Source organism: Pseudomonas sp. F8002 (genome assembly GCF_013385495.1).
Taxonomy (GTDB): Bacteria; Pseudomonadota; Gammaproteobacteria; order Pseudomonadales; family Pseudomonadaceae; genus Aquipseudomonas.
In genome coordinates this window covers 1-57,671 of sequence record NZ_JACAPW010000031.1, presented here as the reverse complement: position 1 = coordinate 57,671, position 57,671 = coordinate 1, and the positions used below count along the sequence as shown (strand labels likewise).

The 57,671-nt window shown below is 62.3% G+C and carries 38 protein-coding genes (1 of these 38 running past the window's edge); 15 read left to right on the top strand and 23 right to left on the bottom strand.

The window, feature by feature from the left end:
• The 3 genes in view from HX811_RS21875 to HX811_RS21865 are tightly spaced (at most 35 nt apart) and all read left to right on the top strand, a layout consistent with a single transcriptional unit that may run on beyond the window.
• Positions 1-316, top strand: the end of a protein-coding gene (locus tag HX811_RS21875; protein ID WP_008433050.1) for a carbohydrate ABC transporter permease. It extends 485 nt beyond the left edge of the window; only the last 316 of its 801 coding nucleotides appear in the window; the start codon falls outside the window, past its left edge; its stop codon occupies positions 314-316.
• Between the two features lie 10 nt (positions 317-326).
• Positions 327-599 (top strand): DUF2160 domain-containing protein, encoded by a 273-nt coding sequence (locus HX811_RS21870; RefSeq protein ID WP_003218532.1) that lies wholly within the window; start codon positions 327-329, stop codon positions 597-599.
• Between the two features lie 35 nt (positions 600-634).
• The gene (locus HX811_RS21865; RefSeq protein WP_003218534.1) at positions 635-2,377 is read left to right on the top strand and encodes an ABC transporter substrate-binding protein; all 1,743 of its coding nucleotides are present in this window, start codon (positions 635-637) and stop codon (positions 2,375-2,377) included.
• A gap of 139 nt (positions 2,378-2,516) precedes the next feature.
• Here the strand turns inward: HX811_RS21865 and HX811_RS21860 are convergent, their stop codons facing one another.
• The 7 genes from HX811_RS21860 to HX811_RS21830 form a co-directional block, all read right to left on the bottom strand.
• Positions 2,517-4,157, bottom strand: coding sequence for a BatD family protein (locus tag HX811_RS21860; protein ID WP_177047342.1), 1,641 nt, complete (start codon positions 4,155-4,157; stop codon positions 2,517-2,519).
• Complete coding sequence (locus tag HX811_RS21855) at positions 4,154-5,896, bottom strand: tetratricopeptide repeat protein (protein ID WP_177047340.1); 1,743 nt, start codon at positions 5,894-5,896, stop codon at positions 4,154-4,156. Before HX811_RS21855 ends, HX811_RS21860 begins: the two co-directional genes overlap by 4 nt.
• A complete protein-coding gene (locus HX811_RS21850) occupies positions 5,893-6,981 on the bottom strand; it encodes a VWA domain-containing protein (RefSeq protein ID WP_003218538.1) in 1,089 nt (362 codons plus the stop codon). Before HX811_RS21850 ends, HX811_RS21855 begins: the two co-directional genes overlap by 4 nt.
• Entirely contained in the window at positions 6,974-7,468 is a 495-nt protein-coding gene (locus HX811_RS21845) for a DUF4381 domain-containing protein (protein ID WP_003218539.1), read from the bottom strand. The genes HX811_RS21850 and HX811_RS21845 overlap by 8 nt, the downstream gene beginning before the upstream one ends.
• Positions 7,465-8,397 (bottom strand): DUF58 domain-containing protein, encoded by a 933-nt coding sequence (locus HX811_RS21840; protein WP_003218540.1) that lies wholly within the window; start codon positions 8,395-8,397, stop codon positions 7,465-7,467. Before HX811_RS21840 ends, HX811_RS21845 begins: the two co-directional genes overlap by 4 nt.
• A 5-nt stretch (positions 8,398-8,402) precedes the next feature.
• Complete coding sequence (locus tag HX811_RS21835; RefSeq protein WP_003218556.1) at positions 8,403-9,362, bottom strand: MoxR family ATPase; 960 nt, start codon at positions 9,360-9,362, stop codon at positions 8,403-8,405.
• 310 nt (positions 9,363-9,672) lie between these two features.
• Complete coding sequence (locus HX811_RS21830; RefSeq protein WP_003212949.1) at positions 9,673-10,029, bottom strand: hypothetical protein; 357 nt, start codon at positions 10,027-10,029, stop codon at positions 9,673-9,675.
• Between the two features lie 468 nt (positions 10,030-10,497).
• On the opposite strand from HX811_RS21830, the gene HX811_RS21825 reads away from it, so the two are divergent.
• Positions 10,498-15,357: an NAD-glutamate dehydrogenase gene (locus HX811_RS21825; RefSeq protein WP_177047338.1), complete on the top strand. Its 4,860-nt coding sequence runs from the start codon at positions 10,498-10,500 to the stop codon at positions 15,355-15,357.
• Between the two features lie 196 nt (positions 15,358-15,553).
• On the opposite strand, the gene HX811_RS21820 is transcribed toward HX811_RS21825, so the two are convergent.
• The 3 genes from HX811_RS21820 to HX811_RS21810 form a co-directional block, all read right to left on the bottom strand.
• Complete coding sequence (locus tag HX811_RS21820; protein ID WP_102369279.1) at positions 15,554-16,240, bottom strand: GntR family transcriptional regulator; 687 nt, start codon at positions 16,238-16,240, stop codon at positions 15,554-15,556.
• A gap of 17 nt (positions 16,241-16,257) precedes the next feature.
• Positions 16,258-16,962: a FadR/GntR family transcriptional regulator gene (locus tag HX811_RS21815; RefSeq protein ID WP_003212959.1), complete on the bottom strand. Its 705-nt coding sequence runs from the start codon at positions 16,960-16,962 to the stop codon at positions 16,258-16,260.
• A gap of 145 nt (positions 16,963-17,107) precedes the next feature.
• Entirely contained in the window at positions 17,108-18,418 is a 1,311-nt protein-coding gene (locus tag HX811_RS21810) for a C4-dicarboxylate transporter DctA (RefSeq protein WP_008433031.1), read from the bottom strand.
• Positions 18,419-18,650: 232 nt separating this feature from the next.
• Here HX811_RS21810 and HX811_RS21805 point away from each other — a divergent pair, with 232 nt between their 5' ends.
• Positions 18,651-19,280, top strand: coding sequence for a DNA-3-methyladenine glycosylase I (locus tag HX811_RS21805; protein WP_102604667.1), 630 nt, complete (start codon positions 18,651-18,653; stop codon positions 19,278-19,280).
• A 73-nt stretch (positions 19,281-19,353) separates the two neighbouring features.
• Here the strand turns inward: HX811_RS21805 and HX811_RS21800 are convergent, their stop codons facing one another.
• The 6 genes from HX811_RS21800 to HX811_RS21775 form a co-directional block, all read right to left on the bottom strand.
• The gene (locus tag HX811_RS21800; RefSeq protein WP_003210770.1) at positions 19,354-19,755 is read right to left on the bottom strand and encodes a cupin domain-containing protein; all 402 of its coding nucleotides are present in this window, start codon (positions 19,753-19,755) and stop codon (positions 19,354-19,356) included.
• Between the two features lie 83 nt (positions 19,756-19,838).
• Positions 19,839-21,272: a PLP-dependent aminotransferase family protein gene (locus HX811_RS21795; protein ID WP_008433026.1), complete on the bottom strand. Its 1,434-nt coding sequence runs from the start codon at positions 21,270-21,272 to the stop codon at positions 19,839-19,841.
• A 59-nt stretch (positions 21,273-21,331) separates the two neighbouring features.
• On the bottom strand, positions 21,332-22,099 hold the full coding sequence (locus HX811_RS21790; RefSeq protein ID WP_003210776.1) for an SDR family oxidoreductase: 768 nt from the start codon (positions 22,097-22,099) through the stop codon (positions 21,332-21,334).
• A 19-nt stretch (positions 22,100-22,118) separates the two neighbouring features.
• Entirely contained in the window at positions 22,119-23,186 is a 1,068-nt protein-coding gene (locus HX811_RS21785) for a phosphotransferase family protein (protein ID WP_003210778.1), read from the bottom strand.
• 130 nt (positions 23,187-23,316) lie between these two features.
• On the bottom strand, positions 23,317-25,173 hold the full coding sequence (locus tag HX811_RS21780) for a pilus assembly protein TadG-related protein (protein ID WP_177047336.1): 1,857 nt from the start codon (positions 25,171-25,173) through the stop codon (positions 23,317-23,319).
• Between the two features lie 91 nt (positions 25,174-25,264).
• Positions 25,265-26,215 carry a 2-hydroxyacid dehydrogenase gene (locus HX811_RS21775; protein WP_087692887.1) on the bottom strand — a complete coding sequence of 317 codons (951 nt, stop codon included), beginning with the start codon at positions 26,213-26,215 and terminating at the stop codon, positions 25,265-25,267.
• Positions 26,216-26,244: 29 nt separating this feature from the next.
• Between HX811_RS21775 and HX811_RS21770 the strand changes: the two genes are divergently transcribed.
• Together HX811_RS21770 and HX811_RS21765 are read left to right on the top strand one after the other, a co-directional pair.
• Positions 26,245-26,730: a hypothetical protein gene (locus HX811_RS21770; protein ID WP_177047334.1), complete on the top strand. Its 486-nt coding sequence runs from the start codon at positions 26,245-26,247 to the stop codon at positions 26,728-26,730.
• Positions 26,727-27,053 (top strand): hypothetical protein, encoded by a 327-nt coding sequence (locus HX811_RS21765; protein ID WP_177047332.1) that lies wholly within the window; start codon positions 26,727-26,729, stop codon positions 27,051-27,053. The genes HX811_RS21770 and HX811_RS21765 overlap by 4 nt, the downstream gene beginning before the upstream one ends.
• Positions 27,054-27,068: 15 nt before the next feature.
• On the opposite strand, the gene HX811_RS21760 is transcribed toward HX811_RS21765, so the two are convergent.
• From HX811_RS21760 to HX811_RS21750, 3 genes are all read right to left on the bottom strand, one after another.
• Entirely contained in the window at positions 27,069-27,605 is a 537-nt protein-coding gene (locus tag HX811_RS21760) for a cysteine hydrolase family protein (RefSeq protein ID WP_177047330.1), read from the bottom strand.
• 216 nt (positions 27,606-27,821) lie between these two features.
• Positions 27,822-28,418 (bottom strand): TetR/AcrR family transcriptional regulator, encoded by a 597-nt coding sequence (locus tag HX811_RS21755; RefSeq protein WP_102369272.1) that lies wholly within the window; start codon positions 28,416-28,418, stop codon positions 27,822-27,824.
• A gap of 52 nt (positions 28,419-28,470) precedes the next feature.
• The gene (locus HX811_RS21750; RefSeq protein WP_003210790.1) at positions 28,471-28,854 is read right to left on the bottom strand and encodes a tautomerase family protein; all 384 of its coding nucleotides are present in this window, start codon (positions 28,852-28,854) and stop codon (positions 28,471-28,473) included.
• Between the two features lie 252 nt (positions 28,855-29,106).
• On the opposite strand from HX811_RS21750, the gene HX811_RS21745 reads away from it, so the two are divergent.
• Together HX811_RS21745 and HX811_RS21740 are read left to right on the top strand one after the other, a co-directional pair.
• The gene (locus HX811_RS21745; RefSeq protein WP_102604662.1) at positions 29,107-30,384 is read left to right on the top strand and encodes a serine/threonine transporter; all 1,278 of its coding nucleotides are present in this window, start codon (positions 29,107-29,109) and stop codon (positions 30,382-30,384) included.
• A gap of 80 nt (positions 30,385-30,464) precedes the next feature.
• Positions 30,465-32,111, top strand: a complete 1,647-nt coding sequence (locus HX811_RS21740; RefSeq protein ID WP_177047328.1) for a SulP family inorganic anion transporter — start codon at positions 30,465-30,467, stop codon at positions 32,109-32,111.
• Positions 32,112-32,155: 44 nt separating this feature from the next.
• Here HX811_RS21740 and HX811_RS21735 read toward each other — a convergent pair whose 3' ends face one another.
• Together HX811_RS21735 and HX811_RS21730 are read right to left on the bottom strand one after the other, a co-directional pair.
• Positions 32,156-32,650, bottom strand: a complete 495-nt coding sequence (locus HX811_RS21735; RefSeq protein WP_003210798.1) for a DUF934 domain-containing protein — start codon at positions 32,648-32,650, stop codon at positions 32,156-32,158.
• The gene (locus HX811_RS21730) at positions 32,634-34,292 is read right to left on the bottom strand and encodes a nitrite/sulfite reductase (RefSeq protein WP_003210800.1); all 1,659 of its coding nucleotides are present in this window, start codon (positions 34,290-34,292) and stop codon (positions 32,634-32,636) included. Before HX811_RS21730 ends, HX811_RS21735 begins: the two co-directional genes overlap by 17 nt.
• Before the next feature lie 449 nt (positions 34,293-34,741).
• On the opposite strand from HX811_RS21730, the gene HX811_RS21725 reads away from it, so the two are divergent.
• Positions 34,742-35,821: an ABC transporter substrate-binding protein gene (locus HX811_RS21725; protein WP_177047326.1), complete on the top strand. Its 1,080-nt coding sequence runs from the start codon at positions 34,742-34,744 to the stop codon at positions 35,819-35,821.
• A 6-nt stretch (positions 35,822-35,827) separates the two neighbouring features.
• On the opposite strand, the gene HX811_RS21720 is transcribed toward HX811_RS21725, so the two are convergent.
• The gene (locus HX811_RS21720) at positions 35,828-36,043 is read right to left on the bottom strand and encodes a DUF2970 domain-containing protein (RefSeq protein ID WP_008432997.1); all 216 of its coding nucleotides are present in this window, start codon (positions 36,041-36,043) and stop codon (positions 35,828-35,830) included.
• A 141-nt stretch (positions 36,044-36,184) separates the two neighbouring features.
• Here HX811_RS21720 and HX811_RS21715 point away from each other — a divergent pair, with 141 nt between their 5' ends.
• Positions 36,185-42,817: an NEL-type E3 ubiquitin ligase domain-containing protein gene (locus tag HX811_RS21715; protein ID WP_256344456.1), complete on the top strand. Its 6,633-nt coding sequence runs from the start codon at positions 36,185-36,187 to the stop codon at positions 42,815-42,817.
• A 161-nt stretch (positions 42,818-42,978) separates the two neighbouring features.
• Positions 42,979-49,563, top strand: a complete 6,585-nt coding sequence (locus HX811_RS21710; protein ID WP_177047324.1) for an NEL-type E3 ubiquitin ligase domain-containing protein — start codon at positions 42,979-42,981, stop codon at positions 49,561-49,563.
• Positions 49,564-49,608: 45 nt separating this feature from the next.
• On the opposite strand, the gene metH is transcribed toward HX811_RS21710, so the two are convergent.
• Positions 49,609-53,319: a methionine synthase gene (gene metH / locus HX811_RS21705; RefSeq protein WP_177047322.1), complete on the bottom strand. Its 3,711-nt coding sequence runs from the start codon at positions 53,317-53,319 to the stop codon at positions 49,609-49,611.
• A gap of 164 nt (positions 53,320-53,483) precedes the next feature.
• On the opposite strand from metH, the gene HX811_RS21700 reads away from it, so the two are divergent.
• The 3 genes from HX811_RS21700 to nfuA all read left to right on the top strand — a co-directional run bounded on the left by HX811_RS21700 (position 53,484) and on the right by nfuA (position 57,523).
• Positions 53,484-55,775, top strand: coding sequence for a fatty acid cis/trans isomerase (locus HX811_RS21700; protein ID WP_177047320.1), 2,292 nt, complete (start codon positions 53,484-53,486; stop codon positions 55,773-55,775).
• Between the two features lie 81 nt (positions 55,776-55,856).
• Positions 55,857-56,879, top strand: a complete 1,023-nt coding sequence (locus HX811_RS21695; RefSeq protein ID WP_003210814.1) for an acyltransferase — start codon at positions 55,857-55,859, stop codon at positions 56,877-56,879.
• Between the two features lie 59 nt (positions 56,880-56,938).
• Positions 56,939-57,523: a Fe-S biogenesis protein NfuA gene (nfuA, locus tag HX811_RS21690; RefSeq protein ID WP_003210817.1), complete on the top strand. Its 585-nt coding sequence runs from the start codon at positions 56,939-56,941 to the stop codon at positions 57,521-57,523.
• Positions 57,524-57,671: the final 148 nt, after the last annotated feature.

Below are 57,671 nucleotides of genomic sequence, written 5' to 3'. Positions count from 1 at the left end.
CGAAACGGCCTACATCGACGGATACAGCTTCCCCAAGTTTTTCGTGAAGATCTTCATCCCGCTGATTGGCTCGGGGATCGGCGTCACGGCGTTTTTCTGCTTCATGTTTTCCTGGGTCGAGCTCCTGCTGGCACGCACGCTGACGTCGGTGAACGCCAAACCCATCGCCGCAGTGATGACCCGTACGGTTTCGGCCTCCGGCATCGACTGGGGCGTGCTGGCGGCGGCGGGGGTGTTGACCATTTTGCCGGGCATGCTGGTGATCTGGTTCGTTCGCAACCATGTGGCCAAGGGCTTTGCCCTGGGCCGGGTCTGAGGAGTCGATGATGGAATGGATGGCCTGGACCACCCCGACTGCACTGTTCTTTGCCGCGATCGGTCTGCTGCTGGTGGGCATGACGACCTGGGAATTGCGCTCGCCGAGTATCCCCCGGCGCGGCTTTTTACCGATCAGCACCACCCGTGGTGATCGTTTGTTTATCGGTCTTCTCGGCAGCGCCTACCTGCATTTGTTGGTGATCGGCGTAACCGGCTGGAGCATCTGGGTGGCGTCCGCGCTGTCTCTGGTGTGGCTGTTGTCTGTGATGCGTTGGGGCTAGCTGCCCCTTTTGAACCCCAAAACCAGGAGGTCTCTATGTTCGATAAAAACAATAAGCTGCGACATAGCATTTCATTGGCGGCCGTGCTGGCGCTCAGCGGGCTCAGTGCTGCGGCCTGGGCGGATGCTTATGAAGACGCTGCGAAAAAATGGATCGGCAGTGAGTTCAAACCGTCGACCCTCACCGAAGCCCAGCAACTCGAAGAGCTGAAGTGGTTTATCAAGGCTGCGGAGCCGTTTCGCGGGATGAAGATCAACGTGGTGTCGGAAACCCTCACCACCCACGAGTACGAATCCAAGGTGCTGGCCAAGGCCTTCAGCGAAATCACCGGGATCAAGCTGACCCACGACTTGCTGCAGGAAGGCGACGTGGTGGAAAAGCTGCAAACCCAGATGCAGTCCGACAAGAATATCTATGACGGCTGGGTCAACGATTCCGACTTGATCGGTACGCACTTTCGCTATGGCAAGACAGAATCCATCACCGACCTGATGGCCAACGAAGGCAAGAACTTCACTTCACCCACCCTGGACATCAAGGACTTCATCGGTATTTCGTTCACCACTGCGCCCGACGGCAAGATCTACCAATTGCCCGACCAGCAGTTCGCCAACCTGTACTGGTTCCGCGCCGACTGGTTCGAACGGGCAGACCTGAAAGCCAAGTTCAAGGAGAAGTACGGCTATGAACTCGGCGTGCCGGTGAACTGGTCGGCCTACGAAGACATCGCCAAATTCTTCAGCGAAGACGTCAAGGAAATCGACGGCAAGCGCGTCTACGGGCACATGGACTACGGCAAGAAAGACCCGTCCCTGGGCTGGCGCTTCACCGATGCCTGGTTCTCCATGGCCGGTGGCGGCGACAAGGGCCTGCCCAACGGTTTGCCGGTGGACGAATGGGGCATTCGCGTGGAGGACTGCCACCCGGTGGGCTCCAGCGTCACCCGTGGTGGCGACACCAACGGCCCGGCGGCGGTGTATGCCACGCAGAAATACGTGGACTGGATGAAGGCCTACGCGCCACCGGAAGCGGCGGGCATGACCTTCTCCGAATCCGGCCCGGTGCCGTCCCAGGGCAACATCGCCCAGCAGATCTTCTGGTACACCGCGTTTACCGCCGACATGACCAAGCCGGGCCTGCCGGTGGTCAACGCCGACGGCACACCGAAATGGCGCATGGCGCCATCACCCGTCGGGCCTTACTGGGAAAAGGGCATGAAGAAGGGCTATCAGGACGTAGGTTCCTGGACCTTCCTCAAGTCGACGCCCGAGAAGCAGAAACTGGCGGCCTGGCTCTACGCGCAGTTCGTGACCTCGAAAACCGTGTCGCTGAAAAAAACTATCGTTGGCCTGACGCCGATTCGTGAGTCCGACATCAACTCCCAGGCCATGACCGACCTGGCGCCGAAACTCGGTGGGTTGGTGGAGTTCTACCGCAGCCCGGCCCGGGTGGAGTGGACCCCGACCGGCACCAACGTGCCGGACTATCCACGGTTGGCGCAATTGTGGTGGAGCCATATTTCGGAAGCGGCCAGCGGAGAGAAGACGCCGCAGCAGGCGCTGGATGGGTTGGCCAAGGATCAGGACGCGATCATGACGCGCCTGGAGCGCTCCAAGGTGCAGCCGATTTGCGGGCCGAAAATGAACGAAGAACGGGATGCGCAATACTGGTTTGACCAGCCGGGGGCGCCGAAACCGAAGCTGGCGAATGAGAAGCCGCAGGGTGAGACGGTCAGCTATAACGAGTTGCTGAAGTCGTGGGAGGCGGCGCGCAAGTAACCCAAACGCCGCAGATCAAAATGTGGGAGCGGGCTTGCTCGCGAAGGCGGTAGATCAGTCAGCAGATATGTGACTGACAGACCGCTTTCGCGAGCAAGCCCGCTCCCACATTGGGTTTGCGGTGTTTCTGCAAGGGGGGCTATTTGGGATACAGCGGCGGCAAGCTGGTGCTGTCCCCCGCAGGGTCCTGCTCGCGCTCCGCCATCGGAATTGCCTTCACTGCCCGCCACAACTCTTCACCCTGCCAATACTGGCCACTCTCGCTGTACAGCGCGCCGTTCAACCCATCCAGCGCATCCGACAACGGCACAAACCGCGCCGCCATATCCGCCAGGGTCTCCGGCTGCTGTCGCGCCCAGGCATCCAGCGCCTGACGCGTAGCCTGCGGGTCATTCGCCTGGCTAGCCCGCTTGAGGTCGTCCAGCAAAGTTCGCGGGCTCGGGCCGGTTTGCGCGGCACGCAAAATCGCTGGCTGCCAGCGTGCACGCCACCACAAACCGAAGCCCAGCAGGGTGGTGCAGGCCAGGATCAGGCTGGTCAGTTGCCAGATCCACAGGCTGTCGTTGTCCGGCGCGGTGATCACGGTCGGGCTGGCCGGCGTGTCCACGATCAGGCTCGGGTTGGTCGCCACTTGCAGGGTGCGCGCCGGCAGGCTGGTGCGTTCCAGATGGTCTTCGTGGGTGTTCCACCACACCACTTCCACCGCCGGCAGTTCAAGCGCGCCAACGCGGTTGGGCACCAGCGCTTCGCGGTCTTCACGGCTGCCGATCAGGCCACGGTCGTTGTTCTGGTTGCTCAGCACCGGCTGGTCCGGGTAGCGGCGCAGGCCGGGGATGTCGCTCAGTGCCAGCGGTGGCAGTTGCGCGCCGGCCAGGCCTTCGGCTTTCAAGGTCAGGCTGCGGGTCAGGGAGTCGCCCACCTGTACGTGATCGGGCTCGGGGTTCCAGCTTTCCGTGAGGGTCAGGCTGCGCGCCGGCAGCCAGGGAGCATCCGCCGGGTACAGCGCAGGCTTGGCCTTGACCGTCAACGACAGCTCCGGCGAACTGACGTGAATCAGCTTGCCGGGCTTGGAACCCTGGGGGTTGTTGTCCTGGGCGGGCCGTGGCTCTACCAGGGTGGCGCTGAACGTCTGCGTCGGAATGGTCAGCGTGCCGCTGTGCTGCGGGTAGATGGCATAGCGGGTTTCGATCACACCGTGGCGGATGCCGTTGATGACTTTCTCGTAGGTGCGCGACTCGCCCAACTGCTCGATGCGCGTATCAGCGACCTGCAACGGCGTGAGGCTGCTGTCGTCATACAGCGACACCGAGTGGTAGACGCGCACGGTCAGCAACGCCTGGGCCTGGACGTAGACGCTGTCCTGGTCGAGGTTGGTTTCAATGAATACCGGGGCCAGTTGGGCCTCGGTGTTCTGGCTGACGGTTTCCACCACCTGCAGGGTGATCGGCTGGGTCTTGAGTTCGCCGATCTGCAACGGCGGAATCACCACGGTGCCGTTCTGCCTGGGCAGCAGGGTGATGATCCAGCGGGTGGTGGCGTGGTTGTCGCCACCCAGGGTGGTGAGCTGGTTGATCTGGCGCGTGCCGCTCACTTCAAACAGCGGGTCCAGCGGTGCCAGGTCCGGTTTGCCGAACAGCGTGACGTCGTTGGATTCCACCGTCAGTTCCACCGTCTCCCCGGAATTGATGCGGCTGCGGTCGACACTGGCCACCAGGCCGGCGGCCTGGGCCTGGCTGGCCCACAACGCGAGGGTGAGAAGAAGGGCGGTGCAGCGGTTCATCGAGTCTTGTCCTGATGTTGTTGCTGTTCGTACCAGAATTTGCGTCGCAGCAACTCGCCGGGGTTGTCCGGGATCTGCCGCAGCCATTGTTCCAGGGCCTGGCGCTGCTCGCCTTCAAGCGTGCCGTCGACCGGGCGCAGGGGCGGGGTGGTGGTTTGTTCATCACCCAACTCGCTGCCGGGTACCTCGTTGCTGCCAGCGTGGGGCGTGGCCCCGGTTTGCGTGTCGGTCGCTCCGGGCTGGCCCTGGCCTTGGGACGTCTGCTCGCCACCGGTGGCGGTCTGGCTGCTGGCGCCCGGTTGCGCAGTCTGGCCGGGTTGGGTGGTTTCGTCATCCTCGTTTTTTGCAGGCTTGGCCGGCTCGGTTTCTTCCGGTTCCTGTTGCATCAGGCTTTCCACCAGCGCCTTGTTCTTCAGCGCCGGCTGCAAGTCTGGCTGGGCTTCGAGGGCTTGTTCGTAGGCATCGATCGCCGCTTCCAGCTCGCCGCTTTTGGCCAGGGCATTGCCTCGATTGTAGTGGGAGTAGGCGTCGCTGCCTTCGGCAAACCGCTTGGCGGCTTCGGCATAGTTGCCCGCTTCATACAGTGCGACGCCTTGCCATTGCGGGTCTTCGAAATGTTCGGCTGCTTCGGCCGGGCGTTTTTTCTTCAGCAGCAGTTGGCCCTGTTGGTCGGGGCGCAGCCACAGGTCCTGGAAGTCGAAGGCATAGCTGGGCTGCGGCGCGCCCAACAGCAGCAACGGCAGGAAGAACAGCCAGCCCCGGCGCCCGGCGCAGGCAGCGAGCAGCAGCAGTGGCAAGAGCAACCAATAACCCTGGTCGGCCCAGGTATCGAGGTGCAGCAGCTGGCCGTCATTGCGCAGGTTTTGCGGGCCATCCAGCAGGCCGAGGTGGCGCAGGTCCTTGTCGTCCAGGCGGGCCTGGCGGTAGCGGCCGCCCATTTCGCTGGCGAAGGCCTTGAGGGTCGGGCTGTCCAGGCGCGGTACGAGGATTGCGCCCTGGGCGTCCTTGAGGAATTCGCCGCTTTCCTGGGTCACCGGCGTGCCTTCACGGCTGCCGATGCCTAGGATCGACAGGCTCGGCGCCTGGTTGCCTTGCAGCTGCAGGCGGATGCCCTGGCGCTCCTGCTTGGACAGGGAAGAGCCGATCAGCAGCAGTCGGCCCTGGCCGAGGCCGCCATGCTTGAGCAGGCTCAGGGCTTTTTCCACCGCCAGGTCTGCGCGGTGGCCGGGCTCGGGCATGATCGAGGGGCGCAGGGCTTCCAGCAGGTTATGGCTGGTGGCCAGGTCGTCCGAGAGTGGCACCAGCGTATGCGCGCTGCCGGCGTAGACCACGATGGCGGTCTGCGCATCGCTGCGGGCCTGAAGCAGGTCGAACAGCTTGCGCCGTGCCTGTTCGAGGCGGCTGGGCGGGCTGTCGGTGGCGAGCATTTCCGGGGTCAGTTCCAGCAGCACCACCAGCGGGTCGGCGGGCTTCTGGCTGGACTGTTCGACGCGTTCCCAGCTCGGCCCCAGCAACGCCAGCACGGCCAGCAGCCAGGCGATGCCGAGCACCACCCATGGCGACTTGCTTTCGCGGCCACTGCCGCCGCTGAGCAACGCGGCATGGAACGCTGGCGGCAGAATCATCTGCCAGCGCCCGGCGCGTTTCTGGCGGTGCCACAACTGCCACAGCAACCAGCCGAGCAGCGGCAGCAGCAACAGCCACCAGGGGCGGAACCAGTGCGGCCACAGGGCGATCATCGACGCCTCCGCAAACGCAGGCGTTTGAGGCGTTCGCGCCATTCAGGATTGGGTTGCAGGAAACGGCCCTTGCTTGAGAGTTTGTTGAACAGGCGTTGCAGGGCGTTATCCGGCCAGCGTTCCTGGATCACCAGCAGCATGCTGAGGATCAGCGCCAACGCCAGCGGCGCGCTGTACAGCGCCTGGGCGGGGCGGGCCTGGGTGGGTTGCTGGGCCACGGGTTCGAGCTGGTCGAGGGTTTCCTTGATCTTCAGCAGTTCGTTGCCGTCGCGGGCGCGGAAGTAGCGGCCGCCGGTGGCCTCGGCGATGGCCTTGAGGGCCGGTTCGTCGAGGTCGAGGCTCGGGTTGACGCCGAGGATGCCCAGGGAGCCGGTTTGCTCGGGGTCTGCGCCGATGCCGATCGGGTAGATTTTCACCCCTTCTTCGGCGGCCAGGCGGGCGGCGGTCAGCGGGTCGATTTCGCCGGCATTGTTGGCGCCGTCGGTGACCAGGATCAGCACCCGGCTTTGCGCCGGACGCTGGCGCAGGCGCTTGAGGGCCAGGCCGATGGCGTCGCCAATCGCGGTGTTTTTACCGGCGATGCCAATCCGTGCCTCATCCAGCCAGGTGCGCACGGTGCGCCGGTCAAAGGTCAGCGGCGCTTGCAGATAGGCCTGGCTGCCGAACAGGATCAATCCCACGCGATCACCTTCGCGGCCCTCCAGGAAATCTCCCAGCAGGTGCTTGACCAGGCTCAGGCGGCTGACGTCTTCGTCTTGCCATTGCATGTCGGGGAAGTCCATCGAGCCGGAAACGTCCACCGCCACCAGCAAGTCGCGGCCGCTGGCTGCAATCGGCAAGGGTTCGCCGAGCCATTCCGGGCGGGCGGCGGCGGTCAACAGCAGCAGCCACAAGAACACAAACGGTGCTTGCTGGCGCCAGCCCGGCAGGTTGACCCGCGCGCGGCGGCGGGCCAGGCCTTCGAGGTCGCTGAGGAAGCTGACTTTCAGCGCCGGTTCGCCGCTGTCGGCCACCGGCAGGATGAGGCGCAGCAACCAGGGCAATGGCAACAGGGCAAAGATCCACGGCCAGGCGAACTCAAACATGTTTGCGAATCCAGGTGTCGACGGCCTGGGTCAGCCCGGCGATGGCCTTGTCGTCGAGTTTGCATTCGGGCTTGTAGGCGCCTTCCACCAGCACCATCCAGCGAGTCAGGCCGGCAGCGGGGCAACGGTTGTCGAGGAACGCCAGCCACTTGCGGCCGTTGAGGGTGTGGCTCTGGCTGTAGGGGTAGTCGTTGCGGCACAGGCGCTTGAGCAGACCGTTGAGCTGTTGCAGCCAAGCACCGGCCGGTGCGCCGTCGTAGGGTTTGGGCATCAGCGCCAGTTCGGCGAGGGCGGCGATGCGCAACGGGTCCAGGGGTTGTTCGGCACGGGCCAATGGGCGCTTGGCTGGCAGGAAACGGCGCAGCCACCACAGGCCCCAGCCCGCCAACGGGATGATCAGCAGCAACAGCCACCAACCCGGCGCCGGCGGCCAGAAGCCGATCACTGGCGGGGCGATCAGGGGTTGCAGTTGGTCGAGGCTGCTCATTGCTTTTTAACCGGGCGTTGCGGGTTCAGGTATTCGCGCAGTTGCTCGACCATTTCACCCTGGGTACTCAAGGGCATCAACAGCACCCGCAGCTTTTGCGCGAGCAGTTCCCAGCGTGCGCTGCGGGCTTCGGCCTGGGCCTTGTAGGCCTGGCGCAGATCAAAATTCAGAGTGTCCAGTTCCAGCTGTGCGCCGCGCTCGGCGAAGCGCAGCAGGCCGGCGGCGGGCAGGGCGTGGTCCAGCGGGTCGGACACCGGCAACAGCAGCAGGTCGCAATGCCGCGACAGCAGGCTCAGCTGTTGCTCGGCGCCTTCGGTCAGGGCGCGCTCGTCACAGATCACAATCACCAGGCTGCCCGGGCGCAATACTTCCCGGGCTCGGCGCAAGGCCATGCCAAGGGCGTCGGCCTCGGGGCGGCGTTCGGTGTTGAGGCTCTGGTTGACCCGTACCAACCGGTTGAGCAATTGCAGCAGGCTTTGCTTGCTGCGCCGGGGTTTGATTTCGTAGTGCTCGCTGTCACCGAACACCAGCCCGCCGACCCGGTCGTTATGGCCCAGCGCCGCCCAGCCGATCAGGCTCGCCGCCTGAGCCGCCAGCACCGACTTGAACATCTGCCCCGAGCCGAAAAACAAGCGGCAGCTTTGCTCCACCATGATGAAGATCGGCCGTTCGCGCTCTTCATGAAACAGCTTGGTGTGTGGCTCCTGGGTGCGTGCGGTGACGCGCCAGTCGATGGTGCGCACATCGTCGCCGGCCTGATACACCCGCACCTGGTCGAAGTCGACCCCGCGCCCGCGCAGTTTCGAGTGGTGCAGGCCGATCAGCGGGCTGCGCTGGCTCGGCGTGGAAAACAACTGCACTTCCCGGACGCGATGGCGCATCTCGATCAATTCGCTCAGGGTGACACGGGTTCCATCGCCAGCGTTCATGGACGTCAAGCGACGGCAACGACGTCGAGAATGCGTTGCACCACGCGGTCCTGGTCGATGCCGGCCGCTTCGGCCTCGAACGACAGAATGATGCGGTGGCGCAGCACGTCGAACAGCACCGCCTGGATGTCTTCCGGGCTGACGAAATCGCGGCCGGCCAGCCAGGCGTGGGCCCGGGCGCAGCGGTCCAGAGCAATCGAGCCACGAGGGCTGGCGCCATAGGCAATCCATTCGGCCATTTCCGGGTCGAACTTGGCCGGGGTGCGAGTGGCCATGACCAGTTGCACCAGGTATTCCTCCACCGCATCGGCCATGTACAGGCCGAGGATTTCCTTGCGCGCGGCGAAGATCGCCTGCTGGCTGACGCGCCGCTCGGGCTTGGTTTCACCGTTGAGGGCTTCGCCACGGGCCTGCTGCAGGATGCGGCGCTCGACAGCGGCATCGGGGAAGCCGATTTTCACGTGCATCAGGAAACGGTCGAGCTGGGCTTCGGGCAGCGGGTAGGTGCCTTCCTGCTCGATCGGGTTTTGCGTGGCCATCACCAGGAACAATGGCGACAACTCGTAAGTGCTGCGCCCCACGCTGACCTGGCGCTCGGCCATGGCTTCGAGCAATGCCGACTGCACCTTGGCCGGGGCCCGGTTGATTTCGTCCGCCAGCACCAGGTTGTGGAAGATCGGGCCTTGCTGGAACACGAAACTGCCGGTTTCCGGGCGATATATCTCGGTGCCGGTGATGTCGGCGGGCAGCAGATCGGGGGTGAACTGGATGCGATGGAACTGTGCCTCGATCCCTTCGGCAAGCTCCTTGATGGCCTTGGTCTTGGCCAGCCCGGGAGCGCCTTCAACCAGCATATGGCCATCGGCGAGCAGGGCAATGAGCAAGCGCTCGATGAGTTTTTCCTGGCCGAGAATCTGCGTTGAAAGAAAGGTTCGCAGCGCAAGCAGCGCTTCACGATGTTCCATCGATGACGGTTCCTGGAGAGGTGAGACTGGGCATTGCGAAAAATGCCAGGCCTGGGGGCGTTACTTTAATGCATCGGAGGGGGGGGAGACTAACGGCGCGGGGGGTATTTTTCGGGAAATGTGGGAAATGTCTGAGGTTTTTTCCGATAGGCGCCTGCCTTTGTGGCGAGGGAGCTTGCTCCCGCTGGGTTGCGCAGCAGCCCCAGCAAGGCTGCCGAGTTTTTCCAGGCAGAACGCAGTTGGCTGGATTGGGGCCGCTTCGCAGCCCAGCGGGAGCAAGCTCCCTCGCCACATTGTGCGGGTTTGGCAACTAGGCCCGGATATAGGTCCCGGTGCCCTTGAGAATGTTCTGCAGGGTTTCTTCCACTTCGGCCAGATCCGACTCGGCGGTGCCGTGGGTGATTGCCAATTGATCGTGGCCGCCCAATGCATCGGCATCCGCCGCGCCAATCTCCACCAACAGTGTCGTGGCACTCAGGGTGATCTTCAGCCCGTCCAGGGTCGACGGCTCGTAATCCCAGGTGACTTCCACCTCGTCCTCGTCCGGATAACGGGTCACCATGAACATCTCGCCCTTGTCGCCGTGGCAGCAGAGCATGGCCATGTTGTCTTCTTCGTCATCGCACGGGTTGACGATCAGGTGGGCGGTGGTGAGTTGCAATGGCATGGTTAATCCTGTCTGGGGGAGGGCGAAGCAGGGCAATTGTGCCATTGCGGCGAATTTTGTGCTGCATCGTGTGTCAGACCTTGTGGCATGACCTGGCGGGCAATATCAGTCATTTCCGGTACTCGGCGCCCCGGGATTTCTCCGGAAACACCCGGTTGCCCAAGTCGCAACCCGCCGGCAGCGTGCCGATGACCGAATATGTCGCAGCGTCGCAAGCAGCTTGCTTCCTACACTCGTTAAGCTGCGCAACGGATGTGCCTCGCCAGGAGTCTGACCTGCCCGTCGTACCGTCACCTGGCAAGGTGCGCATCTTATGGAAGTTGAATGTGACCTCATTGTCTTGTCCAGCTTCACCCACCTGTCACTCTGAATTCGTTACTGTAGACCGCGAACAGAGCTGACGGTCTCCCCGCAAGGGGATAACACGCGACGCTTCCATCAATAACAAGCCCAAGCGGAGTACCACAGATGGCGTTCTTCACCGCAGCCAGCAAAGCCGACTTCCAGCACCAACTGCAAGCGGCACTGGCGCAGCACATCAGTGAACAGGCACTGCCACAAGTGGCGCTGTTCGCTGAACAATTCTTCGGCATCATTTCCCTGGATGAACTGACCCAGCGTCGCTTGTCCGACCTGGCCGGTTGCACCCTGTCTGCCTGGCGCCTGCTTGAGCGCTTTGATCACAACCAACCGCAAGTGCGGGTCTACAACCCCGATTACGAACGTCATGGCTGGCAATCGACCCACACTGCGGTCGAAGTGCTGCACCACGACCTGCCATTCCTGGTGGACTCGGTGCGTACCGAGCTGAACCGCCGTGGCTACAGCATCCACACCCTGCAAACCACCGTACTCAGCGTGCGTCGTGGCAAGAAGGGCGAACTGCTGGAAATCCTGCCCAAAGGCACCCAGGGCGAAGACGTTCAGCAAGAATCGCTGATGTACCTGGAAATCGACCGCTGCGCCAACGCCGCCGAGCTGAGTGTCCTGAGCAAGGAACTTGAGCAGGTGCTGGGCGAAGTGCGCGTCGCTGTCGCCGATTTCGAACCGATGAAAGCCAAGGTCCAGGAACTGCTGGCCGGTATCGACGCCAGCCCGTACGTGATCGACGGCGAAGAAAAAGCCGAGATCAAGAGCTTCCTGGAATGGCTGGTGGGCAACCACTTCACATTCCTCGGCTATGAAGAGTTCGTGGTACGTGACGAGGCGGACGGCGGTCATATCGAATATGACACCAACTCGTTCCTCGGTCTGACCAAACTGCTGCGCCCGGGCCTGACTACCGACGAGCTGCGCATCGAAGACTACGCGGTGAACTACCTGCGTGAGCCGGCCGTGCTGTCGTTCGCCAAGGCTGCACACCCAAGCCGCGTGCACCGCCCGGCCTACCCGGACTACGTGTCGATCCGCCAGATCGACGCCGACGGCAAGGTCATCAAGGAATGCCGCTTCATGGGCCTCTACACCTCCTCGGTGTACGGCGAAAGCGTGCGGGTGATTCCTTACATCCGTCGCAAGGTGACGGAAATCGAGCGTCGCTCGGGCTTCCAGGCCAAGGCGCACTTGGGCAAGGAACTGGCTCAGGTGGTCGAGGTGCTGCCCCGTGATGACCTGTTCCAGACCCCGGTGGACGAGCTGTTCAGCACCGTGATGTCGATCGTGCAGATCCAGGAACGCAACAAGATCCGCGTGTTCCTGCGCAAAGACCCGTACGGCCGTTTCTGCTACTGCCTGGCCTACGTGCCGCGGGACATCTATTCCACCGAAGTGCGCCAGAAGATCCAGCAAGTGCTGATGGATCGCCTGAAAGCCTCGGACTGCGAGTTCTGGACGTTCTTCTCCGAGTCCGTACTGGCTCGCGTGCAGTTGATCCTGCGGGTAGACCCGAAGAACCGCCTGGACATCGACCCGCTGCAACTGGAAAAAGAAGTGGTGCAGGCCTGCCGCAGCTGGCAGGACGACTACTCCAGCCTGGTGGTGGAAAGCTTCGGCGAAGCCCATGGCACCAACGTGCTGGCTGATTTCCCGAAAGGTTTCCCGGCCGGCTACCGCGAGCGTTTCGCCGCGCATTCGGCCGTGGTCGACATGCAGCACTTGCTCAGCCTGACCGAAGCCAACCCGCTGGTGATGAGCTTCTATCAGCCGCTGGGCCAGGTTTCCGGCCAGCGCGAGCTGCATTGCAAGCTGTATCATGCCGATACGCCGCTGGCGCTGTCCGATGTGCTGCCGATCCTGGAAAACCTCGGCCTGCGTGTCCTGGGTGAATTCCCGTACCGCCTGCGTCATGCCAATGGCCGCGAGTTCTGGATTCACGATTTCGCGTTCATCGCCGCCGAAGGTGTGAACCTCGATATCCAGCAATTGAACGACACCCTGCAGGACGCATTCGTGCATATCGTGCACGGCGATGCCGAAAACGATGCGTTCAACCGCCTGGTGCTGACGGCCGGCCTGCCATGGCGCGACGTGGCGCTGCTGCGTGCCTACGCCCGTTACCTGAAGCAGATTCGCCTGGGCTTCGACCTGGGTTACATCGCCAGTACCCTGAACAACCACACCGACATCGCCCGCGAGTTGACCCGGTTGTTCAAGACCCGTTTCTACCTGGCGCGCAAGCTCACCGCCGAAGACCTCGAAGACAAGCAGCAACGCCTGGAACAAGCGATCCTCACGGCCCTGGACGACGTTCAGGTGCTCAACGAAGACCGCATCCTGCGTCGCTACCTGGACCTGATCAAGGCCACCCTGCGGACCAACTTCTACCAGGCTGACGCCAACGGCCAGAACAAGTCGTACTTCAGCTTCAAGTTCAACCCGCACGCGATTCCTGAGCTGCCCAAGCCGGTGCCGAAGTTTGAAATCTTCGTCTACTCGCCACGGGTTGAAGGCGTGCACCTGCGCTTTGGCAACGTCGCTCGCGGCGGCCTGCGCTGGTCTGACCGGGAAGAAGACTTCCGCACTGAAGTATTGGGCCTGGTAAAAGCCCAGCAAGTGAAGAACTCGGTGATCGTGCCGGTGGGCGCCAAGGGCGGTTTCCTGCCGCGTCGTCTGCCATTGGGCGGCAGCCGGGACGAGATCGCGGCCGAGGGCATCGCCTGCTACCGCATCTTCATTTCCGGCCTGTTGGACATTACCGACAACCTGAAAGACGGCGCCCTGGTGCCACCGTTGAACGTGGTGCGCCACGACAACGATGACCCGTACCTGGTGGTGGCCGCGGACAAGGGCACTGCGACCTTCTCCGACATCGCCAACGGCATCGCCATCGACTACGGTTTCTGGCTGGGTGACGCGTTCGCTTCCGGTGGTTCTGCCGGTTACGACCACAAGAAAATGGGCATCACCGCCAAGGGCGCGTGGGTGGGTGTGCAGCGTCACTTCCGTGAGCGCGGCATCAACGTCCAGCAAGACAGCATCACCGTGGTGGGCGTGGGTGACATGGCCGGCGACGTGTTCGGCAACGGCCTGTTGATGTCCGACAAGCTGCAACTGGTCGCCGCCTTCAACCACCTGCACATCTTCATCGATCCAAACCCGAACCCGGCCAACAGCTTCGCTGAACGTCAGCGCCTGTTCGACCTGCCGCGCTCGGCCTGGACCGACTACGACACCAGCATCATGTCCGAAGGCGGCGGTATCTTCTCGCGCAGCGCGAAGAGCATTGCCATCTCGCCACAGATGAAAGAACGCTTCGACATCCAGGCCGACAAGCTGACCCCGACCGAACTGCTGAACGCCTTGCTCAAGGCACCGGTGGACCTGTTGTGGAACGGCGGTATCGGTACTTACGTCAAGGCCAGCACCGAGAGCCACGCCGATGTGGGCGACAAGGCCAACGACGCCCTGCGCGTCAATGGCAACGAGCTGCGCTGCAAGGTGGTGGGCGAGGGCGGTAACCTCGGCATGACTCAGCTGGGTCGTGTGGAATTCGGCCTCAATGGCGGCGGTTCCAACACGGACTTCATCGACAACGCCGGTGGTGTGGACTGCTCCGACCACGAAGTGAACATCAAGATCCTGCTCAACGAAGTGGTGCAGGCCGGTGACATGACCGACAAGCAGCGCAACCAGTTGCTGGCGAGCATGACCGACGAAGTCGGCAGCCTGGTGTTGGGCAACAACTACAAGCAAACCCAGGCCCTGTCCCTGGCTGCCCGCAAAGCCTTCGAGCGCGTGGCCGAGTACAAGCGCCTGATGAGCGACCTGGAAGGCCGTGGCAAGCTGGACCGTGCCATCGAGTACCTGCCGACCGAGGAGCAGCTCAACGAGCGCGCCGCTGCGGGCAAGGGCCTGACCCGTCCGGAGCTGTCGGTACTGATCTCCTACAGCAAGATCGACCTCAAGGAAGCGTTGCTCAAATCCCTGGTGCCGGATGACGACTACCTGACCCGTGACATGGAGACCGCTTTCCCGCCGAGCCTGGTGGCGAAGTTCTCCGAAGCCATGCGTCGCCACCGTCTGAAGCGCGAGATCGTCAGCACCCAGATCGCCAACGACCTGGTCAACCACATGGGCATCACCTTCGTTCAGCGCCTCAAAGAGTCCACCGGCATGAGCCCGGCGAACGTGGCGGGCGCCTACGTGATCGTGCGTGACATCTTCCACCTCCCGCACTGGTTCCGTCAGATCGAAGCCCTGGACCACCAGGTCTCGGCCGACGTGCAACTGGAGCTGATGGATGAACTGATGCGCCTGGGCCGCCGTGCCACGCGCTGGTTCCTGCGCAGCCGTCGCAACGAACAGGATGCCGGGCGTGATGTTGCGCACTTCGGTCCGCACCTTGCCGCGCTGGGCCTCAAGCTCGACGAACTGCTGGAAGGCCCGACCCGCGAAGGTTGGCAGAACCGTTACCAGGCTTACGTCGAAGCCGGTGTGCCGGAGTTGTTGGCGCGCATGGTTGCAGGCACTACCCACCTGTACACCCTGCTGCCAATCATCGAAGCCGCCGACGTGACAGGCCAAAGTGCGGCAGACGTCGCGAAGGCTTACTTCGCCGTCGGCAGCGCCCTGGACTTGCCGTGGTACCTGCAGCAGATCAGCAGCCTGCCCGTGGGCAACAACTGGCAGGCCCAGGCCCGCGAAGCCTTCCGCGATGACGTGGATTGGCAGCAACGGGCGATCACCATTTCCGTACTGCAAATGGCCGATGCGCCAGAAGACATGGAAGCCCGCGTGGCCCTGTGGCTTGAGCAGCACCAGGACATGGCTGATCGCTGGCGCACCATGATGGTGGAGATTCGTGCTGCAGTCGGCACGGACTACGCCATGTACGCGGTAGCCAACCGTGAGTTGCTGGACCTGGCGATGAGCGGCCAGTCGGTGCTGTAACTGGCTTGATTGAGCGGTAAAACCAAAAGCCCGGTATCGAAAGATATCGGGCTTTTTTGCATTTGATTATCGGCGTGTTATCTCAACTTGTGGCGAGGGGGCTTGCTCCCGTTGGGCTGCGCAGCAGTCCCGTTTTTGGGGCCGCTGCGCGTCCCAGCGGGAGCAAGCTCCCTCGCCACAGGTTAAAACAGTGTGATCAATTGCTGCGTAGTAGCTTGGCTTCCAGATGATCCAGATGCCGGGTCATCAAGTTGACGGCTTTGCCGGCATCGCCATGCTCCACCGCATCCACAATCGCCCTATGTTCCTGCCATGCGCAATACGTGCAAGCCTTGGCCTCAAACTGCGCAATCGCCAATGAGGTCAGCGGCACCAGGCTGTTGAGAAACTGTGCCAGCGGCGCGTTGCCCGCAATTGCCGCCAATTGCAGGTGAAATTCCCCGGAAAGGCGAATCGCCGGGCCACGTTCGTCACGCTCGATGCAGTCGCGCTCCCGTGCGATCAACTCCCGCAGTTGGCGGATCTGCGCCGGTTTCGCCTGGGCACACGCCAACTGCACCACGGTGATTTCCGTCAGGCGCCGCGCCTCGAGAATCTGCTGGGTCTGTTGTGCATCCGGTGCCGCCACCTGGGCGCGGTGGTTGGGCCGCAGGATGATCACTTGCTGGTGCGACAGCCGCGCCAGCACCCGGCGAATCACGCTGCGGCTGACGCCAAAACTTTGCCCGAGGCTCTCCTCGGTAAAACGGCTGGCGGGGGCGATGCGTTGCTCAAGAATGGCGTCGAACAGTGCCGGGTAGATGTCGTCCACCGAGAGTTTCGGCTTGCCCACCAGGCGCAACGGCGTAAAGGGGAAAGGGGTGTGCAGGGCGTGAGCGGTCATGCGCGGTCTCCTGGAAGTCAGCTACCCAGATGGTCATCCGGGATGTTCAAGCGAATGCCCATGCGCAAGCCTTCCTGCAGGATATGCCGGCGCATTTCGGCGCTGGCCAGGGCGCTGTTCTTGTTGCGGATCGCGCGCACCACGGCGTCGTTTTCCTGCAAGCGTTCCGCCAGGTGTTCGGGGGAGTTGCGCAGCACCTGGGCGCTTTGCTTGAGGGCGTTGCTGGTTTGTTGCACCACGTTCTGGAAGATCGGGTTGGAGGTCAGGGCGAACAGTTCTTCGTGGAACGCGATGTAGGCGTTCATCCCGGCTTCGCTGTCGCCGGCGTCGAGGGCTTCGCGCATGTCCATCAGGGTCAGGCGCAGTTGCCCGACTTCCTTGCTGCTGATGGATTGCGCCACTAAACCTACGATAAAGGGCTCGAGGGTGTAGCGCAGTTGCAGGATGTCTTCGAGGCTGGCGTCCGCCACGCCGCTGTCCTGGGCCTGGGATTCGCTGAGGGTGGTTTCCAGCACCACCACGCCCTTGCCGGGCATGGAGCGTACCAGGCCGAGGGTTTCCAGCACGATCACCGCTTCGCGCAGGCTCGGGCGGCTGATGCCCATTTGCTCGGCCAGTTCACGCTGGCCGGGCAGCATCTCGCCGCGCCGCCACTGACCCCTCGCCAGGGCGGCGCGCAGTTTTTCTACCACTGAATTGACGACGGTTGACGAGGTAATCACGTGTGGCTCCCTTTAAATTGAACTGTCTGCTTTGTGTGGCGAGGGAGCTTGCTCCCGCTGGACTGCGCAGCAGGCCCATTTTTTGGGGCCGCTTCGCGCCCCAGCGGGAGCAAGCTCCCTCGCCACAGGGGGTGAGTCTGTCTCATCAGAACTCTTGGTGGGCGGGCAGCACCGGTTTCTTGGCCTGGAAGGCATACCCTTGTTGACCGTCCAGCACCTTGTTGGCGCGCTGGATATCGATGTCTTTTTCCCAGCGGGCGATGGCCACGGTGGCGACGCAGTTGCCGATCAGGTTGGTCAGCGCCCGGCCAATGCCCATGAACCAGTCCACCGCCAGCACCAGCACCAGGCCCACCACCGGAATCGCCGGGATTGCGGTGAGTGTCGCCGCCAGAATCACCAGTGCCGAACCCGGAATCCCGTGGGCGCCCTTGGAGGTGATCAGCGACACCAGCAGGATGGTCAGCAGGTCGGTCATCGACAGCGGTGTGCCGGTGGCATTGGCGATAAACACGATGGCCAGGGTCAGGTAGATCGAGAAACCGTCGAGGTTGAACGAGTACCCGGTCGGAATCACCAGGCCCACGGTGGAGCTGCCAATGCCAAGGTGTTCCAGTTTACGCATGATCTGTGGCAACACGGCATCGGAGGACGCGGTGCCCATCACGATCAGCAGTTCTTCCCGCAGGTACTTGAGCAGCGGCATCATCCGCAGGCCCGACAGGCGCATCACCAGGCCGAGAATCACCGCGACGAACAGGAAGCACGTAAGGTAGAACAGGCCCACCAGGCTGCCCAGGTGTTGCAGGGAATCCAGGCCGTAGGTGCTGGTGGTGAAGGCGATGGCGCCGAACACGCCGATGGGCGCCAGGCGCACGATCATGCCCATGATGCGGAAGATCACGTGGCTCAGCTCGTTGATCAACCGCGAGATCCCGGAAGCGGCTTCGCCCACCAGGTTCAGTGCGCTGCCGAACAACACCGAGAACAACAGCACTTGCAGCACGTTGTTGTCCGCGAAGGCGCCGATCACCGAGTTGGGGATCAGGTCCATCAGGAACTGGCTGGTGCCCTTGATGTGTTGGCCGCGGTCTGCCAGTTCATTCAGGCCGGCAGACGACAGTTGCTCCAGGTGGATATTGGCGCCGGTGCCGATCCCGGTGCTGAAGGCCATGATCAGGCCGATCACCAGGGCCACGGTGGTCAGTGCTTCGAAGTAGATCACCGACTTGAGGCCGATGCGCCCGACTTTCTTCAAGTCGCCGGCACCGGAAATACCGCTGACCACCACGCAGAAGACGATCAGGCCAATCAGCATTTTGATCAGCTTGATGAAGCCGTCACCCAGGGGTTTGAGTTGCGAGGAGAATTCAGGGAGGGCGAGGCCGCAGATTATGCCGATCACCAGGCCAATCACGACTTGCAGAAAAATCGAACGCGAGCACCATCTGAGCATGGGAAGGATCTCTATTCGGTGCCCTGGTGGGTCCAGGGCTTAATTGTTGTGGTCTGACCGGTATGTCCAGTGCGGGGCCAGTCTACGCTCGGTTTTTTTCAAGTCGCAAGTAAATATTACGCGGATGGCAGGTCCCGGTCTGACCAGTTGGTCCGCAAGGTTCGTACTTGAGCGGTTGGCGGCCCGGAATTTTTTTCGCTTATCATCCCGGGCTTGGTTCACAGGGTGAGTTATGGATATTCCAGGATTGATCACGGACGCGGCGGGCGTCACCAGCTGTACGTGGCGCACGGCGGCGCCGGAGTACCCGGATTACCACGACCACGAATGGGGCGTGCCGGTGGCCGATGACATTGCGCTGTACGAGAAGATTTGCCTGGAAGGTTTTCAGGCCGGCATGGCGTGGATCACCATCCTGCGCAAGCGCGAGGCGTTTCGCCGGGCGTTCGAGGGCTTTGATTTTCGCCGGGTGGCGCAGTACACCGAGCAGGACATCGAGCGATTGATGGCCGACCCGGGTATCGTGCGCAATCGCGCCAAGATCGTGTCCACCATCAACAACGCCCGGCGCGCCTGTGAGCTGGTGGATGAGACCGGTTCGCTGGCGGCGTGGCTGTGGTCGTTTGAACCGGCCGCCGATGAGCGCCCGGCGGTGGTGGACATGGCGTACTGGACGGCCAACCCCACGTCAGCCGCGTCAACACGTTTGTCCAAGGCCCTGAAGAAACGTGGCTGGAGCTATGTGGGCCCGACCACGATGTATGCGTTCATGCAGGCGATGGGCATGGTCAACGACCACCTTGAAGGCTGTACCTGCCGGCCTCGAATCGAACACCTGCGCCACCACTTCAAACGACCCTGAGCCACTGACTGTGCGCGGTTAAAACTGTGGGCGCAGGCAAGCCAGCTCCCACAGGAGGGTGCGGTGGCGCGGGTTAGTGGGGCAGCGGCGTGAGCACGTCGGCCTTGTCATCCATCACCATCACTACCAGCAGTTTCGCCGGTTGGGTCTGGCTGGCATTGCTGGATTCAAAGTGTCGCGAGCCGGCAGGTTCATAGAACGACTGGCCGACCTTGTAGGTGATCGCCTTTTCATCGTTGACCCGCGAGGTGATTGCACCTTCCAGCACATAGGCCACGGCCGTGCCGGTGTGGCTATGGGGCACGGTGGCCTGGCCCGGGGCGTAGTCCACGGTGAGCATCACGGTTTTCTTGCCGGGGACGTTGGCCAGGGCGTGTTCCTGCAACACGTTGATCTTTTCCTGGTTGTACACCGGGTCGTGGGCAAAGGCGCTTAACGAGGCCAGCAGCAGGGTGGTGCCGAGCAGTACTTTCATGGTGAGGCTCCGAGTGAGTCGAGACCCGTTCACCCTAGGCCCCGATCCGGATTTGACCAATAGCCAATCCGGCGGAAATTCCCTCAGCCAATTTGTCGCAGGATATCCCGCACCACGTCCAGCGCCGGGTCAATGTCCAGGGTTTCGATCGCGCCAAACCCGATCTTCAGTCCCTCGCGTACCGGTGTGTCGTGGAAAAACACGCTCAGCGGATAGAGCCCCACGTCAGCCTCCCGTGCCAATTGGGTAAGCTGCGGAATATTCACCGGCACCTTGCACAGTGCGGCCAGATGGAACCCGGCCACGGTGGGCACCACGTCGAACCACGGCGAGAGGTCCCCCGCCAGGCGCTGCAGAATCCGTTCCCGGCGCCCGGCATATACCCCATGGCAGCGCCGAATGTGCTTGAGCAGGTAGCCTTCGCTGATGAACTTGGCCAGGGCCCATTGCGGCAGGGTGGAGCTGTGCTGGTCGGTGAGTTGCTTGGCCTTGAGCACCGCGCCGAAAATCGCCGGCGGCAACACCGTGTAGCCCAGGCGCAACTCCGGCAGCAGGGTTTTCGAGAAGGTCCCGACGTAGGCGACCACGCCGCGGGTGTCCATGCTTTGCAGGGAGTCGGTGGGGCGGCCCTCGTAGCGGAATTCGCTGTCGTAGTCATCCTCGATCACGATGGCGCCCAACGCCAGCGCACGTGCCAGCAACGCCTCACGGCGCGGCACGCTCATGGGCATGCCCAGCGGGAACTGATGGGACGGTGTCACGTAGATCAGCCGCGCGCCGTCGGGAATCAAGTCGACCCGCAGGCCGTGTTCGTCCACCGGCACGCCCACCACGGTCGCCCCCATGGCGTCGAACATCAGTCGTACCGGGGTGTAGCCGGGGTCTTCCATGGCGACGACGGTGCCCGGTTCCAGCACCACGCGGGCGATCAGGTCAAGCGCCTGCTGGGCGCCGTTGGTGACTACGATGTCGTCTTCGCTGCACCTGACCCCACGGGAAAATGCGATATGCCCGGCGATTGCATTGCGCAGGGCCGGCAAGCCTTCCGGCCGGCTGTAGAAGCCGCTGTCCTGTGAGATACGGCGCAAGGCATCGAGGGTGCAGCGCCGCCATTCATCCTGGGGGAACTGGCTGCGGGCGGTGGCACCGCCGATAAAGTCCCGGCTCGGGCGGGTTTCACGGTTGGGGTGACCCATGGGCGCGGGAAGGGCTTGCCACTTGGCCAGGTTGGCGGCGCAGGCAAGGTCGGCGGCACTTTGCAGGTGTTCGCGGCGCGTGGCCCAGGCGTTGACGAACGTGCCACGGCCGATCCTGCCGACCAACAACCCTTCGTAGGTCAGCGCCGCGTAGGTGTCTGAGACTGTCTTGCGCGACACGCCCAGTTGCAGGGCCAGCAAGCGGCTGGGAGGCAATTGCGACCCGGCCACCAGTTGTCCCGACTCAATGGCCGTGCGCAATTGCTGGTAAAGCTGTTCGGCCAGGTCCTTGCGGCCCTTGATAACGACGTGCAGTTCCATGTTTCATCCAGAGGCAAGCAATCACCCGCAAGATTACCGCAAGTCACCCGCCAGCCGAATCAGGACAGGAAACCACCGTCCACATTCAGCGATACACCGGTGGTGTAGCTCGACGCATCGCTGGCCAGGTACAGCACCGCGCCGGCCATCTCGCTCGGGTCGGCCACGCGCTTGAGGGGGATCTGCGCCAGGGCCATTTTCAGGATCGAGTCGTTCTTCACCAGTGCCGAGGCGAACTTGGTGTCGGTCAGGCCCGGCAGCAGTGCGTTGCAACGAATGCCGAACGGCGCGCATTCCTTGGCGAAGACTTTGGTCATGTTGATCACGGCGGCCTTGGTCACCGAGTAGATGCCCTGGAATACGCCCGGCGAAATCCCGTTGATCGAGGCCACGTTGATGATGCTGCCGCCACCGTTCTCGCGCATCAGCTTGCCGGCTTCCACCGACATGAAGAAGTAGCCGCGAATGTTCACGTCGACGGTCTTCTGGAATGCGCCCAGGTCGGTGTCCAGCACGTTGCAGAACTGCGGGTTGGTGGCGGCGTTGTTGACCAGGATGTCCAGGCGGCCGAACTGTTCGCGGATCGCGGCAAACACGTTGGTGATCTGTTCCATTTCGCCGATATGGCAGGCAATTGCCGTGGCCTTGCCGCCGTCGGCGATGATCGCGTCGGCCACGTGCTGGCAGCCGTCGATCTTGCGGCTCGACACGATCACGTGGGCGCCTTGCTGGGCCAGCAACTTGGCGATGGCCTCACCGATACCGCGGCTGGCGCCGGAAACGAAAGCGATCTTGCCGTCGAGGTCGAACAGTTGGGTCTTGGACATGGTTTTTCCTTGAAGAGGGTCAGAGGGAAGACTGTTTGATGACATTCAGGCTCATCTGCTCAAGCAGCTTGTTCATGTGAATGAACTGCGCAAAGCGTTTGTCCTGGGTCTGGCCATGGAAGAAGCGGTAGTAGATCTGCTGCACGATGCCGGCCAGGCGGAACAGGCCGTAGGTGTAGTAGAAGTCGAAATTGTCGATCTGGATCCCGGAGCGTTCGGCGTAGTAGTCGACGAACTGGCGGCGGGTAAGCATGCCTGGGGCGTTGCTCGGCTGGCGGCGCATCAGTTGCACCGGGGCCGGGTCGGCCGCTTCGATCCAGTAGGCGAGGGTGTTGCCCAGGTCCATCAGCGGGTCGCCGAGGGTGGTCAGTTCCCAGTCCAGCACGCCGATGATCTGCATCGGGTTATGCGGGTCGAGGATCACGTTGTCGAAGCGGTAGTCGTTGTGGACGATGCTCGAGGTGGGGTGGTCGGCCGGCATCTTGTCGTTGAGCCAGGCACGTACCGCTTCCCAGCTTGGGGCGTCGGGGGTCAGGGCTTTTTCGTAGCGGTCGCTCCAGCCGCGAATCTGCCGCTCCACGTAACCTTCGGGCTTGCCCAGGTCGGCCAGGCCGCAGGCGCTGTAGTCGACCTGGTGCAGCTCGACGAACTTGTCGATAAAGCTTTTGCACAAGGCTTCGGTTTTCGCCGCGTCCAGGCCCAGTTCCGGCGGCAGGTCCGAGCGCAGGATGATCCCGTTGACCCGCTCCATCACGTAGAACTCGGCACCGATCACTGACTCATCGGTGCAGTGCACGTAAGCCTTGGGGCAGTACGGGAAACCGTCCTTGAGCTGGTTGAGAATCCGGTATTCGCGGCCCATGTCGTGGGCGGACTTGGCCTTGTGGCCAAAGGGCGGGCGGCGCAGCACGAATTCCTGGCCGGGGTATTCCAAGAGGTACGTCAGGTTGGAGGCACCCCCGGGGAACTGGCTGATTTTGACGCTGCCGCTCAAGCCCGGGATATGGGCCTTGAGGTAGGGATCGATGAGGCTGGCATCAAGTTCTTCGCCGGGGCGAATCTGGGTCGATTGGTCATTAAGCGCCATGCTTATCCCTTCTGCTTATTCTTAAGGCCTTGGACTATTGGCTAATCTAATGCGCGCGGCCGCCAAGCCACAAGGTTGGGGCGGCTTAATAGGTTAGCGTGTTGGCCGATGATCAGCGGGCTTGATGTGCTCAGATCACCAGAACTGCGCGCCCGCCGGGGTTGCAGGACAGGTTGGCACCGATTTCGACTTTTGCCAGGTCGATGCCCAGGCCGGCGAGCAGGTTATTGACCAGCGGGTCGAGGAGCGGGCTGAGCAGTCCGGAGATGATGCCGCTGAGCAGATTCAGTACGCCGGTGACCAGGCCGACCACCAGGTTCAGCACCAGCCCAATCAGTCCGCCCTGTGTCGGTGGATGGTTGATCAACTGGATGCCATTGAGGGTGTTGCTCAAGCTGCCCACCACGTTGTTGGAACTGAAACTGAAGTAGTCCGGGGGGCTTTTCACCTCGGGCGGCGACAGGTAAGTGTGGTTCCGGACGGTCTTGGCCACGCTGCTGTCGATCTTCAGGCTGATGCCACCCACGCCATACGGTTGCCGGGGATCGCAGACACCGTTGCTACAGGTCTTCACCCCAAGGTCGAGTAATGGGAATTCGTCAACGTTCAGTGGTGCTGTGGAGGAAAACAGGTTTTTTGGGTCGATCTGGCCCACCATCAGCCTAACCGCCGAGGTGGTACCGAGCACCGACAAGGCTTTGTCCGCAGGCCCGTTGCAGCGATATCCGGTGACCGTGCTGCTGCCGCTGGCGGCTTCCAGTGCTACATCGATTTGCTGGCCGATTTTGGGGTCAAAGGAGCTGCCTAACAAGATGCCCACCAGCGCCGTTACCCCGCCCAGTAAATCGTTCACCGCGCCGATTGCCGGCAGTTTCACCGAGATCAACGTCCTGACTTGCGCGGTCCTGACGTAGATCGGCTGGGTGGCGATCAGCTTGGGGTTACCTATGGCGGAAACCTGTGCCGGTTCAATGACCTTGGTCTTGACCGTGATATTCAGCAGTCCCAGCACATCCACCGGTAGCTCCACCGCGACCGCGTTGTACTTGTTCGACAGTTGCACAAACCCCTGGATCAGGTTGAACAGTTGCAGGTTAACGTCCAGGGCGCTCTTGTCGGTGCCGTTCTGGATGGTCAGCAGGTCGCCCAGGTGCAGGATCTTGGTGCCGGGCGCAATCAGCTTGATCGCTTCCAGGTTATTGATCACCACCTTGACCGCATCGCCCCCCAGCTTGAGTACATCTATCGCGGCCTGGATCAGATCGCCGACGCTGGCGTCGGTCTTGAGCAACTCGTCGTAGTTGCCGGCGCTGACCTTCAATTGAATCGCCAGCGCGTCCAGGTAACTGAGCAGGTTGATATCGGTATTGATCAGCCCCTTCCAGCCCACCGCGTCGAGTTGCAATTTGCCCCCCAGCAGTCCGCCGATCAACGCATTGAGTGCGGCGGACTTGGTGCTGTCCACGGTCAGCAAGGTGCTGCGGATGGTCAGTACGGCCACCGGTGGCGCGGGCACGGCGGCCACGGCCACTGCCTGCAACCGGATGGTCGGCTCGAAAGGGCCGGTGGAGAGCAGCATGAACAGGCGGTTGGCGATACTGGTGACGACGCGGTGGGTGGCGATGACCTGGATCGCATCGGACCTTGAGGGATTGGGGCTGAAGGCGCGCATGAAGTCAGCCCCGGTGACCAGGGTGCCACAGGTGGTCGCCAGGGTACGGTCTGCGTTGAGCGGGAAATCATTGCGGGCTGCGCTTTGGATCGCGAATTGCGCGGCGTTGGTATTCGGCGTCACGCAGGCGCCGCCGCGGGTGACCACTTCCAGCGCCGCGGTGTCGGCAACCCGTTGCAGCTTACGCTTTTCCAGGTACAGCCGGCCGCTGTCGACCACCAGCAACAGGAACAACAGTGCGATCCCCAGGGTCATCGCACCCATCAGTCCTATCGCGCCGCGTTGGCGGGCCGAGCCGGGTCCTTGGCAAACCATCCTGCGTTCCTTCGCCGATCCAGTACCGGCATCCTGAATATCCCCTCAGGCAGTGTAGTCAGGTTTTGCGAGGATTTATGGCTATTGGCCATTATTTTCGCGGAGGCAGTGCCACGGGCGTCAGCACAGGGCGGCCGGCAAAGTATTCCAGCAGGTTGTCCGCCACGCGCTGCACGGTGTCATGGGCGGCTTCCGGTGACAGGCCGGCGACGTGGGGCGTGAGCACGGTATTGCTGAGGCGCTTGAGCGCGTCGGGCACGTTGGGTTCATCGTCGAACACGTCCAGCGCCGCGCCGCCGATGCGCCGTTGCTCCAGGGCGGTAATCAGGTCGGCGGTGACCACCACGCTGCCGCGGCCGATGTTCACCAGAAAACCGTTGGGGCCCAGTGCGTCGAGGGCCTGGCGGTCGATCAAATGTCGCGTGCTGGCGCCGCCCGGGGTGGCCAGGATCAGGAAGTCCGAGGCCCGCGCCAGTTCCACGGCGGTGGCGCAGTAGGTGTAGTCCACATCTTCGCGGGGCTGGCGGTTGTGATAACTCACCTCCATGCCAAAACCCAGGGCAGCCCGCTTGGCGATTTCCAGGCCCACGGCGCCCAGGCCGAGAATGCCCAGCTGTTTGCCGGCCAGGGAAGGGCGCATTATCTTGGGCCATTCGCTGCGCCGTACTGCTGCGTCCGCCCGGGGAATGTCCCGCACCAGGCACAGCAACAAAGCCATGGCGTGGTCGGCCACCGACGGCGCATTCACCCCGGCGCCATTGGTGACCACGATTCCACGGTTGCTGGCGGCTTGCAGGTCCACGTGTTCATACCCGGCGCCGATCACGCAGATGATCTCAAGCAGCGGCAGCGCGGCGATTTCCTCGGCGTACAGGCCCAGCGGGCCACGGGTCAGCACCGCCTGGACCTGCCCGCCGTGGGTCTTGATGGCCTTGGCGCGTTCGGCCGGGGTGGGCGCAAGAATCACGTGAAAGCCATTGCCTTCGATGATCGGCAGGTAGTCGTTGATGGTTTCAACCAGGACCAGAACGGTGACGGGCATCGGAAGGTTCTTCCTGAAGGATTAGAGGCTTGGATTATGCGGGATTTGTAGTCCCGATCGTTTCTTTACCGCAGAAAAATTTCATTTCTCACCAGCCTAATCTGATTTTCCAGACCGCTCGTCCCAGGCCTTTTTACTGCCGCAGACTTCGACGACTTTCCTTAGCAGAGACGTCATGGATGCATGTTCCTGCCACCCCCGAAATCGTCGAGTGGACCCCTTATGGCTACAAGCACAGCCCATCAAAAAACCTAGCTTGGGAAGATATTGTCAGCAGTACCCGATACGGCCCGGCCAAATACAAGCCCGGTATAAATATTGAAAAGCTTGAGCGAGAAGCCTATAAAAATGGAGTGCCAAGCACTCATGCAAAACCCTGGAAACTCAGGGAGTACCCGCAAGTCATAGGTGCCAGTGAAGGCAAACCCAGTTACTGGGTTCGAATTGAGTCAAGCGCGGGCGTCATACATGGTCATCCGATTTCCGAGCAGGAATTCAGGAGGTTAACAAGTTGATCTCACTAGGCTTTATTGACGGAAACGTCACCCATGATGATCTCTCCATCTTGCAGGATGGGGCGATGGAGAGTCAGGCCCACCTGTTGAAAGAGGACATGCTTCAGGTTGAATACGCCGATGGGCTTATATTGGATGTCGGCTGGTACCCCTCCTTCGATACCCATGGTCGGTTCCGCATCAATGTAATAAGAAATTACGACTGGGACCGTCCAGTTATTGCGTTAACGGCGCACGCGGCTGTTGATCTGATGGAGCAACTGGCTGTTGCGCAGAGCGCGATCAATGGCGAACTGCGCAACGTATTGAGAACCACGGCGTAGGTAAAGCTCCAGGCTTTAGAAGTAGATATCGTCAGCTTTCACGCGCTGCACAAACGCCCCGGCCAGGGTTGCATTGTGATGTTCGATAATCGCCGCGGCCGGTAACGCCGGAGTGTCCATACAAGTATGGGCATCCTCCGGCAGCAGCACCGAGAACCCCAGTTCCACGGCCACTCGGCACGTCGTGTCGATGCAGTACTGGGTTTTCATCCCGACGATCACCAGTTCATTCACCTGTGCCGCCGCCAGTTGCTGCGCCAGCTCGGTGCCGAGAAAACAGCTGGGCCGGGTTTTATTGAAAACCGTGTCGCGAGCTTCATCAACCTCCAGTGCTGGCCATAGTTGCCAAAACGGGCTGCCCACCTCGATGGGCGAACCCGCAGGGCCGGTGTGACGTGCAGCGAAAACCGGCACGCCAGCGTGTCGGGCGCGCTGAATCAGCTGGTTGATGTTGTCGAGTATGCGCTGGTGTTCGTAGGGTTTTTCCGGACCACCGTACAGACCGGTCTGCATGTCGATGATCAGCAGGGCGGGGCGCTTGTTGTCAGGCATGGTACTGCTCCTTGTGTCTGCCAGATGGCGGAGCAATAAAAAGGCCCCGTCCATTGCTGGCGGGGCCTTGGGTAAATCCGGGTGGCTTAGTTTGCGCGCCACTCACCGCTACCACACGACCCGCCGGAAGCGGTCGTGGTGGTGGTGCGGGTGAGGGCCAGCTGAATAAGGTTCATGGGCCGATCATGCTGGCGCTGGCGTTTGGCTGTCAACGCGTCAGCCGAGGTTTTTTTCCGGGATCAGGAGATTTCTGGCGGCAGCGAGGAATTCATCAGACAGGCCGTTGCCTTTGGTCGCACGGGCCAGGGTGAGGGCGCCTACCATCGTCGCGTACTGGGCAATGGCGGCCTGCCGGTCACCTTCGGGGGTTCCGGTGGCCTGAGTAGCGGCCAGGATGCCCATGGACGCTTCAAAGCCCCGGATAAAGCTGCGTTGCAACGCGCTGTCGGCGGCTTCATGGCACATCTCCCCGGCAAAAGCCGCAACCGGGCAACTGTCCCCGGGGTTGTCACGATTGGCGGCCGACAGATACGGATCAATCAACGCCAGGCGCGCAGCCTCGGGATCAGGGCTTTGCTCGACCCTGGCCTGCCAGCGCTCGCTCGATTGTTCGAATGCCCGGTTGCAGGCTTCCGTGGCCAGCGCCTCACGGGACTCGAAGTGCCCGTAGAAACCGCCATGGGTCAGCCCGGCGGCGGCCATCACGTCCGACACGCTGATGCCATGGATGCCCCGCTCACGAAACAGCCGCGTGGCGGCCTCGACGATGATTTCGCGGTTGAGTTCGGCTTGTTTGCGGGACACGCGTGGCATCGAGGGCTCTCTGGATCAGGTGGTGGCAGGGATGGGTGGCATCATAAAACGTTTAGCTGGCGTACTGCGCGATCCCGTTGCCGAACGACCAGTTTTCCTTCTTGACCTCCACCAGGCTGATAAACACATCTTCCAGGCGCACCGCCAGTTCACGGTTCAAGCTCTCGGCGATGGTCTTGTACAACAGCTTTTTCTGCTCGGTACTGCGGCCTTCGTTCAGAGTGATCTGGATGATCACCAGGTTGTCGGTGCGCTGGATGCCCAGGTACTCCGGGTCATAGATGAAGTGGTGTTCATCGTGCTCGGTGAGGATCTGGAAGTTGTCGTGTTCAGGCACGCCGATGGCCGTGTGCATGGCGTTGTAGATCAATACGCCGACGCGCTTGGCGTAGGTGACGTCGGGGTTTTTCCGAAGGTCGATGCGCACGATTGGCATGGCAGGTAGTCCAGTGAGAGGCGTGCTTTAAAAATACATGACGTGATGAATTTATAAAATAGATTTCTTATGAAATGTAAAATTGACCCTGCCGGAAACGTCTTCAATCCTCTGCACTGCACAACCATTCCTCAGCTAAGTCTTTGCTTCTTCAAGCGAATCCCGGACAATCGCGCCCCTGTTTCGGTCGTGGCGCTGCCTGTCAGGTTTTTCTGACTCGTCTCGACTGAGTGAATGCGGAGATCCGAACGGATGAATGATCAGGCCAATAGCGTCGACGAACGCTACGCAACGACACCTGCAACCCTCACAAGCTGGAGCCGCCAGGACACCACCTGGATGCTCGGCCTGTTCGGTACGGCCATCGGCGCCGGCACCTTGTTCCTGCCGATCAACGCGGGCCTTGGCGGCTTCTGGCCGTTGGTGATCCTCGCGCTGCTGGCATTCCCGATGACGTTTTTCGCGCACCGTGGCCTGACCCGCTTTGTGCTCTCGGGCCGTGAAGGCTCGGACATCACCGACGTGGTCGAAGAACATTTCGGCCTCAAGGCCGGCGCCGCGATCACCTTGCTGTACTTCTTCGCGATCTTCCCGATCCTGCTGATCTACAGCGTGGCGCTGACCAACACCGTCGGCAGCTTCATGGAGCATCAACTGCACATCGCGCCGCCGCCGCGGGCGATCCTGTCGCTGGTGCTGATCCTCGGCCTGCTGGCCGTGGTGCGGTGTGGCGAGCAGGTGATCGTCAAGGCCATGAGCCTGATGGTGTATCCGTTTATCGTCGCCTTGCTGTTCCTTGCCGTGTACCTGGTGCCGCACTGGAACGGCGGCATCCTCAGCACCGCCAGCACCGTGCCGGCCCCGTCGGCGCTGCTGCATACCCTGTGGCTGGCGATTCCGGTGATGGTGTTCTCGTTCAACCATTCGCCGATCATCTCGGCCTTTGCGGTGGACCAGAAGCGCCAGTACGGCGAACACGCCGAGGAACGCAGCTCGCAGATCCTGTCCCGGGCACACATCCTGATGGTGGTGATGGTGCTGTTCTTCGTGTTCAGTTGCGTACTGACCCTGTCGCCGGCGCAACTGGCCGAAGCCAAGGCGCAGAACCTGTCGATCCTGTCCTACCTGGCGAACCACTTCAGCAACCCGACCATCGAGTTCGCCGCGCCGCTGATCGCGTTTGTGGCGATTGCCAAGTCGTTCCTGGGCCATTACATCGGCGCCAGCGAAGGCCTCAAGGGCCTGGTGCTCAAAAGCGGCCGTCGCCCGGCTGCCAAGACCCTGGATCGCATGACCGCCGCGTTCATGCTGGTGGTGTGCTGGATCGTCGCGACCCTCAACCCGAGCATCCTCGGCATGATCGAGACCCTGGGCGGGCCGATCATTGCGTCGATCCTGTTCCTGATGCCGATGTACGCGATCCGCAAGGTACCGGCGATGGCCAAGTACCGTGGCCAGGCGTCCAACGTGTTCGTCACGGCGGTGGGCCTGGTGGCGATTACCGCGCTGATTTATTCGCTGGTGTCCTGACAGCACCCGGTTTCAGTGCAATGATCACGGCCAATTCGCAGACAGCGGATTGGCCGTTTTTTTTGCCAGGGAATTAGGGATTGAACACCAAGCCTGAGAGCGACACCACGCCGAACCGTGCACAAGACTTGCTGGCCGGCCTGTCCATCGCCGGCCTGTTGCTGCCCGAGGCCGTGGCCTATTCCAGCATCGCCGCGTTGCCGCCCCAGGCGGGCGTGATCGCCTTGTTTGCCGGATTGTTGTGCTACGGCCTGTTTGGCACCAGCCGCTTCGCGATTGTCTCTGCCACATCGTCCTCGGCAGCGGTGCTGGCGGCGGCCACGGCAACGCTGGCGGGAGACGACCCGGCACTCAGGCTGAGCCTGGCAATGGGCCTGGTACTGGTGACGGGGGCGTTTTTCCTGTTGGCCGGGATGCTCAAGCTGGGCGGGCTGACCTCGTTTATCGCCAAGCCGGTGTTGCGTGGCTTTGCCTTTGGCCTGGCGCTGACGATCATCCTCAAGCAGTTGGCCAGCGTGGTGGGCGTGCACCTGACCGACAACAACCTGATTCGCTTCCTGCCCCAGCTCCTGGAGCAACTGCCGCGCTGGAACTGGGCCGCCGCTGCCGTCGCGGGCATCGCGTTGCTGCTGCTCTGGCTATGCGCGCGAGTCCGGCGCCTGCCGGGCGGGTTGCTGGTGGTGATCCTCGGGATTGCCGCCGGCCAGTGGCTGGATCTGCAGGCCCATGGCGTGGCGTTGATCGGCGTCATCGACCTGCGTCTGGAACTGGCGCATTTGCCGGTATTGCCGTTCGCCGACTGGCTGCGCCTGGGAGAGTTGGCGTTTGCCATGGTGATGATTCTTTACGCCGAGTCCTACGGCTCCATCAGCTCCTTCGCCCTCAAGCATGGTGATCGCGTGTCATCCAACCGTGACCTGCTGGCGCTGGGGGCCGCCAACCTGCTGTCCGGGCTGTTCCAGGGCATGCCCACTGGCGCCGGGTATTCGGCGACATCGGCCAATGAGGCGGCGGGTGCCAACTCGCGGCTGGCGGGCGCCGTGGCGGCGCTGGTGGTGCTGGCGATCGTGCTGACGGTGCTGCCGCTGGTGGCATTGACGCCGGAGCCGGTGCTTGCCGCCATCGTCATTTACGCCTTGGGCCGTGGCTTGAGCCTGCAGCCCCTGGGCCGCTATTTCTCCTGGCGGCGCGACCGGTTGCTGGTGATTTGCGCGGTGGCGGCGGTGTTGGTGCTGGGGGTGCTGGATGGGTTATTGGTGGCGGTCGGGATCAGCGTGGTGTTGATGTTGCGCCAGATGTCGTCGGCGGACGTGCGCGAGTTGGGGCGCATTGACGGTGGGCATGATTTTGTCGAGCTGCTCCATCACCCGAGCGCCGAACAGATCCCCGGCGTGCTGATCGTGCGGCCCAGTGAAGCGCTGTTCTTCGCGAATGCCGAGCGAGTGCTGGGGGCCGTGTTGAGCCTGATGCGACATTCCACGTTACCGCTGCACACCATCGTGCTCAGCCTGGAAGAATCCCCCGACCTGGACGGCACCAGCATCGAGGCGTTGCAGGCGTTTTTCGTACAGGTGCGAGGGGAGGGCAAATGCCTGGTGCTGGCCCGCGTACGGCATGAGGCGCAGGAGGTGTTGCAGACGCTGCCTGAGGCGTGTGCGCCCCAGGTGCTGATCAGCGGGTTGAGTGTCGATGGTGCAGTGCAACTCGCGTTGCAACCCACCGCCTGAATGCAAAAAGCCCCGACTGGTCGGGGCTTTTTATTGACGCGAGCTTACCGGCGGCGGAACAACGGCAACGGTTCATCCGTCGCGGCCTGGTACGTCACCGAGAAATCCTTGAGGCTTTCCAGCGCTTCATACGGGTCTTTGTCCGCGCGCAAGGCGAAGGCATCGAACCCGCAGCGGCGCAGGTAGAACAACTGGTCGCGCAGCACATCGCCAATCGCCCGCAGCTCGCCCTTGTAACCATAACGGTCACGCAGCAGGCGGGCGTTGGAGTAGTTGCGACCGTCGGTGAAGGCCGGGAAGTTCAGGGCGATGACCTGGAAGTGCTCCACGTCATCACCGATCTCTTCGGCTTCTTCATCGGCGTCCAGCCACACACCCAGGCCGCCGTCGCGGGCCTTGAGGGCGTGAGCGTGCTCGCGCCACAGGGCCAGCGGCACGATCAGGTCGTCGCAATTGGAGATGCCATCGAAGCTCGCATCCTTGGGCAGCAGGTGCCAGGTTTCGTCGAGGACTTCGTTGTTCTTAATGATTCGCTGCATAGACGCGCTCCTTGAACAGGTCAATGCCGATGCGCTGGTAAGTGTCGATGAAACGCTCATCTTCGGTGCGCTGTTCAACGTACACGTCGATCAGCTTGCCGATCACGTCAGGCATTGCTTCCTGGGCGAAGGACGGGCCGAGGATCTTGCCCAGGCTCGCATCGCGGCTGGCGCTGCCACCCAGGGACACTTGGTAGAATTCTTCGCCTTTCTTGTCCACGCCCAGGATGCCGATGTGGCCGACGTGGTGGTGACCACAGGCGTTCATGCAACCGGAGATGTTCAGGTCCAGCTCGCCGATGTCGAACAGGTAGTCCAGGTCGTCGAAACGGCGCTGGATCGATTCGGCAATCGGGATCGACTTGGCGTTGGCCAGGGAGCAGAAGTCGCCGCCCGGGCAGCAGATGATGTCGGTCAGCAAGCCGATGTTCGGCGTGGCAAAACCCTGCTCGCGCAGCTCGCCCCAAAGGGTGAACAGTTGAGACTGTTCAACGTCGGCGAGGATGATGTTCTGCTCGTGGGAGGTGCGCAGTTGGCCGAAGCTGTAGCGCTCGGCCAGGTCGGCGACGCCGTCCAGTTGCTTGTCGGTGATGTCACCCGGTGCAACACCGGTAGGTTTCAGCGACAGGGTCACGGCCACATAGCCCGGCTTTTTGTGGGCCAGGGTGTTGCGGGTGCGCCAGCGGGCGAAACCCGGGTGCTGCGCATCGAGCTCGGCCAACGCGGCGTCCTGATTGCTCAGGGCCTTGTAGTCCGGGTCGACGAAATGCTTGGCAACGCGGTGCACTTCGGCGTCGGTCAGGGTGGTCTGGCCGCCGCGCAGGTGTTCCATCTCGGCGTCGACTTTCTGGGCGAACACCTCGGGGGTCAGCGCTTTTACCAGGATCTTGATCCGGGCCTTGTACTTGTTGTCACGACGGCCGTAGCGGTTGTAGACCCGCAGGATCGCGTCGAGGTAGCTCAACAGGTCCTGCCACGGCAGGAATTCGTTGATGAAGGCACCCACTACCGGCGTACGACCGAGGCCACCGCCGACGAGCACACGGAAGCCCAACTCGCCCGCCGCGTTGTGCACCGGCTCCAGGCCGATATCGTGCACTTCGATGGCGGCGCGGTCCGAGGTCGAGCCATTGATGGCGATCTTGAACTTGCGCGGCAGGTAGGCGAATTCCGGGTGGAAGGTGGTCCATTGACGGACGATTTCACACCATGGGCGCGGGTCGATCAGCTCGTCAGCGGCAACGCCGGCGAACTGGTCGGTGGTCACGTTGCGCAGGCAGTTACCGCTGGTCTGAATGGCGTGCATCTGCACAGTGGCCAATTCAGCCAGGATGTCCGGCACGTCTTCCAGGGCCGGCCAGTTGAACTGAACGTTCTGGCGAGTACTGATGTGGGCGTAGCCCTTGTCGAAGTCGCGGGCAATCTTGGCCATCATGCGCGTCTGACGGGAAGTCAGTTGGCCATAAGGCACGGCAACCCGCAGCATCGGCGCAAAGCGCTGAACATAAAGGCCATTTTGCAGGCGCAGAGGGCGGAACTCTTCTTCGCTCAGTTCACCTGCCAGATAGCGTCGGGTCTGATCACGGAACTGCTTGACGCGGTCCTCGATGATGCGCTGATCGTATTCGTCGTATACGTACATATAGGTCCTGTTCTCGGCAAATCTGCGCGCACGGCCGCGCACTCCCAACGGAGCCGGCGCACGATACCAGTTTGCGTTTATGCGCAAAAGTGATGTTTGAGTATATGCAAATAACCAAATGGCCTAATGAGAACGGTTATCGCGATACCCACATTTGTCATGCGGGCAATCATGAACTTTACTGTGCTCGTGTCTTTGTGCAATCACCTATAAAACCGACAAGAGGCGATGCTATGAGCAATCCGACCAAAGCCCGCAAAAGTGACAGCAGTGTCGATGCGTGGGCCATTCTGTTCTTGATTATCCTGGTGGTTTCCACTGCCGTGTTCTGGGTCAGCCATCAATAAAAGGGCGTTATCGAGCCTTGTTGTCGACAATCGGCAATTAGCCGAGATTGACCGGCCTGATGCCATTATCATGGGCCGTCATTCCGAAGGGCTCAGGCAACGATGTTGAAGGTTCTCTGCAAGTGCTTGCTGGTGCTGAGCATGCCGTTCTGGGCCATCGCCCAGGCGACGTCGGTGGTGTTTCTCAACCCTGGCAATTCGACCGAGACCTTCTGGGTCAGCTACGCGCAATTCATGCAGGCCGCCGCCAGGGACCTCGGCCTGGATTTGCGTGTGCGCTATTCCGAGCGCAACCCCGAGACCACGCTGGTGCAGGCCCGTGAAGCCCTGCAAGGCGCCGAGCGCCCGGACTACCTGGTGCTGGTCAACGAGCAGTACATTGCCCCGCAGATCTTGCGCCTGGCCCAGGGCAGCGGGGTCAAGCTGCTGATCGTCAACAACGCGCTGACCGCGGACCAGACTCAACTGCTGGACGCCGGCAGATACCCCAACTGGATCGGCAGCATGGTCGCCGACGACGAACAGGCGGGCTACTTGATGCTCACCCAGTTGTTGCGCCTGCATGGGCCTGTCGCCCCCGGCCAGACCCTCGACCTGATCGCGTTCTCCGGGGCCAAGACCACTCCCGCCGCGCAACTGCGCGAGCGGGGCTTGCAGCGCGCCCTGGCGGATCATCCGCAGGTGCGCCTGCGCCAGTTGGTGTATGGCGAGTGGAGTCGCCAGCGCGCTTTCGACCAGGCCACGCAGTTATTCAAACGCTACCCGCAGACCGCGCTGGTGTGGGCGGCCAACGATGAAATGGCGCTGGGGGCAATGGATGCACTCAAAGGCAGCGGGCGCACGCCGGGCACGGACGTGTTGTTCAGCGCGGTCAACAGTTCGCCCGAAGCGTTGCAGGCGCGCCTTGAGGGGCGCCTGAGTGTGCTGGTGGCCGGGCATTTCACCCTTGGCGGCTGGGCGATGGTGGTGCTGCATGACGATGCCCGCGGCCTGGGCATGGCGCAGTACGGTGGGCGTGAGCGCAAGCTTGGGCTCTTTCGATTGATTGATCCGCCACACGCGACGCGCCTTTTAGAGATGCAGGGGCGCGAGGACTACGGCGTCGACTTTCGAGCACTGTCAGCCCAGGGCAAGCCCGCCACCTATCGCTACCCGTTCAGCCTGCAACTGCTGATGCATTAACCGGCTTCAAACACCGGCCAGGTGCAGCACCAGCTTGACGATGCCAAACAGGGTCAAGGCAAACACGGCGGTAAACACAATACCCAGGATGACAAAGTGGCTGGGCTTGCCATGGGTAAAGTCGCGGGCGCGATTCTTCCCGCTCTGCACCCCGAAGGCGGCTGCCATCACGCTGTGAAGCATCTGCCAGAAAGTCGGTGGCTTGTTGTTGGAATCGTCCATAAAGGCCTCGCGGTAGGGATCAAACCCATGGATGAGGATAGCCAAGTTCCCGCAAAACACCGGCTGTAGCTATCTACCGCCCTGGCGGTTGGCCCGTTCGCTGTACTGGGACTCCTTAACAGAGTCATCAGGAACGAGCGCATGCCAACCTTACCCGCCCCGACAGAGCAGGGGCTACACACCGCATTGATCAAGAACAGCTTGTCCGGCTGGATTGCCCGCAGCGCGGCTGCGGACATCCGACGCTTGAAGCCGGGCCTGCTGCCCGGGCGCGTCCCCGAGGATGCACCACCTGCCTGGCTCAGTAACGCGGCCCAGGGGTTGCGCCAGGCATTCGCCGACAGCCAGTTGGCCAGTCGCCGCGCCCACGAGCGGCTGGCCAAGACTCTCGACGGCCTCAAGGGCATCACCGAGTTCGCCCAGCCGCTGCTGGAAGACGCCTGGCGCAAACGGTTCGGTGAGGTACCGGACGTCCACAAGCACCAGTTGCACTACCTGCGTTACCGTCAGGTGCCGCAACAGCATTCGCTGTTGCAGGCGGCATTGCTCAACTTTGAAGGCAATGAAGACTTTGCCGATATCGCCCTTGAGCAAACCAGCGCGCTGGCCCCCGAAGGGGCGTTGTTCACCGAGTACTACGGCGAAATTCTGAACGACCATTCACGCCGGGCCCGCTATCGCTACCGCGAAAAGCTCGCTGTCACCCCGGTCCAGTTTGCCGCGCTCTGCCGCACGCTGGACCTGGGGCAGCAATACCAGGCGCATTTGCAGCAGGTGTTCGAGGACGCGGGCACCAAGGCTGTGGTGCGCGAGCAGATGATCGACGCGAACAAGAAACTGCTGGCCGTCAGGCTGCATACGGCGCGGATGAAGAGCGAAATCAGCGACAGTGCCTATGCCATGCTCAACGCCTTGCTGGCCGGTACCGAACGGCCGCAGTTGGATGGCAAGCCCGTTGCCTGCAGCCAATTGGCGATTCTCGGCTGCAAGGTGGGTGAAGTCGTACTGATCGGTCCGGGCGTCGGCGCGATGGCAGATGCCCGGCAGCAGTCGGGCTGGGGCACTGCGCTGGTGCCCGGCGCCTCGCTCGGGGAGTTGCTGGTGCCGGCCGCGGCCGAGCAGAGGCTGGTGGCGTGGATCCCCGGGGCGCCGTTGTGCCCGCTCAAGGAATACCCGTCGATGAAGGCGTTCGAGGCGGACCTGGCGATCAACCTGCGCTCCCCGGAGTATCAGCGGCTGTTTGCCAGCCTGGTGCCGCAAGACGAAGCCCCCGCTTTCCTGCAGCGACTGAAGACCAGGCTCTTTACCTTCGAGTGGAATTCCAGAGGCTACATGGAGCAGATCTACGACCCGAACATCAACCTGGCGCGCCGCGAAACCCTGATCAGTGGCGAGCTGTTCGGAGCGCTCTATGACAACCACCTGCAACGCCTGAAAGATAACGCCAGGACGCTCGCCGTACCCACCGCCGAGGCGGATCGCAAGGCTGCCCAGGAACGCCACGAACATTGGCTGAGTATTGGCTTGAATGTGCTGAACGTGGCGGCCTTTGTCGTGCCCGGCCTGGGGGAGGTGATGCTGGCGGTTACGGCTGTGCAGCTGGGCCTGGAGGTCTACCATGGCATCGAGGCGTGGAAGGAAGGCGACATGGATGCCGCCTGGGGGCATCTGGAGTCGGTGGCGCTGAACGTGGCCTTCATGGCCGCCCTCGGCGGTTCGACGGCCCTGGCCAGCCGCGCGCCGCAGATCCAGGTGTCCCGCTGGGTGGATGGCCTGGTACCGGTCAAACTGCCCAATGGTGAGGCTCGGCTGTGGAAACCGGACCTGGCGCCGTACCGCAGCGAAGTGGTACTGGCCCCGGCACTCAAGCCCAATGCCCGGGGCCAGTACGAGACAGGTGGCAAGATTTATGTGCGCATCGGCGAAAACCTGCATGAAAAGGTCTTCGACAGCCGAATCCGCAAGTGGCGGATCAAACACCCGGAAAATCCCGAGGCTTACCAACCGATCCTTGAACACAACAACGCCGGTGCCTGGCGGCATGTGCATGAGCAGCCTTCTAACTGGGACCGCCTGACCCTGCTGCGACGCCTGGGGCCTGCCACTGAGGGATTCTCTGATACGAACCTGGGCATCATCGCGGATGTCAGCGGGGTTCAGGTTGACGTGTTACGCACCGCGTACATCGAAGGCAAGCCGCTGCCTGCCGTGTTTGCCGACACCGTGGATCAGTTCCGCGGCGAGCCAACGGCGGGTACGGTGGCGCTGACAGCCGAAGGCGCGGTGCTGCAACGGCGGTTTCCGGCATTATCCAGGCGAGCCATCCGGGAGATTCTCGATACCGCCAGTGGATCGGAGCGCCTGCAATTGCGCGGTCAGCGTGGCGCGTCGGCGCGTCTGGATAATGCCGCTCGCCGGGCGGTACAACAAGGTCGCCTGAGTCGCGCACTGGCGGGGCTGCATCGTCAGGCCGACGCCGGTGCCGACACCGACCGCCTGGCCCTGCATTGCTTGCAACACTTGCCGGGCTGGCCCACCAACCTGCGCCTGGAAGTGCGCGTTCAGGCTGTCGAAGGACCGTTACTGAACAGCATTGGCTCGCAAGATGCCCCGCTGTGCAGATACCTGGTCAAGCAGGGCGAAACCTTCCAGGCCTACAACGATCGCGGTGTCGCGCTGAGCAGCCGGACCACCGGGCGGCGAAATTTCTTCCAGTCCGTCGTGCATGCGATCCCCGCTGAGGCCCGACCTGGCTTGGGCATGCCTGTGGAAACCCTGGACCGGCAACTGCAACAAGCGGTGGCCGGTTATGCCACCAGCCGCCGCAGCGAGATGTCCAAAGTGCTTGGCCTGCGCGCGCCGCGTTCGCGACCGGTGTTGACAGGCATGGGGGGCATCCTGGGCTTCCCGTTGAGCGGTCGGGGCACGGGCTTTGAGGTGGATGCATCGCTGACGGCGAGGGTGCAGGCGCTCTATCCCAACCTGAACGCCGGGCAGGCCAGCCAGTTTGTCTTGAGTCGACTGAATGCAGGTGAAAGCGCCCGGCAGGTCTTCACCTTGTTGGGAAATCGCCAACGTGAGTTTGACCGGTTGCAGGCGGAACTTGATCTGTGGATCGCCGGAGCGGCACGGCAACCGGGCGGAGCCGGGGAGCAACAACGGGTGGTGGCTGACCTCATCAGTTGCTGGCGCCAGGGGATTTACCGCGAGCGGCCGCCCCTGAGCACCCTGTCGCTGGGCAGCGTGACGGACCTTCCACGGCTGAGCGCAGACTTTTCCCATGTGCAGTTGCTGATCGTGCGGGCCGAGGCATTATCGGGTGAGCAGGGCGTAAGGCTGGCGGAGCAGTTTTCCCGCGTGCAACACCTTGCCGTGTTCCTTGAGGCAACGCCAGGCATCGAGCTGGTCGGCGGATTGAATCGCTTTGCCGGGCTCACCCAACTGACGTTAAACGCTCGCGATATGGCCTATCCGGCGGCGTTCATGCAGCGCCTGGGGGGGCTGGAGCGTTTGCAGAACCTGACAGTCGAGGGTGTCTCGCAAAGCGTTGACGTCAGCCCCCTTACGCACTTGCGCTCGCTGCGCGTGGAGGGCTCGGTGCAGGAGTGGCCAGAGGGAGTGGCCTCGCTTGAGCGGCTTGAAGTACTGGACCTGTGGCGGACAAACATCCGCTCAGTGCCCGCCTCAATGTTCGCCGGGCATGAACGCCTGTGGCGAGGCTTGAACCTGCGGTGGGCCACGTTTGATCGCCAGGAATTCATGGCGGTGTATGAACACGTGCGGGGCAATCCGGCTCATCTGCTCAATGAGCAAGCCCTGGTGCAGGGTTACTGTGAGGGCGTGATGGACCGCTTGAAAGATGTGCGCTGGGGGTTTGGCATAGACGTTATATCTCAGTTCCAACTGGAGGGGCTGACCACTGAACAGATACTGGCCCGCACTCACCAGGTACTTGACGAACAGCTCGCTCTGAGCCGGGATCTGGAGGGGTGGGCGGCCAGGGAGTTGCGGGTTGACCGTCGGCAGGTGGATGTCTTTTACCGCCAGCGCGCCGCCGAGCGGCTCCTGGACAGTTGGCGTGAAGGCCTGGGGCCGCGGTTTGCGCCGTCGGGCATGTCGGCGCGCTCCAACGTGCCGACCGCCACACTGAACCTGTCGGGGGGCGTGCTGGGCGACTTGCCCGGGTTGCCGGCGGCCGCGTTCGCCCATGTCAAACAGGTCAACCTGAGCGGCACTCGGGTTTCCATTGAGGCGCTGAATGACTTTCTCGGCGCATTCAACGCCATTGAAGACTTGAACCTCAGTGCCAGCAACCTGGCACAGCTGCCTTCGGCCCTGGACAACTTCACCGCCCTGCGCCAGTTGGATCTTTCCCACAACCAACTGAGCATCATCCCGTCCATCCAGCAACGCTTGAGCCGCCTGAGGTCCCTTGAAACCCTGGACCTGCAATACAACCGCGTCGTGAGCCTGGACCTGCGTGGCCTCAACGCCTTGCGCCACTTGAACCTCAGCCGCACTGGAATCACCGAATGGCCCGAGGGTGTCCTGGACTTGCCAGTCCTGGAGAGCCTGGACCTGAGCCACAGCGCTATCACCCGGGTGCCCGCCCACGCGCTCACCGGCCACGACAGGCTGTTGCTCAAGAGCAACCTGCGGGGTTGCCGACTGACTGCCAGGGCCTGCGCCGACATCCTGGTCTTTGCACAGCGCACCCTGCGGGAAAATCCATTGGGCCTTGATGTGGAATTACTGCCGTTGGTGGGGCCGGAAATCTACCTGCACAAGCCGCTGGGCATTCCCCAGGAACAGCTGCGCATCGGCCGGACCGGTGGCGATCCGGAATATTTCCCGGTCAGGGTCGCGGACGACCCCGGCCAGTTGCTGTTGCCCCTGCACATCGAGAGCGCCGACGCGCAAGCGCGCCTTACTCCCGCTGCACGCCTGCAACAACTGGATCCCGCCTTGGGCAGCACCGAAGCGGTGGCGCGCATCGATGAATGGCTGGCCGCCGGCCTGGGCGCCACCGGCGTCGACACGCGGCTGGTGCAGTTGCACGCCGAGCATCAACGCTTGAGCCGGGTGTTGAACAGTTGGATCGACATCGAAGGTTATCGCGAGGGGGGCGGCTGGGTCAGTGCCCTCGACCGTCGTCGTGCCGCCGGCCGGCTCCTTGAAAGCTGGCGCCACAACCTGCGTGCCCGGCCGGAGGTGCCGCCGGTTGACGGGCGCGAGGTACTGGACCTGTCCGGGCTGTATCTGGGCGACCTGCCCGCGTTGCCGGCTTCAATGAGCCACGTCAGCGTGCTCGACCTCACCGAGGTGAAGCTGACGGAGCAGGGGTCCATTGGGTTCCTGGGCAGCTTTCCTCACCTGCGCCGGCTTGTGCTCAACAAGAATGGCCTGGCGCACCTGCCCGAGGTGATCAACCAATACTCGGCGCTGACTCATCTCGAAGCCACCTACAATGATTTGCGCGATGCCGCGCAGCTACAGGCACTGCTTGGCCCGTTAAGCGCGCTGGAATGGCTCGACCTTGGCGGAAACACCCTGGCCAGCCTGGATGTCAGCAGCCTGCGTGGGCTGACAAACCTGGACCTGCACAACAACGTCCTGGAGGAATGGCCGACCGGGGTATTGGAACTGCCCCGACTGCGCACCCTCGACCTCAGCAATAACCAGATCGAGACCATCCCGGACGATGCCCTGTTGTCCCGGTACAACCTCCTGATGAGCAACACCAACCTGACGGACAACGGCCTGGAAGAACGTGTGTTCGAGCGTCTGAGCGAGTTCCTGGAGGAAACGGGTTTCGGCCTGGGTTATACCCGGGAGCAAATTGATCGCGAGCTCGATGGTTTCCTCCTCAGTACCAGTCACGAGGAAGCGGATCTGAGCGGTGAGCTGCATCCGGAGCTGCTGACGCCCGCGGCACAGAAGGCCCAGTGGTTTGCTGGCGTGGCGGCCGACTCCAGCAAACACGCGGTCTGGGAGTCGCTCAAGAGCGCTGACGACAGTGAGGATTTCTTCTACATCATTTCCCAGCTGAAAAACGCCCAGGACTTCATCACCGACCGCCCTGAGTTGACGCGCCGGGTATGGGAGGTGCTGGAGGCCGCCGAGCAACGTCCGGCGTTGCGCGAGCAACTGTTCGGCAAGGCTCGCGGCATGCGGATCAACGCGACCTGCGGTGACGGCTGGATCCTGCTGTTCAGCGACCTTGAAGTCAGTGTCTATGAGTTCAAGGCCCTGGAAACCGTGGAACCCGGGAAAGAAGGCGCGGCGCTGTTCAAGCTGGCCAGAAGCATGATCCGCCTGGAGCAGACTGAAGCCACCGCCAGCCGCGTGATCAGCCTCAAGCCCAGTGTTGACCCGGCGGAAATTCGCCTGGCCTATCGCATCGGCCTGGCCCAGCGCCTGGAGCTGCCGCGCCAGCCGTCCGGCATGCTGTACCGCAACCTTTCCCAAGTGAAACAGGCCGATATCGACCAGGCCTACGCCAGCATCGTCGCCCGGGAGGCGACCGAGGCGTTCACGGGCGATCTGGTCACGCGCCAGTACTGGGTCGACTACGTGCAGAAGCAATACGCGGCTGACTTTACGACGCTGGCCCAGACCCAGGCCCGCGAGGCCGAAGTCCTGGAGGATCGCTATCCGGAGTTTGGTGCACAGTACGAGGCGCAAGCCGTGGTATTGGCCAAGCAAAGGACTGAGCAACGCCAGGCCCTGCTGATTCGCCTGTCCGGGCGGGAGAGGGCGGCACTGAGGCTATAACAGCCTGTGCCCCGGCGGCAGGTCCGGAAACGGGCCTGCCGCGCCTCAGTGGTCGTAACCCAGGTTCGGCGCCAAGGTGCACAAAAACAATTATCTACCTGCGAAGGCGCTCGCCTGTTCGCTGTACTGGGCCTCCCAAAAGCGTTCTCAGGAAGCCGCACATGTCTACTCCACCTAATGCCCTCGCGGACGCAAGCTTGCACACCGCCCTGATCAAGGCGCGCCTGCCCATGTGGGTCGCCCACATGGCCCCCGTCGATGTGCGCCGGCTCAAATATGGACTGTTGCCCGGCAGGGAACGGCCTGCCACCAAGGTCCCGCTCTCGCCCGCATTGATTAAGGCACTCGATGACAGTCGCAAGGCCAGCCGCCGGTCCCGCGAAGCCCTGGCCAAGGGCCTTGGCGCACTGCAAGGCATTGTCGAATTCGCCCAGCCCAAGCTGGAAGCTGCGTTGCGCGAGGCGATGGGCGAGGCCCCGGACGTCAACAAAAACCAGCTGCATTACCTGCGGTATCGCCAGGCCCCGCAGCAGCATTCGTTGCTGCAGGCGGCGTTGCTGAACTTCGAGGGCGATGAAGACTTCACCGATATCGCCCTCGAACAGACCAGTGCCCTGGCTCCGGAAGGTGCGCTGCTGACCGAGTACCACGGCGAAGTGCAGTCGGATGGCTCGCGTGCGGCGCGTTATCGCTACAGCGAAACCCTGTCCATGACCCCACAAACCTTTTCCACCCTGTGTCGCACCCTGGACCTGGGCCAGCAATACCAGGCTCATCTGGCGCAGGTGTTCGATGCCCCGGCCACTCGGGCCGTGGTGCGGGAGCAGATGATTCGCGCGCAAAAAGACCTGCTGACGGTACGTCTGTATGCCGCATGGGCGCAGGGCGACATCGGTCCGGCGGTGTTTCTCATGTTGCGCGAATTGCTGGCAGGAACTTCGCGGCCGCTGCTGGAGGGTGAGGCCGTACGTTTCGGTCAACTGTCGATCCTGGGCTGCGAGCTGGGGGAGGTACTGCTGATCGGGCCGGGTGTCGCACCGACCTCGTCCGTGGTCCCGCCCTTGTTTCCGGGGGCAGGCGTGAGCGGGCTGCTTCCCGTGGCGCCTGATACGCGGGTGGTGGCCTGGATTCCGGGCGCGCCGCAGTGTCCGCTCAAGGAATACCCGTCGATGCAGGCGTTCGACAAGGAGCTGGCGGTGAACCTGCGCTCACCTGCCTATCAGCGGCTGTTTGCCAGCCTTGTACCTCAGCAACAGGCACCGCAGTTCCTTGAGCGGCTCAAGGAAAAACTCTACACCTTCACCTGGAACCCGCGAGGCTACAAAGAGCAGGTCTACGACGAGCAAATCAACGTGAACCGGCGAGAACGGTTGATTGAGGGCGAGTTGTTCGGCGCGCTCTACGAGCGGCATGTACAGCGCCTCAAGGACAATGCCAGAACCCTGGCGGTGCCCACTGCGGAGGCTGACCGAAAAGCCGCACAGGCACGCCATGCCCACTGGTTGAGCATGGGCTTGAACACATTGAATGTGGCGGCATTCATGGTGCCCGGCCTGGGGGAGCTGTTGTTGGCGGTCACGGCGATTCAGTTGGGCCTGGAGGTCTATCACGGCATCGAATCCTGGCAGGAGGGCGATATGGATGCGGCGTGGGAGCACTTGGAGTCGGTGGCGCTGAATGTCGGGTTCATGGCCACCCTGGGCGGAGCGGCAGCCCTCGCTGGCCGGGCGCCCCCGATCCAGGTGTCGAAATGGGTCGATGGGCTGGTGCCGGTGAAGTTGCCGAACGGCGAAACGCGCCTGTGGAAACCGGACCTTGCGGCTTACCGCAGCCATACCGTGCTGGATGCATCGCTCAAGCCCAATGCCCAAGGTCAGTACGCCCACGACGGCAAGATATACGTGCGCCTGGGTGAGGGCCTTTATGAAAAGGTTTTTGATGCCCGGATCAGCAAATGGCGGATCCAACACCCGGACGATCCGGCCGCCTACCAGCCGATCCTTGAACACAATCGGGCGGGGGCCTGGCGCCATTCCCATGAACGCCCCCTGGAATGGGACCGCCTGACTTTGCTGCGGCGCCTGGGCCATGAAACCCAGGGAGTCAGCGATACAACCTTGCGCGCCGTTGGCGACATCAGCGGCATCAGTGACGACCTGTTGCGCAAGGTCCACATAGACGGTTTGCCGATGCCGGCCGTACTGGCCGACACGTTGCAGCTGTTTCGCGGCGCACCGCCACAGGCTGCACTGCTGTCCCCCGAGGGTGCGGTGTTACAGCGCCGCTTTGCTTCTTTGTCTCGAGGGGCGATCAACGAAATTATCAGTACGGCCAGCGATAAGGAACGCCTGCAGATACTGGGCCGAACCGGTGTTGCGCCGCGCCTGGATAACCTGGCGCGGCGTGCGGTACAGCAACGTCGCCTGAGTGGTGCGTTGGCCGGCTTGTACCTGCCGGCGCTCGCCAGCCTGGACAGTGACCGGCTGGCGTTGCATTGCTTGCAGCAATTGCCGGGTTGGTCTCCCACGCTGCGCCTGGAACTGCGCGCCGACAGCCACAGTGGGCGCTTGCTGGCTTCAGTCGGCCCTGAAGATGCGGCAGTGCGGCGTTATCTGGTCAAGCAAGGCGAGACATTCCTGGCGTGCGACCTGCAGGGGGCTCCTCTTAACAGTCCGGTCCCCGGCAGTCGTAATTTCTATCCATCAATCGTCCATGCCTTGCCCGTGACCCTGCGCCAGTCACTGGGTTTGCCGCTGGCCAGCGCGGATGTCGATTTGCAGCAAGCCCTGGCACGGTATGCCACGGCACACCGCCTCGAAATGGCCGCCGTGCTGAAGATACGCGCGCCCATGGCTCGCCCGGCGTTGCGTCTGGCGAGCGGGTCATTAGGTTATGCCCTGAGCGGCCGGGGTACGGTCCAAACACCTGATATCGCCCTGGCGGCCAGGGTTCGCGATGTTTACCCCAACCTCAGCGATGAGGCGGCCCAGCTGTTTGTGCAAAGTCTGTTGCAGGCCGGCCAGCGTCCCCCACAGATCTATGAGTTGATAGGCAACCGCGAGCGTGAACTGACCCAGTTACGCATGACCCTGGATCGTTGGGTGACGCAAAACAGTGCTCAGGCGGGGGCACAACATACGGCCGACACCCTGATCAATTGCTGGCGCGAAGGCGCGTACCGAGGCCTGAAGCCCCATGCCTATCTGTCACTGGGCAAGGCCGGTCATTTGCCAGCGCTGAATGCTGATTTTTCCCATGTGCGAGGGTTGGGCGTAAGCGGCGAAACCCTGGCGGGCGCCCAGGGCACCAGGCTTGCGCAGCAGTTCTCCAACGTCGAAGTCCTGAATGTGTTTACCGAGCCCGCCCATGTCGAAGCGATTGCTGCGGGCCTCGGGCTGTTTCCCAAGCTTGAAGAGTTGTCGATCGACGGCTGGGGCTTGACCTACTCGCCGGTCTTTTTGCAACGCCTTAACACGTTGAGCCAATTGCGCCGGTTGGCCCTGACGGGCGCGCTGGAGGCATTGGATGTCAGCGGCTTGAAACAGCTGCTTGCCTTGCGGGTGGCGGGCACCCTGAAAGAGTGGCCGGTGGGCGTTCTGACGTTGGACAAACTGGAGACGCTCGACCTGTTGGGCACCGGGATAAATACGGTGCCGGCGGCAATGCTTGAGGGCCATGAGCGCCTGTGGCGTGGCCTTACCCTCAATTGGTCAGCGTTTGAGCGACGTGCGTTCATGCCGGCGTACCAACACGTGAAGGGCCACCCGGGGCATTTGGTGGATGAGGTGCTGATGGTGGACGCTTATTGTGAGGGCGCGTTGCGACGCCTGAAAGACAGCGACCCGGCGTTTGCGCCCAGTGCCTTGGCGTACCTGCGGCGCCATCGGTTGACCAGTGACGCCAAGTTGACCCGTGTGCATGCCTTGCTGGATGAGCATGCAACGTTGCAACAGGCGCTGGAAGAGTGGCAGGGCAGGGAAGTGGAGGTCGACCGGCGACCGGTGGACCCGCTCAATCGTCAACGTGCGGCAGACAAGCTCATGGCTTACTGGCGTGATGGGCTCGACCGGCGTTTTGCCTCCCCCCGTGAGGTGGCCGGGCCTTCTTCGCCAGTCGCCTCGGAGGGCGTCATGCTGGACCTGTCGGGTACGATACTGGGGGATTTGCCGCTGATGCCGGCCGCAGCGTTTGCACACGTGCAGCGCTTGAACCTCGCAGGCACCCGGGTTTCAGTGGCGGCATTGAACGATTTTCTCCTGCAGTTTACCCAGGTCGTTGGCCTGGACTTGAGTCGCAGCAACCTGATGGACCTGCCTGAGTCCCTGACGCAGCTGAGGTCTCTCAAGCAGCTGGACCTGGCGCACAACCAACTGACGATCACCGACGCGATACAGCGGCGCCTCAGTGCCCTGGTCACGCTTCGAGGGTTGAACCTGGACTACAACCGTGTGGGTACCCTGGATGTCAGCGGGATTAACCAGTTGCGCAGCCTGAGCCTGAGCCACACCGCGACCACCGCCTGGCCGACAGGTTGGCTGACATTGCCCGAACTGCGTCAAGTGGACCTGAGCTATAGCGCAATTACCACGATCCCCCAGGCGGCACTGACCGGCCATGACCTGCTGATGCTCAGCAGCAACGTGCGAGGTTGTCGCTTGACCTTGCCCGCCTGTGCCGACATACAGCGTTTTGCCCTGCGCACCTACCACGACAACCCGTTGAACGTCGCGCCGGCAATGCAACCGGTTTTTGGTCCGAGCGTTTACCTGGACAGGCCCTTGGGCATTCCTCGCGAGGGGCTGGCGGAGGGTAGAACGGGAGGCGACCCGGAATATTTTCCCCAGGAGGTAACAGACAGTCCCGATCTGCTCCTTGCACTGGAGGTAGAGGTGCCCAACAGTGAAGTTCGGCAGACACCTGCGCAGCGTCTGCAACAAATAGACCCGGCGTTGTCCACGCGCGATGCAGTACGGCGCATTGACGAACTGCTTGCCAGTGGCCTGGGTGCACTGGAGGTCGAGGCATGCCTGGTTCGGTGGCGCACGGGCTACCGGGGTATGGTGCGGGTGTTGAACGACTGGATCGATATTCGCGGTTATCGCCAGGGGGGCGGCTGGGTCAGCGCGGTGGACCGTCGTCGCGCGGCCGACAGGCTTATCGACAGTTGGCGCCATACCTTGCGGGCGCACCCCGAGGTTGCGCCGGGCGACGGGCGCGAGGTCCTTCAATTGAACGACCTGTATCTGGGTGACCTGCCGGCGTTACCCGAGCCGTTGGCCCATGTGAGGGTGTTGAACCTCAACGCAGTCAAGCTCACTGAGCAGGGCTCCAATGCGTTCCTGCGGGCGTTTCCCAAGCTGCGTACCCTGACCCTCAACAATAATGGCCTGATGAGCCTGCCCGACGCCGTCGGCGAATGCTCGACACTCACCGAGCTGCGCCTGAGCCATAACGAACTGCGCTATCGCAGCGAGCTGCAGGGCCAGCTCAATCGGCTGACCGCGCTGGAGCGCCTGGACCTGAGTGAGAATGTCCTCGATTCTTTGGACATCAGCAGCCTGCCTCAATTGCAGTCATTGGAACTGCGTGGCAATAACCTTCTGGCGTGGCCGCAGGGTGTCCTCCAGGCTGCACAGTTGCGCCACCTGGACCTGCGCAGTAACCGTATCGAAACCATCCCTGAAGACGCGTTGCTGCCCCGGCACAGCGCCTTGATGTGGGGCACTGACCTGTCCGATAACATCCTGGTCGAGGAAGACCTGGCACGCCTGTGCGCCTACCAGCAGCAGACCGACTGTGGCCTGGGGTTTTCGGCTGAGGAGTTGGAAGACGCACTGGAGGGTTACCACAGTACCGAGAGCAGTTCCGGGTCGGACATCCACCCTGAACTCTTGACCCCGGAACAACAGAAGGCCCAATGGTTCCCGGCCATTGCCGCCGATTCAGCCCGTCACCGGGTATGGAGCGTGCTCAAACAGGCCGAAAACAGCGAAGACTTTTTCTACATCATTTCCCAGTTGAAGAACGCCCAGGATTTCTTGCACGACCGCGCCGACCTGACTCGCCGGGTGTGGGCGGTGCTTGAGGCGGCGGAGCAATACCCGCACTTGCGCGAACAACTATTTGGCCAGGCCCAGGCGATGCGGGTAAGGGCTACCTGTGGTGACGGCTGGATCCTCCTGTTCAGTGATCTTGAAGTCAGCGTGTATGAGTTCAAGGCCCTGAGGGCCCTTGCACCCGGGCAGGAAGGCACCACGCTGTTCAACCTGGCCCGGCGCATGATCCGTCTCGATGAAGCGGAGCGCATTGCTGGCGAAGCGATCAACCGCAGCCCCGGCATCGATCCGGCGGAAATTCGCCTGGCCTACCGCATCGGCCTGGCCGAACGCCTGGATCTGCCTCACCAACCGTCCACCATGCTGTACCGCAACCTGTCCCGGGTGACCCAGGCCAATATCGATCAGGCGTATACCGCCATTATGGCCAGAGAGAGTACTCCGGTGTTTATGCAAGAGCTGGTCAAGCGCCCGTACTGGGTCAGCTACTTGCAGAAGCTCTACCCGGAAGAGTTTTCGGTGTTGGCCCAGGCGCATCAGGTCAAGGTAGATGCCCTCGAGGAGCTTCACCCGGACCTCAGCGCCCAATACCTGAGCGAAGTCGCAGCCTTGGACACCGAAAACCTTGCCGAGCAACAGGCACTGGCGCTCAGGCTTTCGGGGCGGGCGAGGAGGGACCTGGGGATCTGACCCGGGCGCCCAGCCGGCTGGACGCCCGGGTCAGCGCGCCACGACTTAGTTGTCGTAACCCAGGTTCGGCGCCAGCCAGCGTTCGGTCACGCTCAGGTCCTGGTCCTTGCGGGCGGTGTAGCTGGCGACCTGGTCCTTGTCGATCTTGCCCACCGCAAAGTACTGCGCCTGCGGGTGAGCGAAGTACCAGCCGCTGACGGCTGCTGCCGGGAACATCGCGTAGTGCTCGGTCAGGAACACGCCGCTGCGGCCGGCGTGCATCTCGCGGGCTTCAGGGTCCAGCAGTTGGAACAACTGGGCCTTCTCGGTGTGGTCCGGGCACGCCGGGTAACCCGGGGCAGGGCGAATACCGCTGTACTGCTCCTTGATCAGCGCTTCGTTATCCAGCACTTCGTCCTTGGCGTAACCCCAGTGTTCCTTACGTACTTGCTGGTGCAGCCATTCGGCGCAGGCTTCGGCCAGGCGGTCGGCCAGGGCCTTGACCATGATCGAGTTGTAGTCGTCGCCGGCGTCCTGGTAGGCCTTCGCCACTTCTTCAGCGCCGATGCCAGCGGTGGTGATGAAGCCACCGATGTAGTCGGTTACGCCGCTGTCCTTGGGCGCGACGAAGTCGGCCAGGGAGAAGTTCGGCTTGCCGTCGGTCTTGATGATCTGCTGGCGCAAATGGTGCAGCCTGGCAATCGGCTGGCCATCGTCGCCGTAGACTTCCAGGTCATCGTCCTGCACCTGGTTGGTCGGCCAGAAACCGAACACCGCGCGGGCGCTGATGAGTTTTTCGTCGATCAGCTTCTTGAGCATTTCCTGTGCGTCGGCGTACAGCGCCGTCGCCGCTTCACCCACCACTTCATCGGTGAGGATGCGCGGGAACTTGCCGGCCAGGTCCCAGGAGATGAAGAACGGTGTCCAGTCGATGTACTCGGCCAGGACGTTGAGGTCGATATTGTCCAGCACCTTGGCGCCGGTAAACGTCGGCTTGACCGGCGTGTAGCTGCTCCAGTCGAACTGCGGCTTCTTGGCGATGGCGGCCGGGTAGCTCAGGCGCTCGGTGCGCGCGCTGCGGTTGGAGGTGCGCTCGCGCACGTCGATGTATTCCAGGCGGGTTTTCTCGACGAATGCCGGCTTCAATTCCTTGGACAGCAATTGCGTCGCCACGCCCACGGCGCGGGAGGCGTCGGTGACGTAGATCACCGCGTCGTTGCTGTATTTGGGCTCGATCTTCACGGCCGTGTGGGCCTTGGAAGTGGTGGCGCCACCGATCATCAGCGGCAGGTGGAAATCCTGGCGCTGCATCTCGCGGGCGACGTGCACCATCTCGTCCAGGGACGGGGTGATCAGCCCGGACAGGCCGATGATGTCGCACTTCTGTTCCTTGGCCACCTGCAGGATTTTCTCGGCCGGGACCATCACGCCCAGGTCGACGATGTCGTAGCCGTTGCAACCCAGCACCACGCCGACGATGTTCTTGCCGATGTCGTGCACGTCGCCCTTCACCGTGGCCATCAGGATCTTGCCCTTGGCTTCCGGCTTGTCGCCTTTTTCCAGCTCGATGAACGGGATCAAGTGGGCCACGGCCTGCTTCATCACCCGGGCGGATTTCACCACCTGAGGCAGGAACATTTTGCCGGCGCCGAACAGGTCGCCGACGATGTTCATGCCGGACATCAGCGGGCCTTCGATCACTTCGATCGGGCGCGCGAACGACTGCCGGGATTCCTCGGTGTCTTCGACGATGTGGGTGGTGATGCCCTTGACCAGCGCGTGTTCCAGGCGCTTGTTGACTTCCCAGCCGCGCCATTCTTCGGTCTCGGCTTCCTTGACGCTGCCGTCGCCCTTGTACTTGTCGGCAATGGCGAGGAGAGCGTCGGTGCCTTCCGGGGTGCGGTTGAGCACCACGTCTTCCACCGCGTCACGCAGCTCGGCCGGGATCTGGTCGTAGATCTCCAGCTGGCCGGCGTTGACGATACCCATCGTCAGGCCGTTGCGGATCGCATACAGCAGGAACACCGAGTGAATCGCCTCGCGCACCGGGTTGTTGCCGCGGAACGAGAACGACACGTTGGACACGCCGCCGGAGGTCAACGCATACGGCAGCTCGTCGCGGATGTAGGCACAGGCGTTGATGAAATCGACGGCGTAGTTGTTGTGCTCTTCGATACCGGTGGCGACCGCGAAGATGTTCGGGTCGAAGATGATGTCTTCCGGCGGGAAGCCGACTTCATTCACCAGGATGTCGTAGGAGCGTTTGCAGATTTCTTTCTTGCGTGCTTCGGTGTCGGCCTGGCCGGCCTCGTCGAACGCCATCACCACTACCGCCGCGCCGTAGCGCTTGCACAGCCTGGCGTGGTGAATGAACTGCTCCACGCCTTCCTTCATGCTGATGGAGTTGACGATGCCCTTGCCCTGGATGCACTTCAGGCCGGCCTCGATCACTTCCCACTTGGAGGAGTCGATCATGATCGGCACGCGGGAGATGTCCGGCTCGCCGGCAATCAGGTTGAGGAAGGTCACCATGGCCTTCTTCGAATCCAGCATGCCTTCGTCCATGTTGATGTCGATCACCTGGGCGCCGGCTTCCACCTGCTGCAGGGCGACTTCCAGGGCCTCGGTGTAGTTGTCTTCACGGATCAGGCGGGCGAAGCGGGCGGAACCGGTGATATTGGTGCGCTCGCCGACGTTGACGAACAACGAGTTGCGATCAATGGTGAACGGTTCCAGGCCCGACAGGCGGCAGGCTTTCGGAATGTCCGGGATCGGGCGCGGTGCGTAACCGGCCACGGCCTTGGCGATGGCTTCAATATGGCCCGGGGTGGTACCGCAGCAACCACCGACGATGTTCAGGAAGCCGCTCTGGGCGAATTCCTCGATGACCTTGGCGGTTTCCGACGGCAGTTCGTCGTACTCGCCGAATTCGTTGGGCAGGCCGGCGTTCGGGTGCGCGGAAACGTGGGTGTTGGCCTTGTTCGACAGCTCTTCCAGGTACGGACGCAGCTCGCTCGCCCCCAGTGCGCAGTTCAGGCCCACGGACAGCGGCTTGGCGTGGCTGACCGAGTTCCAGAAGGCTTCGGTGGTCTGGCCCGACAGGGTGCGGCCGGAGGCGTCGGTGATGGTGCCGGAGATCATGATCGGCAGTTCGACGTTGAGTTCCTCGAACACGCCCTGTACGGCGAAGATCGCGGCCTTGGCGTTGAGGGTGTCGAAAATGGTTTCGATCAGGATCAGGTCGGCGCCGCCTTCGATCAGGCCTTTGGTGGCTTCGGTGTAGTTTTCCACCAGCTCATCGAAGGTCACGTTGCGGTAGCCGGGGTTGTTTACGTCGGGCGACAGCGAGCAGGTACGGCTGGTCGGACCGAGCACGCCGGCGACGAAGCGCGGCTTGGCCGGGTTTTCCAGGGTCTTGGCGTCGGCGATCTTGCGCGCCAGGCGCGCGCCTTCTACGTTTAATTCGTAGGCGAGGTCTTCCATGCCGTAGTCGGCCATGGAAATGCGCGTGGCGTTGAAGGTGTTGGTTTCCAGGATGTCGGCGCCGGCATCCAGGTAGGCTTTTTCGATGCCGCCGATCACGTCCGGACGGGTGATCACCAGCAGGTCGTTATTGCCCTTGACGTCGCTCGGCCAGTCGGCGAAGCGTTTGCCACGGTAGTCCTGCTCTTCCAGTTTATAGCTCTGGATCATCGTGCCCATGCCGCCGTCGAGGATCAGGATGCGTTCCTTGAGGGCTTGGTGGAGGGCTTGCAGACGAGCGCTACGATCGGGCATGGGACTACTCTGGTCAGGTATTACGGAGGGCGAAGATCATAACAAACCTGTGCGCTTTTAGAGCATGTGCAGGGATTGCATGAATATCGCTCATGTTGGCGGGGGCGTTACATCGGTAGAATCGACGGGTTTTTCACTGCACGCATTGAATCGGGACCGGAAACATGTCACTTCGCCTCATCGTCAGCGCCGCGTTTGCGCTGTTCGCCCTCACCGCACAGGCAGAAGGTCCCGCCCCGGCGATCTCTTATACCCGTGACATCCAGCCGATCTTCACCGAGAAATGCGTGGCCTGCCACGCCTGCTACGACTCGGCCTGCCAGCTCAACCTGGGCAGTGCCGAGGGCGCCGCACGTGGCGCGACCAAGGTGCCGGTGTACGACGGCGAGCGCAGCCAGGCCAGCCAGCCCACCCGTTTGTTCTATGACGCCTTCGGCAAAGCCGCCTGGCAGCAAAAGGATTTCTACTCGGTACTCGACGCCCAGGGCAGCCAGGCCGCACTGATGGCGCGCATGCTGGAGCTGGGGCATAACGCGCCGCTTGCGCCCAACGCCAAGCTGCCCGACGACATCGTGCTGGGCCTGATCCGCGAAAACACCTGCCCGATGCCGGGGGAGTTCAACGCCTACGCAGGTAACCACCCGAAGGAAGGCATGCCCCTGGCCGTCACCGGCCTGACCGACCAGCAGTACCAGACCCTGCAACGCTGGCTGGCCTCCGGCGCACCGATCGACGAACAAGGCCTGGCCCCGAGTGCCAAGGAAGCCTTGCAAGTGCAGCAATGGGAAAACCTGTTCAACCAGCCCGGGGCCCGGGAAAGCCTGGTGGCGCGCTGGTTGTTCGAGCACCTGTTCCTTGCCCACATCTACTTTGAAGGCGGCGAGCCGGGGCATTTCTTCCAGTGGGTACGCTCGCGCACCCCGAGCGGGCAGCCGATCGACCTGATCAACACCCGCCGCCCCAACGACGACCCGGGCACCCAGGTGTACTACCGCCTGTGGCCGGTGCAGGGGGTGATCGTGCACAAGACGCACATCACCTATCCGTTCAGCGCCGAGAAGATGGCCCGGATCAAGTCGCTGTTCTATACCGATGACTGGCAGGTGCAAGCCTTGCCGGGCTACGGGCCGGGCCGGCGTGCGAACCCGTTCGAGACCTTCGAGGCGATTCCGGCCAAGGCGCGCTACCAGTTCATGCTGGATAACGCCGAATACTTCGTGCGCACCTTTATTCGCGGGCCGGTATGCCGGGGCCAGATCGCCACGGACGTGATCCGCGACAACTTCTGGACCCTGTTCCAGGACCCCGACCACGACCTGTACATCACCGATGCCCGCTACCGCGGCCAGGCCACGCCGTTGCTGGCGATGCCGGGGCAGATTGACGATGTGGGCAGCGTGCTCAGCCTCTGGCTCAAATACCGCGACAAGCGCAACGAGTACGAAGCGTTGCGCCGAGACAGTTATGCCGACCTGCCGCCGCCGAGCTGGTCGAGCCTGTGGGCGGGCAACGACAACGCCTTGTTGAGCATCTTCCGTCACTTCGACAGCGCCTCGGTGACCAAGGGCTTGATTGGTGAAGTGCCGCAAACCCTGTGGCTGTTCGACTATCCGCTGCTGGAGCGCACCTACTACCAGTTGGCGGTGAATTTCGATGTGTTCGGCAACGTTTCCCATCAGGCCCAGACGCGCCTGTATTTCGACCTGATCCGCAACGGTGCCGAGCAGAACTTCCTGCGCCTGATGCCGGCGGACTCGCGGGACGACTTTCTTGACGATTGGTACCAGAACAGCGGCAAGGTCAAGCTGTGGCTGGACTATGAAGCCATCGACGATGACAAGCCCACGGGCCTCAAGCTCGATGAAAAGGACCCCAAGCGCGACTTCGCCAACCAGTTGCTGACCCGTTACGGTGACCTGAACGCCAGCCCGGACCCGATCAACCGTTGCGTCAGCGCCTATTGCTCGCGTCCGGGCATTGACCCTGCGTTGCAGGACGCCGAACAGGCCCTGAGCCGCCTGACCAACCGCCCGGCGGCGGGGCTCAAGGTGATCGACCTGTTGCCGGAAGCGACCATGCTGCGCATCGAAACCCGCAGCGGCAAACGTGAGATGTACAGCCTGTTGCGCAACCGCGCCCACAGCAACGTGGCCTTTATGCTCGGTGAGGCTTATCGCTATCAGCCGGGCCTGGACACCGTGACCATTTATCCCGGCGTGCTGAGCAGCTACCCGAACTTCATGTTCAACATTCCGGCGCAGCAGGTGCCGGAGTTTGTCGCTGCCATGGAGAATGCCAAGGACGCCAATCGCTTCGAGAAGATTGTCGACCGCTGGGGCATCCGCCGCAGTCACCCGCAGTTCTGGCAGTACTTCCACGACCTGTCGCAGTACATCCGCGAAACCACGCCGGTGGAAGAGGGCGTGCTGGACATGAACCGCTACGAGAATCTTTGATCGACCTTTGACCGTCGACGGCTGTCCCAAGCCATAGGCACCTGAATAACCGGTGTCGAGGGTTGGGAGAGTGGGTCGACGATGTTGATTTCAGTACAGGCACTGCGCGCCCTGGCGGCCTGGACCGTGGTGGGTCATCACTTCATGCAGATTTTCTTTGGCTTTAAGGCCGATTCGGCGCTGGGCCACCTGTTTGTCGACAAAGGTGCGGCGGGCGTGGATGTGTTTTTTGTGATCAGCGGCCTGGTGATCTTCCTCTCCACCGAGAACAAACAGCTGCCGCCCTGGCGATTCCTGCTGTATCGCCTGCTGCGAATCGTCCCGGCCTACTGGTTCTACACGCTGTTGATGGCGCTGCTGGTGGTATTTGCGCGGCCGGTGTTGCCGGACCAGAGTGTCGATGCGGCCCATGTGTTGATGTCCTTGTTGTTCATACCTTCCGAAAATCCCGGTGGTTATGGGGTGTACCCGACCTTGAACGTCGGCTGGACCCTGAACTACGAGATGCTCTTCTACGTGCTGTTTGCGTGGGCGTTGCTGTTTCGCCGGCAGTGGCGGGTGCTGGTGGTGGGCGCGTTGTTGTTCGCGGTGTGCCAGGCGTGGACTTCTTTCGGCTGGATCAGCGAATTCTATCGTTCGGACATCGTGTACGAGTTCTTGCTGGGAATTGGCATCGGCATGCTGTATCGCAAGGGCTGGATTCGCCCCGGGCTGTGGCTTCCATTGCTGGGGATTGCGGGGGCATTGTTGGCGATCTATCACTGGCCGGCATCGCCGCGGGCCCTGACCTGGGGCTTGCCGAGTGCGGTGCTGGTGGTGGCCTGTATCTCGATGGAACGCTATTTCGAGCGCAGCCGACTGCTCAAGGTGATGGGGGATTGTTCCTACTCGGTCTATCTGATGCACGTGCTGGTGCTGTCGGCCGGTGGTTTTGTCGCCCAGCGTTATGGGGTTAACGCCTACGTGATGCTCGGCGTATGCGTGGTGCTGATCGCCCTTGGGTCGCTGGCCAGCTACCACTGGCTGGAAAAGGGCAGTTATCGTCGGCTCAAAGGCTGGTTCGATGGCGACGAACGGTTGGTTCTTTCCCGACAAAAATACTAGGACTTTGTACCTCGGTAATAATTTGGCGTAAACTGCCGGCAAGCCTGCGAGGAGTTTCCATGACCGCCATAACCATTACCGACGCCGCCCACGATTACCTGGCTGATCTGCTGTCGAAGCAGAACACCCCGGGCATTGGCATTCGCGTCTTTATCACCCAGCCCGGCACCCAGTACGCTGAGACGTGCATTGCCTACTGCAAGCCGGGAGAAGAAAAACCTGAAGATACGGCGTTGGGGCTGAAAAGCTTCACCGCGTATATCGATGCGTTCAGTGAAGCGTTCCTTGACGATGCGGTGGTTGATTACGCCACTGATCGTATGGGTGGCCAACTGACCATCAAGGCGCCGAACGCCAAGGTGCCGAATGTTAATGCGGATAGCCCGATTAACGAGCGCATCAACTATTACCTGCAGACCGAGATTAACCCTGGGTTGGCCAGCCACGGTGGTCAGGTGAGTCTGATTGACGTGGTTGATGATGGTATTGCTGTGTTGAAGTTTGGTGGCGGTTGCCAGGGCTGCGGCCAGGCGGACGTGACCTTGCGTGAGGGTATTGAGCGTACGCTGCTTGAGCGGGTTCCGGAGCTCAAGGGTGTGCGGGATGTGACTGACCATACGCAGAAAGAAAACGCCTACTACTAAGGGTGTTCGCTGCGGATGTGAAAAAACGGCGCCCCGTGAGCGCCGTTTTTTTATGGTTTGGATTCAGTGGGTTGCGTTAGGGTTGTGAGGTTTTGGGTTAGGTATGTTGTGTACATATCCGTTGCTGCGGTAACGGCCGCTTATGGTT

Coding starts and splice junctions, on each gene's coding strand:
- HX811_RS21720 (WP_008432997.1), bottom strand. CDS start 36,043: ATGGACGATTCCAACAACAAGCCACCGACTTTCTGGCAGATGCTTCAC.
- HX811_RS21855 (WP_177047340.1), bottom strand. CDS start 5,896: ATGATCGCCCTGTGGCCGCACTGGTTCCGCCCCTGGTGGCTGTTGCTG.
- HX811_RS21825 (WP_177047338.1), top strand. CDS start 10,498: ATGGCGTTCTTCACCGCAGCCAGCAAAGCCGACTTCCAGCACCAACTG.
- HX811_RS21715 (WP_256344456.1), top strand. CDS start 36,185: ATGCCAACCTTACCCGCCCCGACAGAGCAGGGGCTACACACCGCATTG.
- HX811_RS21780 (WP_177047336.1), bottom strand. CDS start 25,173: ATGGTTTGCCAAGGACCCGGCTCGGCCCGCCAACGCGGCGCGATAGGA.
- HX811_RS21745 (WP_102604662.1), top strand. CDS start 29,107: ATGAATGATCAGGCCAATAGCGTCGACGAACGCTACGCAACGACACCT.
- HX811_RS21730 (WP_003210800.1), bottom strand. CDS start 34,292: ATGTACGTATACGACGAATACGATCAGCGCATCATCGAGGACCGCGTC.
- HX811_RS21865 (WP_003218534.1), top strand. CDS start 635: ATGTTCGATAAAAACAATAAGCTGCGACATAGCATTTCATTGGCGGCC.
- HX811_RS21835 (WP_003218556.1), bottom strand. CDS start 9,362: ATGGAACATCGTGAAGCGCTGCTTGCGCTGCGAACCTTTCTTTCAACG.
- HX811_RS21850 (WP_003218538.1), bottom strand. CDS start 6,981: ATGTTTGAGTTCGCCTGGCCGTGGATCTTTGCCCTGTTGCCATTGCCC.
- HX811_RS21790 (WP_003210776.1), bottom strand. CDS start 22,099: ATGTCCAAGACCCAACTGTTCGACCTCGACGGCAAGATCGCTTTCGTT.
- HX811_RS21700 (WP_177047320.1), top strand. CDS start 53,484: ATGTCACTTCGCCTCATCGTCAGCGCCGCGTTTGCGCTGTTCGCCCTC.
- HX811_RS21760 (WP_177047330.1), bottom strand. CDS start 27,605: ATGCCTGACAACAAGCGCCCCGCCCTGCTGATCATCGACATGCAGACC.
- nfuA (WP_003210817.1), top strand. CDS start 56,939: ATGACCGCCATAACCATTACCGACGCCGCCCACGATTACCTGGCTGAT.
- HX811_RS21735 (WP_003210798.1), bottom strand. CDS start 32,650: ATGCAGCGAATCATTAAGAACAACGAAGTCCTCGACGAAACCTGGCAC.
- HX811_RS21750 (WP_003210790.1), bottom strand. CDS start 28,854: ATGCCAATCGTGCGCATCGACCTTCGGAAAAACCCCGACGTCACCTAC.
- metH (WP_177047322.1), bottom strand. CDS start 53,319: ATGCCCGATCGTAGCGCTCGTCTGCAAGCCCTCCACCAAGCCCTCAAG.
- HX811_RS21710 (WP_177047324.1), top strand. CDS start 42,979: ATGTCTACTCCACCTAATGCCCTCGCGGACGCAAGCTTGCACACCGCC.
- HX811_RS21775 (WP_087692887.1), bottom strand. CDS start 26,215: ATGCCCGTCACCGTTCTGGTCCTGGTTGAAACCATCAACGACTACCTG.
- HX811_RS21845 (WP_003218539.1), bottom strand. CDS start 7,468: ATGAGCAGCCTCGACCAACTGCAACCCCTGATCGCCCCGCCAGTGATC.
- HX811_RS21800 (WP_003210770.1), bottom strand. CDS start 19,755: ATGAAAGTACTGCTCGGCACCACCCTGCTGCTGGCCTCGTTAAGCGCC.
- HX811_RS21785 (WP_003210778.1), bottom strand. CDS start 23,186: ATGGCGCTTAATGACCAATCGACCCAGATTCGCCCCGGCGAAGAACTT.
- HX811_RS21725 (WP_177047326.1), top strand. CDS start 34,742: ATGTTGAAGGTTCTCTGCAAGTGCTTGCTGGTGCTGAGCATGCCGTTC.
- HX811_RS21860 (WP_177047342.1), bottom strand. CDS start 4,157: ATGAACCGCTGCACCGCCCTTCTTCTCACCCTCGCGTTGTGGGCCAGC.
- HX811_RS21870 (WP_003218532.1), top strand. CDS start 327: ATGGAATGGATGGCCTGGACCACCCCGACTGCACTGTTCTTTGCCGCG.
- HX811_RS21840 (WP_003218540.1), bottom strand. CDS start 8,397: ATGAACGCTGGCGATGGAACCCGTGTCACCCTGAGCGAATTGATCGAG.
- HX811_RS21755 (WP_102369272.1), bottom strand. CDS start 28,418: ATGCCACGCGTGTCCCGCAAACAAGCCGAACTCAACCGCGAAATCATC.
- HX811_RS21805 (WP_102604667.1), top strand. CDS start 18,651: ATGGATATTCCAGGATTGATCACGGACGCGGCGGGCGTCACCAGCTGT.
- HX811_RS21695 (WP_003210814.1), top strand. CDS start 55,857: ATGTTGATTTCAGTACAGGCACTGCGCGCCCTGGCGGCCTGGACCGTG.
- HX811_RS21820 (WP_102369279.1), bottom strand. CDS start 16,240: ATGACCGCTCACGCCCTGCACACCCCTTTCCCCTTTACGCCGTTGCGC.
- HX811_RS21810 (WP_008433031.1), bottom strand. CDS start 18,418: ATGCTCAGATGGTGCTCGCGTTCGATTTTTCTGCAAGTCGTGATTGGC.
- HX811_RS21830 (WP_003212949.1), bottom strand. CDS start 10,029: ATGCCATTGCAACTCACCACCGCCCACCTGATCGTCAACCCGTGCGAT.
- HX811_RS21795 (WP_008433026.1), bottom strand. CDS start 21,272: ATGGAACTGCACGTCGTTATCAAGGGCCGCAAGGACCTGGCCGAACAG.